This is a genomic window from Paenibacillus sp. CF384 (assembly GCF_900106745.1).
In the GTDB taxonomy this organism is placed as follows: Bacteria; Bacillota; Bacilli; order Paenibacillales; family Paenibacillaceae; genus Paenibacillus_Z.
This window is the reverse complement of the sequence record NZ_FNNV01000002.1, coordinates 1-57,671: the sequence shown is the minus strand read 5'-3', so window position 1 is coordinate 57,671 and position 57,671 is coordinate 1. Positions and strand designations below refer to the sequence as shown.

Here is a 57,671-nt window from a genome sequence, read left to right as displayed (position 1 = left end):
TGGATAAGCTGGAGCAGGCGAAGGACGATGAAGCTGTCAAGGAAACGACGCAGCAGCTCCGCCGTACGGTGCGGCATGTCTATGAAGATGTGCGGCAGTCGATTGCCTCGCTTCGCAGCGAGCCTTCGAGAACCGACGTGCAATGGATGCAGGCGGTTCGGGATATGGCAGAGGAGCTGCGGCGCGGCGGCCTCGCAGTGGAGCTGGATTGGCAGCTTACCGAAGGAAAACTGAGCGGCAAGGAGAAGGTCGAGCTGCTCGCAATCGTTCGTGAGGCGATGCTGAATGTGCGTAAACATGCGAATGCCTCATACCTAGCCGTGCATGCGTGGCCCGATTCGGATGGCGGCAGTGGATTTCGGTGTACCATCGAGGATGATGGAATTGGCGCTGAGCCGGCCCAGCTTATGGCTAAGGGACGATACGGCATTCGGATGATGCAGGATCGTGCCAAGGCGATGGGCTGGCAGTTTGGGGTTCGGTCGCCTGGTGCAGCAGAGTCATTAGATGCACAAGATGTGGAAGATGAGCTGCCGACGACAAAGGGTACTGTCGTTGAAGTGATAAAGGAGGCGGAGCGCTGATATGGGCGAAACTCAAATAACGGTGCTGATTGTCGACGACCATCCACATGGACGGGAGGGGATGCGGGACATCCTCAGCGGCGACGCATCCTTCTCCATAGTGGGAGAAGCGTCAAACGGCGAACAGGCGGTCATGCTTGCGGCAACGCTTGTGCCTGATCTGGTGCTGATGGACATCAACATGCCGGTGATGAACGGAATGGAAGCGACGCAGCGCATTAAGACGATCGATCCTCACATCAAAATCATCATGGTGACCGTATCGGACGATATCTCCGACCTGTTCGAAGCGATCAAACGGGGGGCGCAGGGCTATCTGCTGAAGAACTTGTCGCCATCGGCATGGCTCGAGTACTTGCGCGCTGTTGCCGTGGATGAGGCCCCGTTGTCGAAGGAGCTTGCTTTTCGCATGCTGCAGGAGTTTAACGGGGGTAGCGCGGGGCAGGCAGGAGCTGGGAAAGCGGTTGTCGCTGAGGTCGTGCGCAGCGACAATGCCGGCGTGACGGAGCAAGATGCCGATGCCGTACACACCGCCTTGACGCAGAGGGAACGCGAGGTGCTGGAACGGGTAGCTTATGGCGGCTCTAATCGGCAAATTGCCGAAAGTTTCGGAATCTCCGAGCATACGGTGAAGAACCATTTGAAACATATTTTGCAAAAGCTGCATCTGGAGAATCGGGTTCAACTCACCCGCTATGCGCTGGAGAAAGGGCTTGCGAAGGAATAGCACGGACATGCCAAGACACAAACTTGTAACATACGTATAGCTCGAACGAGTCATGGCGGATAAAGGTTGTTGCGGTATACTGCTCCTATATAGACGAGAGCAGGAGGGTGTAAAATGAAAAAATTAAAGAAATGGTCCGTGCTGGGCATGACGCTGATGGTGATGTTCCTTTTTGCTGGCGTTGCCAGCGCACACGTAACGGTCTGGCCCAAGGAAGCAGCACAGAACAGCTATGAGGTCTTCTCGGTGCGCGTTCCGAGCGAGAAAGAGAACGTGACTACCAAAGTCGTGAAAGTGAAAGTACCCGACGGTGTGAAGGTAAGCCGCGTTGAGCCGAAAGCAGGTTGGAAATACGAGCTTGAGCTAAACGCTGAAACCAAAGCAATTGCATCCATTACATGGACGGCCGAAGGCGATGGCTTGGCGCAAACGGAATTCACTGAATTCCGGGTATCCGGTAAAGTGGCGGAGGATGCGAAGCAGTTGATCTGGAAAGCCTATCAAACCTACAGCGACAGCTCGGTTGTGGAGTGGGTCGGCGGTGACGGAGCGGACTATCCGGCATCGGTAACGACGGTAACGGCGGCATCCGGCGAAGGTGACGGACACGGCGGCGGTACCAGCGGTGGTTCCGTAGGATCAGATCCGAATACGGCAACGTCTTCGGGCTCCGAGGGTACGGGAAACGCGTCGTCGACGGATGTCGGTACGCCGGTAACAACGGATAACAGCGCGGCCGACGCGCAAGAGACTGCGGCGGCCGACAAGTCGGATAGCGGCTCCGATCCGGTGAACCTTACGCTGTCCATCGTCGCCGTAGCACTGGCGGCAGCAGCGCTCGGCGTTGCGGTTTCGCGTAAGAGACAGCGATAAGAAGGAATGTAGAGGGGCGGACTCGGACGGCATGCAATTGGCCGATGGGACCGCCCTTTTGTGCGTGGTAGCTCATCCGTCGAAACCGGAGTAAACTCGCCTTTCTGGGAGCTGTAAGCGAATATATCGCTTATAGCAACAAAATATGGTCGAAAAGATGTGCGTAAGCGGCTATACCGCTTACGAAGTAGCTCAACCGTCGAAACTGGAGTAAACTCGCCTATTCTAGGAGCTGTAAGCGAATACATCGCTTACAGCAGTGTAAATTGGTCGAATAGGTGCGCTTAAGCGGCTATACCGCTTATGAAATAGCTCAACCGTCGAAACTCAAGTAAACTCGCCATAACTGGGAGCTGAGAGCGGATATGTCGCTTATAGCTGTGAAAATTGGTCGAATAGGTGCACTTAAGCGGCTATACCGCTTACGAAGTAGCTCAACCGTCGAAACCCGAGTAAACTCGCCTATTCTGGGAGTTGTAAGCGAATATATCGCTGTACAAGTGGAGCAACATAAGCGTTGGCGAGCAAAGGTTAGTTAGGTGACTGAGAGACGGAAAATCGAACGCTCGGCACGAAAACCAGTTGGATATGCTACTGAGAGTCGTGAAAAGGGACTCTCAGCTGAAGCGGGCGCTAGAATCGAGTTAGTTAGGTGACTGAGAGACGGAAAATCGAACGCTCGGCACGAAAACCAGTTGGATATGGTACTGAGAGTCGGGAAATGGAACTCTCAGTTGTAGCGGGGGCTAGAATCGAGTTAGTTTGGTAACTGAGAGTCGGAATATCGAATTCTCGACACGGAAATCCGGCGGTTTTGCCCCTGAGAGTCGCTAATGGAACTCTCGGCTATGGCGGCGTTGAACCACGTTAGAGTTGGAGCGAATAGTTAGGTTACGAGCATTCGGGACGCGGTGAAAGAAGCAGAATCCAGTGCGGGCAATCCGCCCTTGCGAAAGGGTATGTAAACTTTGTATAATAGGTTCTATATACGTTAACGCGATGAGGAAGAAGAGTACGCAGTGCTTTCTTGACAGGGAGAAGACGCCGTAGATTGAGAGCGTCTTTGGGAAATCAGGCTGCCGAAGTTCCCTTCCGAGCAGACTCTTGAAGGTGTACGGCCATGAGCCGCACAAGGTAGGGAGTACCGGGTTCCGGCCGATATTCGGACTTTGAGGAATTGCCTCGCCTACCAGTAGGCTGCGGTAATTTGAATTAGGGTGGTAACACGGTTCTTTCGTCCCTTACGGGGAGAAGGAGCCGTTTTTTTGTTTTCAGAAATGTGATTTGGTTAAAGAAGGGGCTGGATGGAATGAAAGAGCGTTTGGAGGCATTGCGGGTCGAGGCGCTGCAGGAGCTGCAGCAGGTTGACGGTCCGCAGCAATTGAATGATCTGCGTGTTAAGTACCTAGGGAAGAAAGGCGCGCTGACCGAAATTCTCCGCGGCATGGGTTCCCTGAGTGCTGAAGAGCGTCCGGTTATCGGGCAAGTCGGTAATGAAGTACGCGCCGCAATCGAAGAAGTCATTGAAACCAAGCAAGCGGCGTTCCAGCAAGCGGAAACGGAGAACCGTCTTCGTGCGGAAACGATCGACGTCACGCTGCCGGGCAAGAAACAATCCGCAGGCGCCGTACATCCTTTGAATAAAGTAGCGCAAGAAATCGAGGACGTGTTCATCGGTCTTGGTTACACGATCGCTGAAGGACCAGAGGTCGAATCCGACTATTACAACTTCGAAGCGCTGAACCTGCCGAAGGATCACCCTGCACGCGATATGCAAGATTCGTTCTACGTTACGGACGATATTCTCATGCGTACGCACACTTCGCCGGTACAGGTTCGCACAATGAAAGCCATGAACGGCAAACCGGTTAAAGTTATTTGCCCGGGTAAAGTTTATCGCCGCGATGATGACGATGCGACGCATTCGTTCCAGTTCAATCAGATTGAAGGACTTGTCATCGGACCAAACATCCGCATGAGCGATCTCAAAGGCACCTTGCTTCAATTCGTACAGCTGATGTTCGGCAAACAAGCCCAAATCCGTCTTCGTCCGAGCTTCTTCCCGTTCACGGAGCCAAGCGCTGAGGTTGACGTCACCTGCGTACAGTGCGGCGGCCATGGCTGCCGGATGTGTAAGCAAACCGGCTGGCTCGAGATTCTGGGCTGCGGCATGGTTCATCCGCGCGTGCTTGAGATGGGCGGCTACGATCCGAATGAAGTCAGCGGCTTCGCGTTCGGTATGGGCGTAGAACGTATCGCGCTGCTGAAATACGGCATTGACGACATCCGTCATTTTTATACGAACGATCTGCGCTTCCTAAGCCAGTTTGTCCGAATGTGAGAAGGAGGCGACTACTAATATGAACGTATCTTATAAATGGTTGAACGAATATATCGAGTTGAACGGCTATACCGGCGACCAGCTGGCAGAGCTAATGACAAGCGGAGGCATTGAAATCGATGTCGTCGAATCCCGTAACAAAGGGGTTACAGGCGTAGTTGTCGGTCACGTACTGACACGCGAGAAGCATCCCGATGCTGACAAGCTAAGCGTTTGTACGCTTGACGTAGGCGGCCCGGAAGTGCTGCAAATCGTGTGCGGCGCGAAGAACGTAGCTGCAGGTCAGCTGGTTCCGGTTGCGACGATCGGCGCTGTGCTGCCGGGGGATTTTGCCATTAAACGTGCTAAGCTGCGCGGGGTGGAATCTCAGGGCATGATCTGTTCCGCGAAGGAGCTTGGTCTTAACGAGAAGCTTCTGCCTAAAGAACAGCAAGAAGGCATTCTCGTGCTGCCGGAAGGTACGCCGATCGGCGCATCTATTCTGGATGTGCTCGCGATCGAAGATGAAGTATTGGAGCTTGATTTGACGCCAAACCGTTCTGACTGCCTAAGCATGCTGGGCGTTGCCTATGAAATCGGTGCATTGACAGGCCGCAGCGTGAAGCTGCCGGACAACCGTGTAAACGATGCGGTGGAGCAAGCTTCTGCCCATGTGTCGGTTCGCATCGAAGCGCAGGAGCAATGCTCGCACTACTCGGCGCGTTATATTCAAGGCGTACAAATCGGTCCGTCACCGCAGTGGATGCAGAATCGTCTGATGGCTGCTGGCATTCGTCCAATCAGCAACGTAGTGGATATTACGAACTTTGTTATGTTGGAATACGGTCAACCGCTGCATGCTTTTGACGCAGATAAAGTCGAAGGTGGACGCATCGTTGTACGTATGGCAAACGAAGGTGAAGTGTTGACTACGCTTGATGGTCAAGATCGCAAGCTTGAGCCGCATATGCTGGTTATCTCGAACGGTCAAGAACCGCTTGCGCTTGCAGGCGTTATGGGCGGAGCAAGCTCGGAAGTAACGGCTTCGACGGTCAATATTTTGCTGGAGTCGGCACGCTTCGATGGCGGTACGATTCGCAAAACGTCGCGTCAAGTCGGCTTGCGTTCGGAATCGAGCGTACGTTTCGAGAAGGGCGTTGACCCGGCTCGTGTTATTCCGGCTCTTGATCGCGCTGCTTCGCTTATGGCGAAATATGCAAGCGGCCACGTGCTTGAAGGCATCGTGGAAGAGCTGACAGAGCAGCCGAAAGATGCGGTAATCAGCGTATCCATCGCCAAAATCAACCGTTACCTCGGAACAGAGCTTGCGAAGCTCGAAATCGAAACGATTTTTGGCCGTCTGCAATTCCCGTTTGAATTGTCGACTGATGGGGTATTTACTGTAAGTGTTCCATCCAGACGCGGTGATATCACGCGCGATGTCGATTTGATCGAAGAGGTTGCGCGTTTGTTCGGTTATGACAATATCCCGACGACTGCAATCGAAGGCGCTGCGACACCGGGTGCTTTGACAAAGCCGCAGGCAATTCGCCGCGAGCTGCGCAAACGTCTAACGGATGCAGGCCTTCACGAAGTGATTAGCTACTCCTTCACTCACCCGGATCGGACGAAGCTGTTCCCAGCCCTGGCTGGAGCTGATTTGTTCCCGGTTCGATTGGCGCTTCCAATGAGCGAAGACCGCAGCGTATTGCGTACCAGCCTGCTTCCGCAATTGCTGGAAACAGCCGCGTACAACCGGAATCGTAAAAACGACGATGTCGCGATCTTCGAGATCGGCAGCGTCTTCCATACGGATGAAGAGGCACTTTCTCGTTTGCCTCATGAGAAACACCGACTTGCCGTTCTCCTTACCGGCAACAAGAATGTAACGGAATGGAACCGTAAAGCTGAAGCCTTTGATTTCTACGATCTGAAAGGCATTCTCGAAACGCTGGTAGAAGTGCTTGGCGTAAGCGGTTCTATCCGTTATGAAGCAGCTCAACCGGAGCATATGCACCCAGGCCGTACGGCAGCGGTTGTATTCCAAGGCGACCGTGGTGCGCAAACCATTGGATACCTGGGTCAATTGCATCCAACAACACAGATTGATCATGATCTGGCTGACACGTATGTACTCGAAATCGAACTGGCGCCGCTGTATGCGGCTGCTGATTTTGACATCGTGTATAAGGCACTGCCTCGTTACCCGGCTATGGAACGTGATATCGCAGTTGTGCTCAGCCGCGATGTGGCTGCAGGCAAGCTGATCGACGCTGTTCAAGAGACAGCCGGCGCGCTCTTGGAGTCGGTTCGTATCTTCGATATCTTTACCGGAGAGAAGCTGGGCGCGGACAAGAAAAGCGTCGCACTTTCACTCGTTTACCGTCATGCAGAGCGTACGTTGACGGATGAAGAAGTAACGGAACGCCATGCAGAGGTTGTAACAAAATTGGAACAATCTTTTGCAGCGGAATTGCGTAAATAGGCAGGAGTTGACCTTTGCCGCATCGAATTAGTTCCTTGCGAACAAATCTCGGTGCGGCTTTATTCTATTTTGCTGGATTATCGGCATGAGAAAGCTTGTACAGTAAGTCTTGCCCGGCATGCTTTAGAAGTGGAAGAAGGCAACGATTGTCGCATTGAACTCATTTTTCACCCTTGAACCTATAGGAGGACATGCCCTCATGAACGCTGCCGATCGGACACGTGTAACTGTTGATATATTTGGAAATCAATTCAAATTAGCTGGTCACAATAATCCTGACTATATCAAGCGCGTTGCAGCGCTTGTTGACGAGAATATGAATAAGCTGGCTAAGGGCTATCCACGACTGGATGTGCCTAAGCTTGCGATGCTTGCTGCAGTACATATGGCTGAAGATGTTTTTAGATTACGAGTCGAAAATGAGCGGATGCACGAAACCGAGGAGCGCCGCAAAGCTGCCGTAGCGGAGCTCGAGCAGGCGAAGCTGATCGTGGATACGCTGCACGGCCAGCTCGATGCTGAGCGGTTGAGCGCGGAAGCGGAGCTAATCGCGGAGAAGGCGAGTGCGGAGGCGAGGCTAGTCGCGGAGCGGGCTGGTGCGGAGCGGGCGCTTGCCGCTGCGCTGGCTGCTGCGGAGGAGACGCTGGCCGCGGAGCGGGCGAGAGCAGAAGAGACGCTAGTCGCGGAGCGAGCGAGTGCGGAGAAGGCGCTGGCCGCTGCGCTGGCGGCTGCGGAGGAGACGCTAGTCGCGGAGCGAGCGAGTGCGGAGAAGGCGCTTGCCGCGGAGCAAGAGGATGCGGAAGCGGCGGTAGAGGCTGCGCGCGAGGAGCTGGAGCGGACAAGCGCGATGCTGCAAGGGCGCTTGGAGCAAGCGATCAGCGCAGCGGAAGCGAAGCTGGCGAGCGAGCAGGAAGCTGCGCTCGAGGAGCAGCTGCGCGTGATGGCGGAGCGCGAGATCGAGCAAGAGGCTTCGCGAGCAGAGATCGAGCGCTTGAAGGCGGAGCTTGTGCGTGAGCAAGAGGAAGCGCGAGCTGAGCTTGAGCGAGTAAGAGCGGAGCTTATTGCGGAACGTGAGGATGCACAAGAAACAGCGCGTTTAGAGCTGGTTCTATTGCAAGAAGAACGTGAAAGCGAGCATACTGCAGCGCAAGCGGAATTGGCACGAGTTCAGGCGGAGCTGACTGCGAAGCTGGAAAACGAGCAAGCAGCAGCCCATTCGGAGCTTGCACGAATCCAGCAGGAGCTGACAACGAAGCTGGAAAGCGAGCAAGCCGCCTCCGTCGAGCAGCTTGAGCGTACAAGAGCAGAGCTGCTGGCAGAGATTTCGTTCGAGCAGGAAGCAGCGCAAGAGGAACTTGCACGTGTGAGTGCGGAATGGGCTGCGAAACTAACAAGTGAGTTAGAAGCGGCTCGTGCTGAGTTTGCGCAAGCAAGAACAGAACTCGATGAGAAACATACAAGTGAATTGAATGCTTCGCAAGCAGAACTCGAGCGGGTGTGGGTGGAACTGACTGCTGAGCGTGAAAGTGAGCAGTCCGCATCTCAAGCAGAGCTAGAGCGCGTACGCACGGAGCTCGAAGCGGAATTGGAAGCGGTAAGAGAAGCTTCGCGTAAAGCTCTTGAGCAGCTTCAGGAAGAGTTCGATCGTGAGCAAGAAGCCGCTCATGAAGAGCTGGAGCTGGTTAGCTCGACATTGCAAGGTCGAATGGAGCAAACGATTCAAGCAGCAGAAGCGAGACTGGCAAGTGAGCGCGAAGTCGCTGAAGCGAATCTGCAAGCTGAGCGTGAGGCAGCAGCTAAGCTTGCTAGTGAACTTGAAGCGGCAGAAGCGAGACTGGCAAGTGAACGTGAAACAGCAGCAGCGAATTTGCAAGCTGAACGTGAGGCAGCAGCGTCTAAACTCGCAAGCGAGCTTGAAGCCTTGGAAGCTGTGCTGGCTAGTGAACTTGAAGCAGCGGAAACGAAGCTGACTAGTGAACGCGAAGTCGCAGCAGCGACTCTGCATGCTGAACGCGAAGCTGCAGCAACTAAGCTGGCAAGCGAGCTCGAGGCCGTGGAAGCAGTGCTGGCTAGTGAGCTTGAAGCAGCAGAAGCGAAGCTGGCTAGTGAACGCGAAGCAGCAGAAGCAACTCTGCAAGCTGAGCGCGAAGCTGCAGCAACTAAGCTCGCAAGCGAGCTCGAAGCAGCGGAAGCTAAGCTTACTGAACTGCGCGATGCTCATCGCGCAGAGCTCGAGGAGCTGCAGCTTACGCTGGAGCTGGAAGTGGAATCGCAGTCGCTGGCTGTAATCGAAGCGCGCGAAGAGTTGGAGCGCACGAAATTCGCCATGGAAGCGCAGCTGGAGCAAGTGCGTGAAGCAGCTCAAGCAGAGCTTGCTCAGGAGCGAGAATATACAGCAGTTGAACTTAAGCAGCTGCATGCGATTCATCAAGAAGAGCTGCAGAAGGAACGGTCGCTGCAGGAAGCAACCGCGGAAGCAGCAGCCGGACAGCTGGAAGAGACGAGATTGGAGATGCAAGCTCGAATCGAGCAGGTGCGGATCACCGCAGAGGCAGATGTGGAACGTATTCGTCAGGTGGCTCGCGAGCGTTTAGAGCGGATGCGCGGCGAGGCCGAGCGAGCTGTCGAGCAAGCTGTTACAGCCGAAGCGAAGCTGGTCGAGCAGAGCAAAGCTGCAAGCGAAGAGCTCGAACAGGCTCAGGCAGAAGCAGCCGCCCTCTTGGAGCGGGAACAGACAGCCGCCGCCGTGCAGTTAGAGCAGGAGCGGGCGACAGCACAATTTCTGCTGGATCAGGCGATTCAAGAAGGCGAAGCGGAAGCAGCCTCCATCACAGCTGCCTTCAAGCGGGAACTCGAAGCCGGCCGTGCAGATGCGGAGAGCCGTTATCTCTCACTCTCGGCTGAGCAACAGAACCGCGAGCACGCATGGCAGCAAGAGCGCGATCAGCTCGCTTCGCAGCTTGAAGAGATGCGCAAGATGCTTCGTTCCATGCAAGAACAGCTTGCCCAGGAACAAGAGAAGACCGAACTGCTCGAGCTGGAAATGGCAGAAGAGGGAGAGGCACTGCGTTCCAAGGCGGCACGCCTTGAACAGGAACTTCGTGAACATGAGAGCAGAGCTGAACAAGCGGAGCAATGGCTTGCCGATCAGGAGCAGAAGGAAAGCCGCCGCAGCGCAGCGATTCAACAGCAGGAAGAGCAGCTGGATGTACTGCGCAGCGAACTGAAGGCAGCGCAGCAGGCTGTGGAAGAAAGCCAGCTGGGACAATTGATGCTGGAAGAACAACATGAGCGCATCATGCGCGAAGCGAAGCTGTTGGAGGAGCGGAACGAGCAGCTGGCAGATCGTCTGCAAGCTGCAGACGATCGCGCGGCTGACTTCATGCGAGAGGCACGGCAGCAAATGGCCGAAGCGGAGCGGATTGCCGACGAAGCTAATGTGAAACTAATGGATCAGATGCATGCAGCGGACTCGGAAATTACGCTAGCCAAGCAGCAAGCTGCGGCACATGCCGAAGCGGAAGCAGGTTTGCTGGAACAGCTCCTGTTGAGCGAGGAAGAAGCGGAGAAAGCGAAGGCGCAAGCCGCGCAGATCAGCTCAAGGCTCGAAGAGCTGGAAGCATCACTTTCCTCAGTCCATGAACTGCAAGCCACCCATGATCAGCTTCAAATCGAACATGGCAAGCTTAAGGTCGAATACTCGAAGCTTCAGACGGAGTACAATGAATGGATTGCACTTCTTGAAGTCGATTAGATAAGAGAAGAAGAGGGCTGTGCGGTACGCCGGTTTCGAAATCGAAACCCGCGTGCAGCACAGCCCTCTTTTTCATTTTAATAAGCAATAATGGCTCCTGTCGCTCCATCAGATGGCAAAGCCGCCAAGCGCAGCAGATCGCCGGTCACTTGATGCGGGTCCTTGCCGGTTGCATGCATCTCGGAACGGATGGTACCGGGATTAAAGGCATTCACAAGAATGCCGTATTCATGCTCTTCATCCGCTGTTGTTCGTGTTAGCGACTCTAACCCTGCCTTGGATGCGCTGTAAGCGGCATATCCGCCGGCTCCGTTTGACGCCAAACCCGATGTGATATTAATAATCCTTCCGTACCTGGCTTCACGCATGGAAGGCAATACGGCATTGGTCATGAGAAAAGGTCCTGTCAGGTTAATGCTGATCTGAGTTGCCCATTCCTCAGAAGTGAGTTCAATGACGCGTCCGGGCTCTAAAGCCGCAGCATTATTAATAAGAATATCTACGCGACCCAAGGTTTCTATCGCTTGCCGGACTGCAGCTTGTACAGCCGCTCCGCTGGCAATATCACAGACAAGAACCAGAGCATTGCTGCCCGGACGGACTTCCTCGATGAGTGCAGCTGTTTCCTCGAGCTTCCCTTGGCGTCGACCTAGGAGCACAACTTGAGCCCCCTCACGTGCAAAATCGATCGCTGTCGCTCGGCCAAGACCTGTGCCCGCACCTGTTATCATTACTACTCGTCCATCTACTGTAATCATGAAGTCCACCCTCTTCGTTATCGTTGCAAACATCGTAGCAAACAACATACGCCGGTGGAATAGCAGAGTTATAAGTCTTTCTTATAAGATGCTAACATCAAAACGGATATATACCGCCAAGTCGCTCCCAAAATGGCCTTCATCAGTATTCCTGATAGAGTGCATTATATATTGGAATAAGAAATAACCCGTTCAGCACATACTGAACGGGTTATTGGTATTCATTCGATAAGCGGAGCAAGCCGGTCTACTCGACGATGATTTTGGCAATCATTTTGGAATGGCCTGTGCCGCACATAATGTCGCAATGGAATTCGTATTCCCCTGCATCATTCAATGTGACGACTTTCGGTTTGCCGCTGTTAACCGTAAGGTTCAGGTCAGGTGCTTCCATGTTGTGTACGCCATCTTCGGATTCCAGCGTAATTTCAGTCGGCTCGCCTTTCTTGATCTTGTAAACCGGTTGATCGAACTCGAAACGCGATGCCTTGATTACGATGCTTGCAGAAGCAGCTGTACCGGTTTCTTCTACGCCGGAACCAGTTGAATTGTTAGTGTCGGAACTTTTCGAACCGCATGCGGCTAAGACGAGTACGGCTGCAACAAGCATAAAGGACATGAGCAGTAATTTTTTCACTAGAGAACGCTCCTTCATGAATCGGATAGTTATGAACTCCTCTAGTATACCGTTACCGGAAACAAATTACTGTGACGATCTGTTGAATGCTTTACTGCAGCAGCAGCTTAATGTTCACGTCCTGCTTCATACGGGGTGCTGACCGGAATAAACAAGTCGATGATCCCGATTACGAGGGCGGCCAGTATGGCTCCCAGCCAAGTAACTGAAACGCCGCCAACTATGAACTGCGCGACCCAGATGACAAGGGCGCTGCACAGGAATCCGACAATGCCTCGACCAAACGGCGAGACGCGTTTGCCGAAGATGCCCTCGATGATCCAGCCCAAAGCCGCGATGACAAGCGCCAGGAAGAGCGCGCTCCAGAAACCGCCTACGCTAAATTGAGGTACAATATAGCCCACAATCATTAACACGATCGCTGATACAATGAATCTGACCACGTGACCCAGGAAATGCATAGTGAAAAACCTCCTACAAAGTTTTTTGACAAAAGCCTCCTGACCACACTTAGGCGCGTATCGGCGCATGGATCAAAAGCATTGGCCAGTGTTCGGAGAAGCTTACCTTCTCGTGTAGAGGTATTGTTTCCTTTTTTGCTTACTCCATTCATGGAAGCGCTGAATCGTGGCATACACCGCGTTGTTCGGCTATAATAGGAAACGAGAGGGGTGTTCTCGCTTGGACAATAAAATATTACAAACACTGGATTATGCCAAAATTGTATATAAATTAGGACAGCATGCCGCAACCGCGCTTGGAAAATCAGTCGTGGATGCGCTTCATCCGAGCTCCGACTTAGAAAATGTGAAGCATGCGCTGGAAGTGACGGATGAGGCTTACAAAGCGGACCGTCTCAAAGGAAACGCGCCTTTCGGAGGCATTGCCGACATCAAACCATCGCTTCTTCGCTCTCGGATCGGCGGAACGCTGAATCCTGCGGAGCTGCTGGAAATCGCGGAGACGGTTAGAGGCTCGCGCCGTCTGAAGCGACATATTCATGCGCTGCACGACGATCATCCCATCCCGCTGCTTGCCGCTACTGCTGAACAGCTAACGGAGCACAAAGCACTTGAAGATGCGATCTTGATGTGTATCGATGATCAGGCTGAAGTGATGGACAGCGCGAGTGCCGAGCTGGCATCCATTCGCAGAGAGCTTCGCGGCGGTGAAGGTCGTGTGAGGGAGAAGCTGGAGAGCATGATTCGCTCTTCATCCGTACAGAAGATGCTGCAGGAATCCATCATTACGATCCGGAATGACCGCTATGTGATTCCCGTCAAACAAGAATACCGCGGCAGCTTCGGCGGTATTATTCACGATCAATCCGGTTCCGGGGCCACGTTGTTTATCGAGCCGGAAGCGGTTGTTGCGCTGAACAATAAGCTGCGTGAGCTGCGTTTGGCCGAAGAACGTGAAATTGAGAAAATCCTTCAGAAATTAACAGCGCTGACGGCCGAATACGCCGATGATTTGCTGCTCGATTTGGAGCTGTTAGGTCTGCTTGATTTTGCATTTGCCAAAGCGCGTCTCGCTCACTTGATGGGTGCTACGCTGCCTCGAATGAATAATCGGGGTTACTTCAAGCTGCGCCGCGGGCGTCATCCCCTGATTGATCGCGAGCATGTCGTTCCGATTGATGTCGAGCTTGGCAATGATTATACGACGATCATCGTAACCGGTCCGAATACGGGCGGTAAGACGGTATCGTTGAAAACAATCGGTCTGCTTAGCCTTATGGCCATGTCCGGTCTGTTTGTCCCAGCTGAAGAAGGCAGTCAGCTATGCGTGTTTGACGCGCTGTACGCGGATATCGGCGATGAGCAAAGCATCGAGCAGAATCTGAGTACGTTCTCTAGTCATCTTACGAATATCATCCGCATTCTGAAAAATATGACGCCGAAGAGTCTTGTCCTGCTTGATGAGCTTGGCGCGGGTACCGATCCTGCTGAAGGTTCGGCGCTCGCTATCGCCATCCTGGAGCACATGCACAAGCTCGGGTGCCGTATCGTTGCAACGACGCACTACAGCGAGTTGAAAGCTTATGCCTATAACCGCAAAGGTGTCATCAATGCGAGCATGGAGTTCGATATCGCGACACTCAGCCCAACCTATCGCTTGTTGATTGGGGTTCCGGGACGAAGCAACGCTTTTGCAATTGCTGAGCGCCTTGGCTTGCAGCGCGGCATTATCGATCACGCGCGCGGCGAGGTCAGCGAAGAGGATGTACGCGTTGAAACGATGATTGCTTCATTAGAAGAGAATCGGATTGGAGCCGAGGCAGAGCGTAATACGGCCGAAGCCCTTCGCAAACAGCTGGAATCGGAACGCGCTCGTCACGAGAGTGAGCGCCAGAAGTTCGATGAACAGCGGGAGAAGCTGCTGGCAAAGGCGCAAGACGAAGCGCGTGAAGTCATGCTCAAGGCGAAACGCGAAGCCGAGCAAATCATTGCCGACCTGCGCAAATTAGCGCAGGAGGAAGGCGCAGCGGTTAAGGATCATAAGCTGACCGAGGCGCGGCGTAAGCTTGATGAAGCAACGCCTGAGAAGAGCAAATCGTCGAAAGGCCAGCAGAACAAGGCGGCTAAGCCGCAGCGGATCGAAAGCGGCGATGAGGTTACGGTATACAGCCTTGGCCAGCGCGGTCATGTTGTAGAGGTTAATGGCAATGATGCGGTTGTTCAACTGGGCATTCTTAAGATGAAAGTGGCGTTAAGCGACTTGGAGCTTATGAAGCGCGCGGAATCCGGCAAGACGCAGCAGCCTAAGATCGCAGCAAGTCTCAAGCGGACGCGCGATGAGAATGTTCGCTCCGAGCTCGATTTGCGCGGTACGAACCTGGAAGAAGCGATGCTGGAGGTTGATCGATTCCTCGACGAATCGTTCTTGGCCGGTTTCGGGCAGGTTTATATTATCCACGGCAACGGAACAGGCATCTTGCGTTCAGGCATCAGCGATTTCTTGCGCAGACATAAGCATGTTAAGGGCTATCGCCTTGGTAAATACGGTGAAGGCGGATCTGGCGTAACGGTAGCGGAACTTAAGTAAGGCGGGTGGGACTTCGAGATGGAACATGAAATCGACGAATTGCTCAGCAATCGATTTGCAGCCTCGCTTGCTTATGTTTCGGTGACGGTGCTGGCGCTGCTAGTTTTCTTGTATTTCTTTGAATTTGTTACCCGATATAAATGCTGGCAAGAAATCAAACGCGGCAATATGGCAGTGGCGATGGCGACAGGGGGCAAAATCTTCGGGATTTGCAACTTGTTCCGGTTCTCCATCGAAGCCAGTGAAGGCGTGTATCATAGCTTGGTGTGGGCGACATACGGGTTCGGTTTGCTTATTGCTGCTTATTTTTTATTCGAATTTCTGACACCTGTGTTTCGCATTGACGAAGAAATTGAGAAGGACAATCGGGCGGTAGGTTTCATTGCCATGGTTATTTCGATCTCGCTTTCTTACGTCATTGGTGCCACAGTTGTCTAATGTACAGCATCATTCTTGCATGATTACGAAACGGATATGAAACTTATTAACGGCTCGGAGGCTCGACCGATGAAATATTTATGGGGAACTTTATTTGCATTAGCCGCTTTATTTGTTGTTTTTGGCGTCGTTTATTTACTACAATAATTGCGAAATAGAAAGAAGGAATCGGTATGAGCGATACACACGAAGAGCAGCCAATATGTCCATGGTGCCACACTGAAATTGTATGGGACGAAGAAATCGGCCCGGAACGTAATTGTCCGCACTGCGATAATGAATTGTCAGGCTACCGGACGCTGACGCTCGGCGGTGCAGAGCCGGACGAGGAATTGGACGATGAGATGGACGAGGAAGCGGATCTGGACGAAGACAGCTGGGATGAGGATGAAACCCGTGACCTATCGGATCTAAGACCGTATAATCGAGATCAGCTCGCGCTGGAAGAGACGATGGCGCGTATTCTGGATGAACAGCTGGAAGCGCCGGAATGTCCAACATGCCGAGAGTTCATGTTAGAGGCCGGCACGCAAATTATTACGCAAGAACAGTTTAAACCAAGAACACCTGCGGCGCTCGGAGAAACGATTGTTTCGACACCGTTCCAGCTGCAGCTCTATGTATGTCCGTCCTGTTTCCATACGCAGAACCGACTTTCCGTACAGGATCAAGAGCGACTGGTTCAACTGCTGACCAAAGCAGTGGAGCTGGAAGACTAGACTGGCACCTTGGTTCGTGAAAATGCTGCCTGAAATTCAACATTTCATCTAGCTAAGCGACTAAGAGTTCTAAGCGTCTGGTAGGCTGGGAGTTACTCGGCGACAGGCGAGGCGAGCCCATTGATGGAAACTTCTTGTAATTCAGCCTGTTTCGGCATGTTAGGTCTCTAATGGGGGCAACTTACGCCTAGAAAGCTGCAGCATCATGCAGCAGGCGGGAGGGATTCTGTTGGAGCAAGGCAAACATGCTGTGCAATCACGTTGGTTCGCGGGAAAATCTCGGGAGAAGCTGCGGACTGTATCAGGTGGGGGAAGTAAACGTGATTCTACTAGCAGTACATTGGACAGCCAAGCGATATTACTGCTTGCCGTCCAAGCGCTGCTTGGCACCGCGAATGCGCTATCCGGCACGTTTCTGCCGGTTTATCTATGGAAAGCGAGCCAATCCTTCGCGTTAATCGGCTGGTTTAATTTTACGCAGTTTATCGTAAGCGGACTGACGTTCTGGCTGGCCGGCAAATGGGTGAAGGAGCATAACAAAATGAACAGCCTCCGGCTCGGCGTCGCGCTGTCCGGAGTTTTCTATTTTGTCGTACTCATGCTGGGGAAGTCTGCGATTACGTATGTCGTCCCGCTTGGCGTATTGATTGGCATCGGCAATGGCTGCTTCTGGCTCGCCTTTAATGTCGTCTACTTCGAAATTACGGAGCCTGGCAATCGGGACCGATTCAATGGCTGGGCGGGATTGCTTGGCTCCGGTGCAGGCATTATTGCGCCTTGGATTTCGGGCTGGCTGATAACGGCTAACAGCGGGGAACGGGGTTACAGTATTATTTTTACCGTATCCTCGATCATCTTCGCCGTTGCGGTAGTCCTTAGCTTCTGGTTGAAGAAACGTGAAACCAGTGGGAAATATGAGTGGTTTCAAGGACTGCGAGTACTCAAGGAGCGAGGTAATCCTTGGCGTTATGCGGTGCCCTCGATTGTTTCGCAAGGCGTGCGCGAGGGCGTATTTATGTTCTTAATCGGCTTGCTCGTCTACATTGCAACCAAGAATGAAGGGAAGCTCGGCAATTTCTCGCTGATTACCTCGCTTGTTGCATTAGTGAGCTTCTGGCTGATCGGACGCATCATGAAACCGAATCGAAGAAACATGGCGATGCTGATCGGGGCTGTCGCGATTACGGCTGTTATTGGCGTGTTATTCTGGCCGACCAGTTATCGCACGCTGCTCATCTGGGGTCTGGGAACGGCACTCTTCATGCCGCTATATATCATCCCGATGACATCGGCTGTATTTGATCTCATCGGCAGCGATGAGGACAGCGCGCGGCAGCGTGAGGAGTATGTCATTCTTCGTGAGGCCGGTTTAACCGTGGGCAGAATCATCGGAGTAACTTCCTATTTGCTCATCTTACCGTATATCAACCGTTCCCCCTATATTGTTCCATCCTTAATGCTGATCGTAGGCGCCTTTCCGATTGTAGGCTGGTGGCTGATGCGGTCCGTGCTGGGGAGGGTGAACGGCAATCAAGAACGAGCCTCTTCGCGAGGCTGACAATGGAAGGTAGGGCTGGGTATGCCCCGTATTGTAAATAATGTAACGGAGCTGATTGGCGATACGCCGGTCGTTGCGCTCCGCAGGCTGAAAGAGCCGGGAGCAGCGGAAGTGCTGGTTAAGCTGGAGCGATTCAATCCGAGCGGAAGCGTAAAGGATCGAGCGGCTTACGCGCTTATCGAAGCGGGAGAAGCCAGTGGCATTCTCAAGCCGGGTGCAACCATTATAGAGCCGACCAGCGGGAATACCGGTATCGGACTCGCTATGAATGCGGCTGCCAGAGGTTATAAGCTCATTCTGGTCATGCCGGATAACATGACAAAGGAACGCATCGGGCTGCTGAAGGCTTATGGCGCCGAGGTTGAACTGACGCCGGCTGCAGAGCGAATGCCAGGCGCGATCAAACGCGCTTTCGAGCTGCAGGCCGAACGTCCGGGGAGCTACATCCCGAATCAGTTCGAGAATCCGGCTAACCCGGCGATTCATCGCAGCACCACCGCGCAAGAGATCATCCGTCAAACCGGAGGACGCTTGGACGTCTTCGTTGCAACGGCGGGAACCGGCGGCACGATTACGGGAACCGGCGAGGCGCTGAAAGCCGCGATTCCGGGACTTTATGTAGCTGTCGTGGAACCCCTTGGGTCGCCTGTATTGTCGGGCGGCAAGCCGGGACCGCATAAGCTTGTCGGCACTAGCCCCGGATTCATTCCGGCTATTCTGAATACTTCCGTCTACGATAAAATCGTTCAGGTGTCCGATGACGACGCGATCGAGACGATGCGCCGGTTAGCCCGCCAAGAAGGGCTGCTCCTCGGTCCTTCCTCGGGAGCTGCCGTTTGGACGGCAATGGCGGAAGCCCGCCGAATTGGAGATGGCGGGCGTGTACTTTGCATCGCCCCGGACAGCGGCGAGCGATACTTAAGTATGGGGTTGTTTTAGCAGCAGAATGCTGCGTACGAGCAAACCAATCTGTTTTTGGCAGAATGCTGCGTACGACTAAGGTAGGCAAACCAATCTGCAAGCTGAATGCTGCATACGACTAACGTACGCAAACCAATCTGCAAGCTGAATGCTGCATTCGAATCCTTGGATTCGAACGCAAACCAATCAGTTTTTGGCAGAATGCTGCGTACGAATAACGTACGCAAGCCAATCTGCCTAATCCACCCAATTACTAAGCTCATCCAACACAATGGCCCTGCGTTCTTCGATATAGCTGATAAACAATTGCGGCTCATCATCGAAAGCGTATAAGGGCCATTTTCGCGTGAAATCATCTCGAATAGCGGGTCTCAAATTTTCGTACAAGTCGGCGATGATCGGCTCTATGGTTTTGACCGTAAATTTACTGGCAAGTAGATTGGTTAGAATTTTGCGATAGATTTGTCTGTGCGATTTGAAAGCCAATACCTTCTTCGTAAGCGTGTTATATCCTCTTACGTCCACTAAGTCGCTTCCGCACAGTCTTCCATAGCAGTTGCGGCCCCAGGTTCCCTCATAATCCCACGGAATAATACGGTACTTTCCGCTCTTGGTATGATCATACAGAGCGTAGTTCTGATCAAACCCATCATAATTGCCCGTCAAGACAGCGCCAGCCAGCCATTTCAAATATAAATAGATATCGAGACGGTAAGCAAGATAGCTCTTCAAGGAGCTGTTCGCGGGATTGTTAATCCGTTTTACGAAACTTACGAGCTTCGACTTCGTTTCATCGGATCCTTTCATCACACGGTAGCCGTCGAAGAGTGATTCTTTCAACTCGCCGGTTTCCGAGTCGTAGAGGCTGAAGTTCGCTTTATCGTTGACCGCATAGATTAAGGCTTGCGAACCGATGTTTCTTCTTCGGAAGAACGTATCATCAACCGATTCAATTTCCAAATAAACGCCGTGCGGGTAGCCGTTCCATTCCAGCCACATATGTCTGGTTCTTGGCGAGGGCACGTTGATCATATTGAAGAAATGGAACGAGAGCGCATTACGAATCATAGAAGGATCATCGACTTCCGCGTTCCAGTGCAAAATTTGATTGTTTCCATAATGAATTTCATAGGATTTCTTCGGATAATTGCGGGTGTGACCGCCACGGAATCGCAGCTGAGCATCTATCGTCTTTCCGTTCATCTCCAGCTTCACGGGAGCAAATTCATTGCTCCATACATTGGATTCCAGCCTTTTCAAATCCTCGTTGTTGATTGTGATTTTTCGAGTAGGCAGTCCTTCCCCGGACATTAGACCATCTCCTTAGGCAAAAGATAAAGCCTATCGCATTCGATAGGCTTCAGCTTATTTACACTATGCGGGTAGATGTCTATTGGTCACAGATTATCTGCCGCGGGAGCCGTTGGAACCGCGAGAACCCTGGGAGCCGCCAGTACCGCGCGAACCTTGGGAGCCGCCAGTACCGCGGGAACCTTGGGAACCGCCAGTACCGCGTGAGCCTTGGGAGCCGCCAGTGCCGCGGGAGCCTTGGGAACCGCCAGTGCCGCGTGAACCTTGGGAGCCGCCAGTGCCGCGGGAACCTTGGGAACCGCCAGTACCGCGGGAACCTTGGGAACCGCCAGTACCGCGGGAGCCTTGGGAACCGCCGGTGCCGCGAGAACCTTGTGAACCGCCGGAGTTACGCGAGCTGAATGCTACCGGGCCAAGCAGCAACGCGTAAGAGTAACCCCAGGAGCCATTGGTATCTTGTGTTGGCTCAGCGCCGGCCCAACCGTATGATCCGTTGGAGCCTTGAGTACCGCCAGTACCTTGGGAACCGCGCGAACCGTTAGTACCGCGGGAGCCTTGGGAGCCGCCAGTGCCGCGCGAACCGTTAGTACCACGCGAACCGTTAGTACCACGGGACCCTTGTGAACCGCCAGTACCGCGCGAGCCGTTAGTACCGCGGGACCCTTGAGTACCGCCTGTCCCATGAGAACCATGGGAACCTTGTGAACCGCCAGTACCGCGCGAACCGTTGGAACCGCGGGACCCTTGAGTACCGCCAGTACCTTGGGAGCCACGGGAGCCGTTGCTGCCTCTTGTCGATTTATTGTTGTTGTTGGACACTTGAGATTTCATCTCCTTATTAATAGTTTCTATACAAGCTATGTCGCGAATCTAGTAATCGGACTGGGTCATATGCTTAATCTTATAGAAAATAGATATCAATCTAGTACCGCTCACATATGGGATACATATAAATACATTATAAATTGTCTCCCATGATAGATTTCACCGGGGCAAGTAATGGAGGGATGAATGTCGAAGCGAGATGGATGAACCGGTATTTTGGTAGTCGTGATCGTAACGTAATTTGCACCGGTGGTCTACGTGGTACAGGTCAAAATCTATTAATTATGGAGGGATTTTGGTATGGATGTCAGAAACAATGCAGTTAGCAGCAAACCATTTGGAGCGAACCAAGTGGCGGGAACAAACTCATGTTGCGACAATAACAGAAGCCACAAAAGCCACAAGAGTCACAAAAGTCATCATTCGGGAGGTCACAATTTCTTGGAAGCTCAAGTAGGTATGATGGTTCGCATTAATCGCGGCGGTCCTGAGTCGGTAGAAGGTCGTTTACTCGCTGTGAAACAAGGTTACCTGGTTCTGAAAACAACAGGTGGCGTAGTTTATGTCAGCACTGCTCACGTAAAAAGTATTACAGATCTTCCTGGCGGCTCCACTGGTTTATCCCACGCTAAATTTATTGAGGCAGGCAGCTTTGTAGGTGTGCTTCGTGATCTGACTAAAAAATTCGTTCAAATTAACTGGGGTGGACCAGAACGCATCGAAGGCTTCATCGCAGGTGTTGGCAACGACGCATTGCTGCTCGTTGTAGGTCCTGAACTGGTTCAAATCCCGCTGTATCACATCAAAACAGTTAAAACCGCAGGTATTTATGCAAGCAAAGGCAGCAAAGGCAGCAATGGCAGCAGAGGCAACAGCAGCGGCGGATCATCTGGCGGATCTGGCGGATCTGGCGGCAGCAGCGGTGGAAGTGGCGGCAGCGGCGGAAATGCTTCCGGACGCAACAACGCAACGAAGAAAGCCGGTAAAAAAGGAAACAAAAAACCAGGCTACTATGGTGGTAAATAAGGCTGATTGCAAGCCGGGGCTAATGAATTCTGCCAGCCCCGGCAGCAGCCTTGCCGTACCTCTCAATTTCATGCGGTACTAGGTTTCGAAGTTCCGTTCATCTGCTTATCTCTTTATCTCGATGCATAAATTCTACCAGGGCTGCTGTATCTTATTTTCCGCACACAAATACCTAGTCGTATCTCGGGAATGGCAGCTGGTAACGATTTGGCATTTCAGATTGTCGTCGCAGCCCGGGCTGGGTTCTTCCTATGGATCCGGCCTAGGGGTGCCGATGGAATAAAGTTGTCATCCCGGCAGGACTGCTTGCCAGTCTACGCTGTCTATATGCATGAACGCAATTAATAGGATGAGAGGAGGTCGATTTTCATGAAACATCGTCACCCTTTATTAGACCGTTATGTCGAGCTTGATATTTCGGGCAAAACAATTCCTATTCGCGGCAAATTAATTGATATAGGTCAAGATATTCTCGTGCTTCATAACGGTACGCAATTTCTGTATGTTCCTTTAATCCATTTGCAGCAGCTCCGTCTTGCCAAGAGTGAAGCCCAAGAAATCGATGTACCCGAACTTCCTTTCGAACCGCAAAATGATCCCATTTCCTATCGCAAAGTGCTGATGAATGCCAAAGGGATGTTCTCTGAGCTTTATATTACCGGGAATCAGTCTATCCATGGCTACCTCACGAGCGTGATGAATGATTTCTTCGTCTTTTATTCACCGGTCTACCATTCCGTCATTATTTCACTGCACCATCTCAAATATTTAATTCCCTACAATCCTAACGTGACACCGTACACATTGACTCCGGAGCAATTTCCGCTTAAACCATCTCCAATTACACTGGCGCGTACGTTTGATCAACAGCTGAGAAAGCTCATCGGCGAGTTCGTCATTCTGGATCTCGGCGAGAACCCGAATAAGATTGGTGTCCTCAAAGGTCTCGATCAAAATATGATCGAACTATCGACAGCGGGCGGGAATGCGGTATATTTGCACTTCGATCACGTAAAGACGGTCCATCTTCCTTAATAAGTACCATAGTACCCTTCACCGGCTTCTTCCCCCGCATGCGGAGAGGCCGGCTACATAGGAAATGATTTTTGCGGGAATGGTATTCAAGTACTACATGAAATGGAAACACTGGAGGGAATACATTGCTTCAACCGATAACTGCCAAAGAAATGGAATATGTGGTCGATTCGTTGTCAAACGAGGATTTGCTCATCAAACAAAATGCGGTCATGGCCGCTTCGGCGACCACACCAGCGTTAAAGCAAGCAAGTATGCAAATGATCCAGACCCATCAGCAGCACACACAAATGCTGCTTCAAGCGCTCAGCCAGCACCAGCCGTTGGCACCGACACAGCCCCAGAACTAAGGAGGAGGAGCAGCATGTTTCAACAACAGGGACAAGCCCAACCGATATTATCAGATGAAGACCTCGCTTACACGGTCCTGGCAGACCTCAAACGCGTTGTTCGCGAGTATGCAACAGCAGCTACAGAATCAAGCTGCCAAGAAATTCGTCAGCTGTTCACTAATTTAATGAATAGTACGCTGCAAATGCAGGGACATCTTTATAAAATCATGGAGCAAAACAATATGTACAGCGCCTCATCAGGTGCGCTGCGCCAAGAAATCGACAAGCAGCTCAAGCAAAATCAACAAACCTCACAGAAGACGCAGCAGTTTCTGCAGCAATTGAATCTGGGGTATGGCGGTTACCGCAATGCGCCTGTTTACGGTCAATATCATCCGACTCAGCCAGCCAATCAAAGTCCCGGACCGGGAAATTCCAATCCGTATTACATGTAATCTTTGTCGCCCTATAGCTTTCAAAAACAAGAGCTGCCGCGAGATGCGACAGCTCTTGCATTATTTTCAGGTTGACGGCTTCGATGAGTTGGTCAAAGCAGGCGGGCTGCCGCGCTTTTCTACTTTGCAGGATGCTTGGATTCGTTGTAATATAGTCTTTATAGCTATTTCGCATCGCAGGCTTGTAAGCTTTGCGGACGATTTGAAGAATCAGGAGGGTTTGACGATGAATGAACGGAAAATGCAAATACTTGAACTGCTGAAAGAAGATGCAAGACGCAGCGCGGAACTGATCGCGACAATGCTGGACGCACCAGCGGCGGAGGTGAAGCAGGCGATTGCGGAGATGGAGCAGGATCACGTCATCGTCAAATACGCGACCGTTGTCAACTGGAGCAAGGTTGAAGATGAGAAAGTAACCGCACTTATTGAAGTCCAAATTACCCCAGAGCGCGGCCGCGGCTTTGAAGGCATTGCGGAACGCATTTATTTATATCCGGAAGTGAAATCGGTTTATCTCATGTCGGGCGCCTATGATTTGCTCGTTGAGGTGCAAGGAAAAACGCTCAAAGACGTTGCTTCCTTCGTATCCAATAAGCTGTCCCCGATCGATGCCGTCCTTTCTACCAAGACCTTTTTTATCCTTAAAAAATATAAGCAAGACGGCATTATATTCGAAGAGCATGAGGACGACCACCGTCTTCTCGTCTCACCGTAAAGGGTGATTGCTTATGATAAAAGATGAAGAGAAGCAAAGCGGCACGCTGACGCGCCGCACGTCGATGGCTGATTACTTGTCTCCGCAAGTCAGAGGCATTAAACCTTCCGGTATCCGGCGGTTTTTTGACTTAGCAAGCGGTCGTAAAGATATTATTACACTTGGTGTCGGTGAGCCTGACTTTGTAACGCCATGGCATGTGCGCGAAGCATGCGTCTATGCGCTTGAAATGGGCAAGACCCAATACACCTCGAATGCTGGAACACCTGAGCTGCGCGAAGAGATTGGAATCTACATGGATCGTGAATTCGATGTGGCATATAACCCAGCGAATGAGATTCTCGTGACTGTAGGTGGAAGCGAAGCAATCGACTTGGCACTGCGCGCCTTGATTTCGCCGGGCGACGAAATCTTGGTTCCGGAGCCTTGCTACATTTCGTACTCACCAATTACTGCGCTAAGCGGGGGAGTACCTGTCGGAGTAGAAACGTTCGCGAAGGATCAGTTTAAGCTGACGGCTGAATCGCTCCGAGCAGCGATTACACCTCGCTCGAAAGTGCTTATCCTTTGTTATCCGAGCAATCCAACAGGCGGAATTATGACGTATGAAGATTGGCTGCCGATTGCGAAAGTCGTGGAAGAGAACGATCTTATCGTGATTTCCGATGAGATTTATGCGGAGCTTACTTATGGCTCGAAGCATGTCAGCTTCCCTTCGATGCCGGGTATGAAGGATCGCACCATCCTGGTGAGCGGCTTCTCGAAGTCGTTTGCGATGACGGGCTGGCGGATCGGTTATGCTTGCGGACACAGCGAGCTTATCTCGGCTATGCTGAAGATCCATCAATACACGGTTATGTGCGCATCCAACATGTCGCAGGTAGCAGCGCTTGAAGCGCTTCGTAACGGCATGGATGAAAAGAACCGCATGGTGGAATCTTACAATCAACGCCGTCGACTCGTCGTGCAGGGTTTCCGTGATATCGGATTGCAATGCCATGAGCCGCAAGGCGCTTTCTATGCATTCCCATCCATTGCCGGACTTGGCTTAACCTCCGAGGAATTCGCCACGGGTTTGCTGAACGATCAGAAGGTTGCTGCGGTACCCGGCGATGTATTCGGACTTGGCGGAGAAGGTCATCTACGCTGCTCCTATGCGACTTCCGTGAATCAAATTACGGAAGCGATTGAGCGGATTGGCATCTATGTGAGGAAACTTAAGGGAAATTAAAATAGGTATACTCATTTTTGTCAGACTTTGTTATAATTTAATAAAACTTTATAAACGCATTGCACAAGCGTCGTTAGGTTTTGTTGAGTGATGACAGGAGGGATGGCCATGACTTGTGCGAAAACGGGTCTTAAGCTTTTGTCCTCATCATCTATACGCCGATTGGAAGACGAAATATATGCGCTGCGCATGAAGATGGAACAGTCTTATGTCGAAGAAGCGACATTCGGATCAGAGAAAGTGATTGACTTGAGCCGCCGTCTGGATAAGAAGATAAATGAATATATGCAATTCAGAAGAAGCTGGGCGCAGCAGTCGTAATGACTCGTGCCACCGTTTTTTCACCTGAGAGGGGTCCTTAACAGGGCTTCTTTTCTTTTTTGCAACTTGAAGAGGAGTTAAGATTTGCGATGAAATCACCAGCTAATTTACGAATATTCAATTTTTTGTATTTTGCATTATTGGCCATGTTTATTTCGTTTCTGCCCGTCTATCTGGATGCTCAGGGACTTGCTGCGACGAAGATCGGATTTATAATTGGCACAGGGGGCTTTGTTTCGCTCTTCGCTTCCCCGCTCTGGGGAATGATTAGCGATCGGACCAAAACCATTCGAAAAGTTTTGCTACTGCTCATCTTCTGCTCCACTATTGTGGGGTACATGCTCTATGCCTCGGGCAGCTTTATACTGCTTGTCGTCTTTACGATGCTGCTCTACTTCTTCTTACTGTCGATGGATCCACTTACGGAAAGCTTGAATTTCCAAACGGCTGAAGCCAGAGGCGTCAGCTATGGTTCTATTCGGACGTTCGGCGCCTTGGGTTATGCGGTGATGTCGCTCGCTGTTGGTTATGTGATGAAGTATTTCGGCGTTGAAGGGATGGCTCCACTCTTCGCCGTCATCGGCGTAATCAGCTTCATCGTTTGCTTCACTGTAGCGGATGCACCGGCAGCCAGCAAACCGGTGAAACTGAAGAAGCTCGGACAATTTCTAACCCATCGTGAAACGCTGATGTTCCTCGTCCTCATCTTTATTGCGGCTGTCCCGTCGCGAATTAATGATACGTATCTAGGTGTCTATTTGCGAGCGTTGGGCGGTGGTCCAGAGCTGATCGGACAAGCATGGTTCCTCGCTGCCGGGACCGAAATTCTCGTGTTTGCGCTAAGCTTCTGGTGGATGCGCAAAGGCAGAGAATTGGCACTAATCGCTTTCGCCAGCCTATTCTACTTCGTGCGTTTCTTCCTGTCGGCTTGGATTACAGATCCTCATCTTCTTGCGTATTTGCAAGTGCTGCAAATCTTTACGTTCCCAATCTTCTATACCGCAGCCATTCAATATCTGTACCGCATTGTCCCCGAGGAGTGGCGTGCAACAGGCCAAACCGTGTTGGCGCTTCTATTCTTCGGCGTATCCGGCATCGTCGCCTCTTACGCAGGCGGCTGGTTATATGAATCGGTAACCGGTCAAACCTATTATTTGATCATTGCAGGCCTGTCATTCTGCGCGTTGCTGTTTAGCCTTGTTCTGCTTTCCATATATGGGAAGAAGCAGCGGACTGGCACGCAGGAAATGCGCGCCAACTGGTCGGAATGATGTCTGCAACACGAGCATATGTGCTATAGTGGAGCTATTGTGTTTTACGGAAGAGTATTATGCTGAGAGCATAGCGGAGCGGGCGGAATCGTTGTGAAGAAGCGTCAGCGTTCGCCTTTGTCAGCCGGATTTCTACCGATAAATCAGTTATATAATCAAAGAAATCTGGGGGACAACAGCGATCGTAACAATGATCCGCACGCGCAGCGGTTGTGCTTAAAGGCACTTTACGAAAAAGGAAGGTGAGCACCTTGAAACTATATACACGTACCGGAGATAGTGGAGATACATCGGTCAAAGGCGGCCGAGTTCGGAAGGATGACAGCCGGGTTGAAGCTTACGGAACGGTTGACGAACTGAACAGCTTTGTCGGCCAAGCGGCAGCGATTGCCGTTCGTGATGGCTTGAGCGAGCTTGCTGCGGAGCTGACGGAAATTCAGCAGGAGCTGTTTGACTGCGGCTCGGACCTGGCCTTCGCGGACCCGAGCGGGCGCGATTTGAAGCTGACCGATGCGTCAGCTACTCGGCTGGAGAGCTGGATCGATGCGCATACGGCAGCGTCGCCGGAGATTAAACGATTTATTTTGCCAGGGGGCAGTGAAGTGTCTGCTCTGCTTCACGTGTGCAGAACGGTATGCCGAAGAGCGGAACGGCGCATCGTGACTTTGACTGCAGAAGTATCGGTGCACCCGCCGGTAAGTACGTATATGAACCGGTTGTCGGACTATTTCTTCGCGGCTGCGCGTTTCGCGAATGTGAAGCTCGGCATACCGGATACCGAATATATTAGGAGCGCGGACGTGTTTCGCACCAAGAGCAATGACTAATGCTGTCTATTATGAACCACTCACCTTAGTTATCGAAGAAGAGGACAACGGCAAGATCGTCCGTAAGGTGCTGGAGCGCCGTATGGGCGTTTCTCGTAAACTGCTGTCACGACTGAAACAGACTGAGCATGGAATTACCATTAACGGAGAACGCGTTTATACCAATGATCGCGTATCTAGTGGTGACCTGCTCGAGCTTCGAATGGAGCAGGAAGAGTCTACTGATATTTTGCCGCAGCAGATGGAGCTCGATATTGTCTATGAAGATCGGGACCTGCTTATCGTGAATAAGCCGCCCGGAATTGTAGTGCATCCCACGCAGGGGCATTACACGGGGACGCTGGCTAACGGGGTCGTGTATCATTGGAAGCAGCAGGGGGAGAAAGTACGGTTTCGCCCTATTCATCGCCTGGATGAGGAAACATCAGGTCTGGTCGCGATCGCGAAGACGCCTTATATTCACCAGCAGCTCTCGGATCAGCTCCAAGCCGGTGAGGTGGATAAAAGGTACAGAACTTATGTGTACGGCAGTCCGGCTGAGGCTGCAGGCACGGTTCATGAACCGATTGATCGGGATACGGTCAATCCTCATTTGCGCGTCGTAACGCCTGATGGCTATGACTCCATCACGCATTATGAAGTAGAGTCGGTCTACGGCAGCGGTGCGGCAACGAAGCTGAACATAAAGCTGGAAACAGGCCGTACGCATCAAATTCGGGTGCATATGAAGCATATCGGCTGTCCGCTGCTTGGGGACAAGCTCTATGGGTATGCAGGTGAGGACAAGCAAGCTGAGGCGCCGGAAGTGGCGGCTTCGCTGGAAGCGTTACTGCAGCGGCAAGCGCTGCATGCTGCGATATTGTCGTTTACGCATCCGATTACAAGAGAGCGAATGACGTTCGAGGCGGCGCTGCCGGAGGATTTGCGGCAGCTCGAGACCGAGCTTCGGAAACTATAACGATTACGATAACAACCATGAACTGGAGATAGAGATACGCCATGAAGAAGCTGACAATCTACGAATATCCGAAATGCGGCACCTGCCGCAGTGCAATCAAGACGCTCAAAGGAATGGGCTATGAGCTGGAGTCGCATAACGTGTTTGATACGGCGCCATCCGTAGAGACGCTGCAAACGATTATTGCCAATAGCGGCCTTGAAGTGAAGAAATTCTTCAACACCTCAGGCGAGGTATACAAAGAGCTGGGTCTGAAGGATAAGCTGCCGGGGATGACGGAGCAGGAGAAGATTGAGCTTCTTGCTTCGAACGGCAGATTGATTAAGCGGCCGATCGTTACGAATGGCAGCACGGTAACCGTAGGTTTCAAGGATGAGGATTACGATCGTGTTTGGGGCAACTAGCGGCGCAGAGAGCTAAGGAGGTACTCGTCAGGTGACAACTACGAAAGAATGGCGTGCGGATCGATTGTCTGAGCTTGGCTCGTCAATATTTGCCGAGGTGGCTGAGTGGAAAAGAGAGGCTGTGCGCCTTGGGATGAACGTCATTGATCTTAGCATCGGAAGCCCGGATTTGCCGCCTTCGCTGCAGATTCGGCAAGCCTTAAGCGATGCCGTGCTGCGTGAGGATGTGTACGGATATCCAGGCTCCAAGGGGAGCGTGAAGTTCCTCCGTCAGGCAGCCGATTGGCTGGCGTATCGATTCGGCATTGAAGTCGATCCGGAGCATGAGCTGCTCTCCCTTATGGGATCGCAGGATGGACTTGGACATTTGGCTCTATCACTGTGCAATCCGGGAGATATTGCGCTGGTTCCTGATCCGGGGTATCCGGTCTATATGGCTGGACTTGCGGTTGCAGGCGTGGAGCCTTATCGGATGCCGCTGCTTGCAGAGAATCGGTTTTTGCCTGATTTTGAAGCGATTCCCGAGGATGTGTGGAAGAGAGCCAAGTTTATGCTGCTCAATTATCCAAGCAATCCGGTCTCGGCCGTTGCGGATATCCCATTCTTCGAGCGCGCCGTCTCTTATGCCAAACGTCATGGCGTATTGATCGTGCATGATTTGGCTTATTCGGAGATGGCTTTTGACGGGTATAAACCTCCTAGTATTTTGCAAGTTTCGGATGCAAATGAAGTAGCGGTAGAGTTTCATTCACTATCGAAGAGTTTCAATATGGCGGGCTGCAGAATCGGTTTCCTGGCAGGCAATCAGAAGGCGATAGCTGCGCTGCGCGAGTTGAAAGCGAATATCGATTATGGCGTATTTCTGCCTGTCCAAGAAGCGGGCATCGTTGCTCTGCAGCAGGATATGCTAGGGGATCAACCATCGGTAGGAGCTCTCTATGAGACAAGGCGTGACGTATTCATTGAGGCACTTCGAGAGCAAGGATGGGAGATTGCATCACCTAAAGCTACGATGTTTATATGGGCGAAGCTGCCTCCTATGCAGTGGCAATTGTCGGAGCCTTGGACATCGCGTCGCATTTCCCGGGAAATGCTCGAACGGACCGGAGTTGCCGTCATTCCCGGAGATGCCTTCGGCGAGCAAGGGGAAGGTTATGTCCGAATTGCTTTGGTAGAGAAGGAAGCGCGGCTTATTGAGGCTGCTGAACGAATCGGGAGATTCATCAGGGGCGAATAAATAAATGTGACAGGGGAGAGATATGGGGATGCAAGAAACGAACAACCGCAGAGTGCTGCTCGTGGACGGAATGGCGATCTTGTTTAGAGCCTTCTATGCCACGTCTTATACAGGCTATATTCGTAAAACAAGTGCTGGGCTGCCGACGAATGCGGTGTATGGATTTATACAATATTTTTTCGATGCAATCAATACGTTTAAACCGACGCATGTTATTTGTTGTTGGGATATGGGCAGCAAGACGTTCCGAACGGAGCAGTTCGCGGATTATAAGGGAAATCGGGGCGAGGCACCGTTGGAGCTTATTCCTCAATTTGATTTGGTCAAAGAAGTCGTAGAGGCAATGGGCATTCAGAACGTGGGTGTCGTCGGTTTTGAAGCTGATGATTGCATCGGCACATTAGCGACGCAGCTAAGCGGTGAAGCAGAGGTTTACGTCCTGACCGGTGACCACGACATGCTGCAGCTGGTAAGTGAAACGGTGAAAGTGGTCATCATGAAGAAGGGTAAGCTGAATTACGCCGTCTACGATTTGGCGCTGCTTCTGGAAGAGAAGCAGCTATCGCCGAGCCAAGTCATTGACCTGAAAGGCTTCATGGGCGACACAAGCGACAATTACCCCGGCGTCAAAGGCATCGGCGAGAAAACAGCGCTCAAGCTGATTCTCGAATATCAATCGATCGAAGGCGTGCTGCTGAACCTCGATAAGCTGCCTGAAGGCGTTCGTGGTAAAATCGAAGCGGATCTCGATATGTTACACTTGTCACGGGATTTGGCGACCATTCGCCTTAATGCACCTGTACGCTGCGAACTGTCGGCTTGCTCTTGGCAGATCCAACACGAAGCGGCGACACGTAAATTTGAAGAGCTTGAGTTTGGTGGTCTGGTTAAAATATTAGAAGGTCATCCGACCTTCAATTTAGATTTATTTTCGGTATAGTGAATGTCAATAGAAGCCGCGGAGCGTCAGGAATTTGGACGCTCCGCGGCTTTTTTGCGTGCAATCAGATTGGAAATGACTGCTTGACAGACAAAAATCTCCCATGCTAGTCTGTAACCGCTACCAACTTGGGGGGACTCAGGCATTCGGAGGGGGGAGAAGGAACAACGAGGTTGGAACTAATTATCAGCATTACGTAGGATCATTGAGGTCGAAAGGGTGAGTGATACATGCTGCAGCAATCGGTAAGATTGACGGAAAACTGGAAGCTGTTATTTGATTTTGACCATCAATATGGGAGTCCCTCAGAAGCGCTTGCCGCGAGCGAATGGCAGGAAGCGCAAGTGCCTGGCTGTTGGGATGTGCTGACGGATAACAAGCTGTCGGACGGGGCTGTATGGTATAAGCTGTCGTTTGAGGCGTCTGCAGAATGGCAAGAACAAAGAACGGCTTTGGACTTTGAAGGCGTGAATTACTTCTGTGAGTTATGGCTGAATGGAGAGCGGATCGGCGAGCACGAGGGAGGCTGGAGCGGCTTCCGAATCGAGACAGGTGAAGCGCTGCATGCAGGCGGAACGAACGAGCTGGTTCTTCGCGTGTACAAGCAAGGCGACAAGTATCCGCTGCGGCAATGTCTGGCCGGATTTCTGCCGGATGTAGGCGTCATCTTCGGCGGGATATGGAAGCCGGTGAAGCTCGGTGTCATTCCGGAAGCCGAGCTTGCGGATGTGTTCGTTCAAACACTGCCGGGCACGGAAGCAGTGACGGTCAATTATCGCTTAGAAGGCGAGTCCACTGAGGGAACATGGACGATTCACGCCGTTCTTCATGCGCCGGATGGATCGATCGCAAGCGAGGTTACGCTTCCGATATCAGTCGCCGCAGCTGATAACACCGGCGTCATTGAGATTCCGGCGGGAGCGAACATCAAGTTGTGGTCCCCGGAGAGCCCAGACCTGTATAAGCTTTCATTGACGCTCAAAAGAAACAGCCAAGCGGTAGATCGATACGAGCATCGTTTCGGGGTGAAGTACTGGTCCATTGAAGGTGAACAGCTGCTGTTAAACGGCCAGCGCATTCATCTGCGAGGTATCCTTCATTGGGGCTGGTATGGCGATCTAGTCGCACCGATACCGGATCGCGAAGCCATCCGCACGGAATTGCTCCGGCTGAAGGATGGCGGCTTTAACATGGTCAAGCACTGCTTATATGTGCCCGTTCGCGATTATTTCGAGCTAGCCGATGAGCTTGGTTTCGTCATCTGGCAGGAGCTGCCGATGTGGCTGCCGGAGGTAAACGAAGAGTTCAAAACGCGTGCATTCAAGCAGTATGAGGCGATCATTAAGGAAATTCGCAGCTACACCTCGATTGGGGTATGGACGCTGGGCTGTGAGCTGAACCATGAGGCGGACGCTGATTTTCTGAAAGATCTGTACGAGCAGGCAAAGCAGTTAACCAATGGGGCAATCATACGCGACAACAGCGGCTCAGGAGAATGCTACGGAGGTCTACTGAAGGAATATGCCGACTTCTATGACTACCATTTCTATACGGACGTTCATTTCTACCCGGATTTGCTGAGTCGGTTCGCTTCGCCTTGGCGGGAGAAGAAGCCATGGGTATTCGGGGAGTTCTGCGATTACGATGAATTCAGGCCGTTGTCTGAAGTGATACGGCGCAAAGGGGAGAGACCATGGTGGCTGAAATCCGATCCTACTGTCAACCCTGTAGCACGAGATGCGCGCTGGCAATATCACCGCCAGGATGAGAAATTAGCGATGCTTCCCCTGCCGTTTACGGAAGAGGAGCTCACAGCCAACGCACGCGAAAGCGCGTATGTATACCGCAAATCCGTGCTGGAACAAGTTCGAGCGTACCCGCACATCAATGGCTATACGCTGACGTCCATTCAAGATTCCGGCCTTGCATCAAGCGCGGTGTTCGATGATTTTGGAGAGTGGAAGCAGCCGCCTGAGCGTTTCCGGCAAATTAATGGCGCGACTATGATTACGGCAACCTGGGATGCACGCAGAAATTGGATTAACGGCGGCGACCGATTGACGACATGGGATCCGAACAACTATGCCTCGGGCGAGTCAATCAGACCGCATCTTGCGGTGTCGCATTATGGTGCGGAAGCCATTCACGCAGCTATGCTTCGCTGGACATGGATTGTTGACGGACGCTCTGCGAACGAAGGTACGCGTGAAGTCGATAAGCTTCGAGTAGGAGACTTCAAGGAATTGGCTGTTGCGGAATGGACGCTTCCCGAAACACAAACAGCGCTTCAAGTGGTGCTTCAAGTAGAGCTGGAGTCGGAAGGGCGCATTGTCGCGACCAACTCGTGGCCGATCTGGGTGCTGCCGAAGGCCGACCGATCCGAGTCCCAGCTTGCCGCTATTGCAGTTGATGATGCGAACGGATTGTTCCGTGAATGGGCAAGTCTGCATCCCGCCATTCGAACATGGTCGGAGATTGGCGATAGCCTTAACGATAACGTTCAAGTGCTGCTTACTTCCAGATGGACGGAGAAGATGGACCGCTACGTCGCCGCAGGAGGCAAGGCGTTGTACATAGAGCGAGGATACGGCCCTCTTGCTGTTAAGCGTGCGCCATTCTGGCGGGAATCGCTGCAGCTGTTCCATGACCATGCGATTATGAACGAGTTTCCGCATCAGGGCCATACATCGATGCTCCTATTCGGGCTCGCAACCGATATGGTCTTCGACCGTTTGAAGCTTGGTGAGCATAAGCCAATCATGGACCGGTTGGATGCCAGAATATTTGAGCTTGACCGTTACATGATCGAGGAGCGAATCGGAGATGGAACTCGAATTGCGACCACACTGCGTTTGGAAGGCGGTCTAGGTAGCCAGCCTGACGGACTTGAACGTAATCCGGCTGCACTTTATCTGCTCGATTGCACGTTGGATTACCTGCTTCCGAGCAACTAATATCCCGAAATAGGAGGAGATGAAGCATGGAAGGACATGGACGTTTTACACCAATCGGCCGCCAGTACGGCATAGGCATTGTCGGTCTCGGCGAAGGTAAGGGACTTGTAAAAGGATTGGCCGGTCATCCGGAGCTGAAGGTAGTCGCGGTATGTGATGCGAACGAACAGCTTGCAGAAACAATCGCTCGGCAATATGCGGTTCCTCACTTTTACAGCTCCCTTGAGGCAATGCTGGCTCGCGAGGATATCGATTTTGTCGCGATCTATACGCCGGATCAAATGCATTTCACCCATATTCGCCAATCGTTCGAAGCGGGCAAACATGTGCTTTGCACGAAGCCGCTCGTCAATTCGATGGAAGAAGCAAGGGAAGTACTTGCCTATGTGCGGGCTAATCCCGAGCGTCAGCTTATGGTTGGCCAAAGCTCGCGTTTCTTCGGCCCAATGCAGCATCAGCGCGAGGCCTATGAGGCGGGCAAGCTTGGTACGCTCAGCTTCGCGGAAACGCAATATGTGCATGACATGCGCTGGTTTTACAATGAACGGGCATGGGCACGAGAAGGCGGCTTTGATCTTCTGTTCGCCTGCTGCTCGCATCCGGTAGACCTTATTCGCTGGTACATGGGCGATGTGGAAGAGGTTTCGGCGTACAGCAGCCAATCGGATATTGCGATTGCCAGCGGGTTTGACGGTCACGACACATTCGTCATCAATTTGAAATTCAGAAGCGGCAAAATCGGACGCGTGCTGGGCCTTTACGGCTTAGAGCATCTGCACCAGACTCGCCCTTGGATTGAGGTCGCCTTGTACGGGACGAAGGGAACCTTCATCGGCAAATACCCTCAGCTGGAAGCGCAGATCAAGTACGAAGGCGAGAAGGAACGGACAGAACACTACTTTGAGGATATTTATCACTATTTTCAGTTTGAAGGCGTGAATCATCATGCTGGCGAGTTTGTGAACTATACCGAGCATTTTGCAAGGAACTTGCACCAGGGAACGCGAGCGATGCCGGATGCGGAGGACGGTTTCCAAACGATCGCGACGCTGGAAGCCATTCGTCAATCCATCCGTACAGGGAGTCCTGTTCGCGTAGAAGGACGAAGTTAATACCGCTCTGCAATCCTTTCTGCAATCGATTGCAAAATAACCGTTGCAGGAATTAATGCAATCGATTACAATAACTTTTAGACAGGAAGTGTAAACGTTTGCAGGTGAAGTTGTGAAGTTTTGCAATCGATTGCAAAGCATTGGAATAAATGAACCATGAGAGGGGTGAAGTCAGTGGTAAGCATATACGATATTGCCAAGGCGGCAGGCATGTCCGCAGCTACGGTCTCTCGGGCACTTGCCGACAACGATAAGATTAGCCGCAATTCTCGTGAACGCATTCAGCGGATTGCAGAGGAGATGGGCTACCGCCCGAATTTACTGGCACGCAATTTCAGACAGAAGTCCTCCTCGATGATCGGATTGATCACGGACGATGTATCCGATGAATTGAGCGGCATGATTGCCAAGGGAGTCGAACATGCGCTGCGTGAGAGCGGGTTCAGCATGCTGGTCTGGAATGTGCATCATGATTCGGAGAATGAGCAGTCCGCCATTGATTACTTCGCGGATATGCAGATGGATGGCGTTATTCTGGCGGATTCCACACTTGATGCACTTGCCGAAGTGCCTACCACTAAGCTGCCTTTCGTGCTCATCAACAGATATAGCAGTGCCGAGGAGCCTGTCAGCATCGTGTGTACGGACGATTTTGCCGGCGGACATGATGCGACTGACTACTTGATTAAACTGAATCACCGTAAGATTGCTTACATAAACGGACCTGAAGATTGGTATTCCAGTATCCGCCGATTGAATGGCTATACGGAAGCGCTGAATCAGAATCATATCCCGTTCCGCTCCGAATACGTGAAGCACGGCGATTGGTTCGAGGACAGCGGCTACCGACTGGCGCTCGAGCTATTCCGCTCCGAAGATCCGCCAACAGCCGTATTTGCCGCGAACGACATGATGGCTATCGGCATCATCGATGCCGCAAGAGAATGTGGTCTTCGTGTTCCGGAAGATGTTTCGGTGATGGGCTACGATGATCGGACGATTGCGAGATATGCACGGCCAAGACTGACAACCATTTCGCTGCCGATGTTCGAAGTCGGCTTTATCGCTGGCAAAGTGCTTTGCGAAATGATCACGACCGGCCATATGCCGGATGGGAAAACGGCGAAGCAGCTTGTAAGAGGAAACGTCATAGAGCGTGAAACGACGGCGCCTCCGAAGGGATAGCGGCAGGAATTCGATTGGTATGATAGCGATTATTTCACTCCAGATACGGGGGCGTAAATTACAAGATGACGAAAGTAATTCAGCCATATGCCGGCATGATTATTACCGAAGACGTTGTTTTCGAGCCGGGTGAATATAGCTTTCCAAACAGTAAAGGCTTGATTATCGCAGCAAACGGCATCACGGTTGATGGCAACGGAGCCATCATTCGCGGACGCGGCAAGATCGGCAACATTCATTCCTACGATGGTACAGGGCTTTATTCCAACGGATATCACGGGGTAACAGTCAAAGGCTTGGAGCTGCATGGATTCAAGACAGGTATGAAAATAACGAACGGTTCCGGCTGGGTAATCGAAAACAATGACCTCTCGGATAATTACACGGACCCTGACTATGGATGGGGTGATGGGGAGTCTGTTGGCGCGTTGATGCTAGAACGTGTCTCGGATAGCGTAATCGCCGGAAACAGAGGCAACCGAGTGTGGAACGGCCTGGATTTGAAATATGCGGAACGCAATCGGATTACAGGCAACATCTTCTCCCATTGCACGAACGTCTGCCTGAAGCTATGGGGTTCGTCTCAAAACGAAATTGATGGCAATGTAATGAGCTACGGTATTCGAATCGCACCGGGAGAGGTACATGCAAGAGACTCGACCTCGGTGCTGATCGAAAGCGGCTCCAATGATAACCGGATTTTGAATAATGACTTTACATATGGCGGTGACGGCGTATTCATCCGATCCTTGAACGGATTTGTCAGCACCGGAAACTATTTCGAAGGCAATGATGCGTCCTATGCTCACAACAACGCTTGGGAAGTATGGGATCCGGGCAACGTTTTTGTCCGCAATAAAGGTAACCACTCTAGCTACGGATTCTGGCTTGGCGGCTCTTGCCATGCTGTTCTGATCGAGAATGAGGCTGCTTATAACGGTTTGAGAATCGCGAACGCACCGGAGAAATTCGGAAATGCAGGCATTGCAGTCGTGAATGGCTCCAGCAGTCATTTCACGATGCGGCGCAATCGAATTCACCACAATAAGAGCGTCGGGCTTGCTATCGGATACAAAGAAGGCTACGAAGCCAGTCATTGGATCATCGAGCAAAATGAAATAACCGACAACGACACGTACGGTATCTATATGAAGCATGCGAAGCAGCTCTATATAGTAGGGAACCGTATCACCGGTAACGGTAGCGGCGACATCCATCAAGACATTAACGTGTCAGACGTGATCGTCGGTGAAGCGGAGGGAGAGCCTCCAATCGCCAGAGCCGATCTATTGACGGAGCGACCGCGTGCGAGATATGCCGTCCAATTCGATGCTACCGCAAGCCGGGATGCATCCGGGGGCAGCCAGCTCACTTATCGCTGGGATATGGGAGACGGCACGATTAGGGAAACGGCGAAAGTAGAGCACATTTATGAGCAGGCGGGCTTCTACCGTGTAGGCTTGACCGTCATCGGAACAAACGGTACAGCGGATCTGGACTGGATTGACCTGAATGTGCTGCATGCGGCAGAACAAATCAAGCATCGCGTAGATGTGAACCAAGCGCTGCTGGCCGCAGTTGTTCCGAATCATTCGGCTGTTCTCACTAGGAGCGACGATCAGACGCGCTCTGGTGAGGGACAAGCCTTGCAGCTGCAAGCAGCATCGTCGCTTGTGAGACTTCAGCTTCCGATTCCGGCCGAGACTTCTGCGCTAGCTTTGTCGCTGAACGGAAGTGAGCTCAGCTTCTGGATCAAGTTCTCGCATGAAACATGGGGCGGTTTCCCGTCATCCGCGTTTACCGTAAGGCTGAAGCAGAATGACAGCCAATATGTGCAATGGGTGTCCGCTCGTCCGCTCTTTGAATGGACGCAGATTGCTTCCGAAGCCAGATCTGGCTGGTCGAACATTCGTACCCCGCTTACCGGTGAGCAAACCGGTTGGGTGCAAAGTCATGCCGGTCATCCTGACTTGAATGAGCTTAGCCGACTTGAGCTACAGATCGCTTCTTGCGGAGGGAACTTTACGGTTCTGTTCGACGAGATCGTGTTTGTATAAAACAGAATTTCATTATATAAGGGGAGTGAAAGTAGATGGAGAAGTGGAAAGGTTATATGTTGGCATCGGTAGTAGGAGCTACGACGCTGCTTGCCGGCTGCGGAAGCAACAATGCTGAGAACGCAAATACGTCCAGCACAGATTCGAATGCAGCAACTACGAATGCAAATGCAACGAATGCGGATTCGCAAGAGAAATTCGAGCTGCGTGTTTCATCCGGCGCAGCTGTAGAAGAAGCTAAAGCCGAACAAGCAGCGATCGATGCGTTTATGAAGAAAAATCCGAACATTACCGTCAAATATGAACCGATTCCAGGCGATGACGCAACGCAGAAGCTGTTGTCTTCCATCGCAGCCGGCAATGCGCCGGACGTATTCCTGATTGACTCTGTATTACTGCCGCAATTTATTGACAATAATGCATTGCTTGACCTGGCTCCGTTTACACAAACCGATACTGAATTCAACAAAGACGTCTGGTTCGAGAACGTGTATAACATCGGCGTTCGCGGCGACAAGCTGTACGAGTTCCCACGCGGCTTCACGCCAATGGTCGTGTATTACAACAAAGATGTATTTGATAAAGCGGGCGTAGCTTATCCGAAGGATAACTGGACCTGGCAGGACTTCCTGGATACGGCTAAGAAGCTGACTAAGGATGAAGACGGCGATGGCAAAACCGACATTTACGGTATGTCCGCTGACCCTTACTTCTACAAATCCATTCCATTCGTATGGCAAAACGGCTCTGACGTGCTCGATAAGGATGGCACAACCGCTGATGGTTATCTGAATAGCCCGGCTACGGTAGAAGCTTGGCAGATGTACACAGATCTCGTGAAGCAGCAAGTTTCCCCGACACCGTCGGTGAAGAAAGCTTTTGGCGATCTGTGGTTCCAATCCGGTAAAGTAGCGATGCAAGTATCCGGTCACTGGACGCTTCTTGGAATCAACGATACGGTGGAATCCGGCAAATTCGATATCAGCAAGCTTGGTGTCGTTGGTCTGCCTCGCAATAAAGAACGCGTTTCCGTTATGTACGAAGCAGGCTGGGGCGTAGCTTCTTCAACGAAGCATCAGGAAGCAGCTTACAAGCTTGCAAAATTCATGTCCGAATCGGTTGAAGGCCAGAAGGGCCGCGTTGAATCGGGACTGGAATTGTCCGCTGTGAAATCGGTGCAAGAAGAGTATGCGAAGGACAAGCCGATTGAGCAAGTGTTCGTAGACGAAGTGCAATATGCACGTCAGCCATGGGGCTCGATCCATCCGAAATGGGCCGAAATCGAAACTCAAATCGATAAGGCGCTTGAGCAAGTTGTCGTAAACGGCATCTCTGTGAAAGAAGCGATGGATTCCGCTGTACCGAAGATTGATGCCATCATTAAAGACGAATAACTTATAAGCTGCGCAGGTCGGGGGATTGGAGAAATTCCGCTCCCCCGATTTCTGTTATGCGGCTAAGAAGGAGGAAACAGCAGTGGAATCGGCCTCCCAATCGTATGTGCCGTCTGAGAAGCTGGCTAAACCAAGCTTTTGGAAGAAACTGAGGGGACATGCAGTAGGCGACGATAAGCCTATCGGTTATTTGTTCATCTTGCCTGCCTTTATTCATCTCGCCGTATTTACATTAATTCCGATTCTATTCTCTCTCTATCTCAGCTTCCACAAGTGGAGCATTCTGAAGCCGGCGAAACCATTCGTTGGGCTGAAAAACTATATCAAGATGTACCATGATAGTGACTTCTGGCATGCGATGGTCAATACGTTTTATTTTGTATTCGGAAGTGTTCCTACGGGAATTGCAGTCTCTCTACTCGTAGCGCTTGTGCTGAATCGCAAAATGAAAGGCGTGTATTGGTTTCGTTCGTTCTTCTTCCTGCCGGTTGTGTCCTCGACGGTAGCAATCGCGATGGTATGGCAATGGATATTACAGCCGGAGTTCGGGCTGTTTAATTATTTGCTAGGAAAGATTGGTATTGATGGTCCCAAATGGTTGATGGATCCCAAATGGGCGATGATTGCCGTTATTATTGTGACCGTCTGGAAAGGGATCGGCTATCAGATGATCATCTTCCTGGCCGGATTGCAGGGCATTCCTGAGCATTTATACGAAGCGGCACGTATCGACGGAGCGAATAAATGGCGGATTTTCTGGTCAATCACGCTTCCGCTGCTCATGCCGACGGTCTTCTTCCTCACAGTGACGACCATAATCGGCTCATTCCAGGCGTTTACGGTTATCTACATGCTGACAGAAGGCGGGCCGGTTGGCTCGACAGATGTGGTGGTGTATCACATTTATGAGCAAGCTTTCCGGGTATTTAATATGGGGTACGCATCCGCACAATCATGGCTGCTATTCTCGATTATTTTCATCATTACGATCATTCAAGTGAAATTCATGAAGAAATTCAATTATGAGCATTAAGCCGGGAGGGAGGATAAACCGATGGCCACGATAACAAGTACGGGTAATAGCAGCAAAATAGCAAAACCAGGGCAGCTGTTCGCAGACATCTTCACGTACGTCGTACTGGGAATCGTCAGTTTAACGATGCTGGTTCCGTTTCTATGGATGATTTCCACTTCGTTGAAACCGGAATATTCCGTGTTCGAGTTTCCGCCGAAATTCATTCCGAGCAGTTGGTTGTTCGAGAACTACATGAGCATTTTCAAAGCGGCACCGTTCTTGCGGTTTCTCTACAATACAGTCTTCGTAACGATGAGTGTTGTTATCGGGCAGGTGATATTCTGTTCACTGGCTGCCTACGCCTTCGCAAGGCTGCCGTTTAAAGGAAGCAACGCAATCTTTGTCCTGTTCCTCGCGACCATGATGATTCCGTCGCAGGTCACGACGATCCCGACTTATGTCATGATTTATAAATTCCACTGGTTGGACACCTATGCAGCTCAGATTATCCCTTTCCTCAGCAGTGCATATGGAATCTTCCTGCTGAAGCAGTTCTTCCACAGCCTGCCCAAGGAAACCGAGGATGCGGCGCGAATCGATGGCTGCAGTGAGTTCCGGATTTACTGGAACATCATTCTCCCTTTGTCGCAGCCGGCAATTGCCACATTGTCGGTGTTTACGTTCATGGGCGTCTGGACCGATTTCTTGTGGCCGATGCTCGTCACGAATACGGTTGAGATGCGTACGCTCGAGGTGGGATTGTCTGTATTCCGCAACCAATATACTACGAATTGGCCGCTTCAGATGGGCGCGTCGCTGCTCGTTATTTTCCCAGTGCTGCTCGTTTTCTTGTTTACGCAGCGCTACTTTGTACAAGGGATCTCATTGACGGGGATGAAGGGCTAGTCGAATAGCCGGCATGAATCCCTCGCTAACCAATTCCACTACCTGAATCGAAGGAGTCGTAGCCGGTATGACAGTACTGAAAGAATTAGCGTTACCGTACCAAACGTTGACAGCAATTCCGTTCACGAACGTTTCCATCGAGGATCGTTTCTGGAGCAGTCGGATTAAGGCGACACAGAAATCGACGATTACAGCATGTCTGGCCCAGTGCGAGGCAACAGGCCGAATATCGAATTTCGCCAAAGCCGGAGGCCTTGAGGAAGGCGGCTTTGTGGGGATTTTCTATAATGATTCCGATGTCTACAAGGTGTTGGAAGGAATCGCTTATTCCCTATTGATTGAGCACGATGAGGAGATGGAAGCGCAAGCTGACCGAATTATCGAGCTCATCGCTGCGGCGCAGCAAGAGGACGGTTATTTGCAAACCTACTTTACACTTGCCGAACCGGAGAAGAAATGGACCGACATGAATAAGCATGAGGAGTACTGTGCCGGTCATATGATCGAAGCAGCGATTGCTTATAAACAGGCCACTGGCAAAAGATTGTTTCTTGATGTAGCCATTCGTGTAGCGGATCATATCGATTCTTTGTTTGGACCGGGCAAGCGCCACTGGGTTCCGGGTCACCAGGAAATCGAGCTGGCCCTTGTTAAATTGTACGTCGAAACAGGGGAAGAGCGTTACTGGAAACTGGCTTATTGGCTGCTGGAGGAACGCGGTCACGGCCATGGCGTCGGCTATAGTTGGGATCGTTCAGATTGGGGTGCCGCTTATTCGCAGGATGACGTACCTGTACGGGATATATCGAGTGTAACCGGTCATGCCGTACGTGCGATGTACATGTATGCAGGGATGACGGACGCTGCCATGCTGAGCGGTGATCAAGGTTACATAGAGGCACTGAATCGTATTTGGTCTAATGTCGTCGACCGGAATATGTATGTAACAGGCGGCATTGGCCCTTCTCGACATAATGAAGGGTTTACGGCAGATTATGATTTGCCTAACGACAGCGCCTATTGCGAGACATGCGCATCGATCGGGATGGTGATGTGGAACCATCGGATGAATTTATTGCATGGGGATTCGAAATACGCAGACATCGTGGAGCGGGCGATGTATAACGGTTCGATTGCCGGCGTCTCCTTGTCCGGCGATAAGTTCTTCTATGTCAATCCATTGGAGTCAGACGGGACACATCACCGAGTACCATGGTACGACTGCTCTTGCTGTCCGACGCAGATTGCTCGGTTCATTCCGTCCATTGGCGGCTATGTTTATGCGACCCGAGGCAACGACATCATCGTCAATCAATTCGTGGAAGGAACCGGCCGACTTTCCTTGCAGGCTGGGGAAATTACGCTGCGTCAAGTAACGGAGTATCCATGGAATGGTCGAATCAAACTGCGCGTGGAAGAAGGAGAAGCAGGAGCATACGGCATTCAACTGCGTATCCCGGCATGGTGCAAATCCTACAGGTTGTCGGTCGGAGGTCTGGAAGTCGCTGATGCCCAAATCGTGAAAGGCTATGTTCGTTTGCAACGCGAATGGAAGCCGGGAGACGAAATTACGCTTGAGCTGACAATGCAGATCGAGCGCGTTTACTCGCATCCGCTAGTCCTGGCCAATGAGGGGAAAGTCGCGCTGCAGCGCGGTCCGCTCGTGTATTGTATAGAAGAGATCGATAATGCAAGCTATGACGCACTACGCGTAACAGCCGCTACTCGGTTCCGTACCGTATATGAGCCGGAGCTGCTGCAAGGGGTCGTAGCCGTATACGCCGAAGAACCGAGCGGTGATCAAAACTTCAAGGCGATTCCTTATTATGCGTGGGATAATCGGGATGCCGGCCAAATGAAAGTATGGCTGCCGGAGAAAACAGACGAAACTCGGCTTTATCGTTCATAGTATAGGTGAAGGAAAGCAATTCTACTTGGGCTGAGTCAGCTGAGTGGATTGCTTTTTTTCATATGATCGTGAAATGTTGCATAACCTGCAACATTTCTGTAGGTATGCTATGTGAAGCGTGAAAGTGTTGCAATTTATGCAACATTTTATCTCAATTTAGCCCTGGGTAGCCCGATTTCAATGGAAATGTTGCATATCGTGCAACATATGTGGAGCTAGGAAGCTGATACGGCGAAAATGTTACCTTTTATGCAACAAATGCCGGTCCCTATCAACTTCGACTCCACTTCCGGAACAAACGGTTCCTTTGCCATCCGAATGAGAAGATTTGGATGTTGACAGACTATCTACTAAAAGATAGAATAGCAAACATGGACAAGGCAATATGAAATAAAACGGAGAAGATAGTGATTATAACTCGGTTGCTTGTGCGGGCATCTGGGATTGTGGTTAGTGTTGCCGGCATCGGGCACTCTGTTAGTATTATGCGGATGCTTATGCGGGCATCTGGAATATCCACTTCTATCTACTTTAACTATCTTTCAATAGGTAGAAACACAAACCCAACAAGGAGATGAACCATTAATGAAAACCTTAATCATCGTTACTCATCCGAACATTGAAGCATCCAACTGGAATAAAGCTTGGTTGAAGGCCGTTCGAGATGAAGGTGATATTACGATTCATGAGTTATATAAGGAATATCCCGACGAGAATATCGACGTTCCGAGGGAGCAGAAATTGATTGAAGACCATGATCGGATTATTTTTCAATATCCCCTGTACTGGTACAGCTCGCCGCCGCTATTGAAGAAATGGTTCGATAAAGTATTGCTGTATAACTGGGCTTATGGACCCAATGCTACCAAAACGACAGGGAAAGAAATCGGCGTAGCTATTTCCACTTATGGCACGACCGAGTCATTCCAACCAACAGGGTTCAATCGCTTTACCTTGGAAGAAATCCTGCGTCCGATAGAGGCGCTTACCGAATTTATCAGTGCTACTTACCTGCCTCACTTCTCGCTGAATGATACCTCTGACGTAACGAATGAACGGTTAGCTCAGAGCAGCATTGATTATGTGCATTATCTTAGAACAGTGAAGCCTGCTCAGCGATAATTGCAACTCAGATAGTAAATTATGAATGTAATCTGGAGGGATAATACAATGAGTTTTTTGCAAAAATTATTCAATAAGGGGACCACACCAATGACATCATCAAAAGTAAATGTAGCCATTATTTATTACAGTTCAAATGGAACGAACTATCAATTAGCGCAATGGGCAGCTGAAGGTGGCCGTCAAGCCGGAGCAGATGTGAGAATTGTAAAAGTACCGGAAACAGCGCCTCAGTCGGTTATTGATACGAACCCAGCTTGGAAAAGTCATCTTGAGGCAACTAAAGATGTTCCGACTGTTTCGCTTGACGACGTGGAATGGGCGGATGTTATTATCTTCAGTATGCCCACTCGATTCGGTAATCTTCCGGCCCAAATGAAACAGTTCCTCGATACAACCGGCGGACTATGGTTCCATGGGAAAACAGTGAATAAAGTCGTGAGTGCCATGACTTCTGCTCAGAATCCGCATGGTGGACAAGAACAAACCATTCTTCAGCTGTACACTTCCATGTACCACTGGGGTGCGATCGTGGTCGCTCCCGGATTTACGGATCCATCCGTATATGTTGCCGGAGGAAATCCTTATGGCACGAGCGTAACCGTAGATCAAGACGGTGCAATGAAGGAAGACGTTCGCGCTGCTGCTGAACATCAAGTCAAACGTAATGTGGCGGTAGCCAGAGCGTTAAAGAGCGGATTTGCAGCACAATAAGCATGTACAATGAAATGGAATGAAGAACAAACAATCCTATATGGCTGATAGCAGCCATAGGATTGTTTTTTTGTTATATACAACTTTGCCATTGTAAGGTATCGTAAGTTTGAAAGGAACATAATTTGTTTCTAACAAACATCGGTACGATCGATCTGGGAGGATGAACGGATGGCCAAGCTTCACTTGCTAAGCAATGCGCATTTGGATCCCGTATGGCAGTGGGAGTGGGAAGAGGGGGCTGCCGCCGCAGTGTCTACGTTCCGCGCCGCCGCTGAATTTTGCAGGGAATACGATGGGTATGTGTTCAATCATAATGAAGCGATTCTCTACAAATGGATTGAGGAATATGAGCCTGAATTGTTCGAGGAAATTCAAGAACTGGTACGCTTAGGCAAGTGGAACATCATGGGCGGATGGTATCTTCAGCCGGACTGTAATATGCCTTCAGGGGAATCGATCGTGAGGCAGATGCTGCATGGCAGAGTTTATTTCTCAGAGAAATTCGGCGCAAGGCCGACTACGGCAATCAACTTCGATTCTTTCGGACATTCCCGCGGTTTAGTGCAGCTCATGCGCAAAGCCGGTTACGATTCTTATCTGTTTATGCGTCCCGATGATCATACGGTTGGCCCGGAGCGGGAGTTTAGATGGATTGGATTTGACGGTTCCGAGGTGATGGCTCACCAGACCTATTTCTATAATACCCTTATGGGCCAAGCGCGTAAGTCCATCGAGAACTGGCTTAGCACTCATGAAGGCAAGCCGCTTGGCCTGATGTTATGGGGGGTTGGCAATCATGGAGGCGGCCCTTCCCGCATCGATTTAGACGAAATCGGCAAGCTGATGGAAGCGCGGAGCGATGTTCAAATCGTACATTCATCACCGGAGCACTATTTTGCAGAGCTGGCTGATCAGGCGGCAGAATTGCCGTGCCATACGAATGATTTGAATCCGAGGTTTGTCGGTTGTTATACGTCCATCATTCGAATTAAGCAGAAGCATCGTTTGCTCGAGAATGAGCTCTATGTAACGGAGAGAATGCTCTCCGCAGCGGCAATTGCCGGCAAACTGACCTACCCAAGAGAGGAATTGCAGCAGGCAACCTATGATCTGCTCACTGCTCAATTCCATGATATATTGCCAGGCTCGTCGGTACAGCCTGCCGAGGATGCATCCCTTCGTCTGCTCGGACATGGGCTGGAAATCGTCTCGAGGCTGAAGGCGAGAGCCTTCTTCGCATTAGCAGCCGGACAACCGAAGGCAGAGGAAGGCGAATATCCGATTCTTATCTATAACCCGCATCCATTCCCGGTAAACGGTGTGTTTGCTTGCGAGTTTATGCTGGCGGATCAGAACTGGAAGGACGAATTCTCGATGCCTGTCGTCTATCAAGACGGCAAGAGAATTCCTTCTCAGCCCGAGAAGGAGCACAGCAATATTAATCTGGATTGGCGGAAACGTGCCGTGTTCTATGCGGAGCTCGCGCCATCTTCGATGAATCGCTTCGATTGCCGGATAGAGATGCTCCCTGCCAAACCTCAGCCGCAGCTTGAAGTCGACAAGCAAGCCATTCGATTCTCGAACGGTCGAATGGAAGCTGTTATCAATACAAGTACAGGCTTGCTTGATGCTTATCTGGTGGATGGTGTTTCGTACGTAAAGGAACGTGCATTCCAGCCGATCGTTGTTGCTGATAATGAGGATCCATGGCGGATGGATACGAACCGGTTTGAGCCGGATATCGGTTCGTTTCAACTGATGGATAAGGGAGCAGGCTCTGATTTCTCCGGCTTGCGCCATGCATTGCTGCCATCCGTTCGGGTTGTCGAAGACGGAGCTGTGCGCACCGTAGTGGAGGCTGTTCTTGCTTATCAGAATTCCCGGCTGGTTCTTACGTACAAACTCCCTAAACACGGCAGCGAGCTTGAAGTGCATGTACGGGTGTTCTGGAATGAAAAGGACAAGATGCTGAAGCTGTCCATTCCAACGATGTTCTCGGATGCTGAGTATATCGGTCAAACGGTGTATGGTGTGCAGTCGCTGGATACGACAGGACAAGAAGCCGTGGCGCAGAAGTGGACCGCTGCTCATTCGGCACAGCAGCAGGCTGCCTTGACCTTAATTAATAATGGGACCTATGGTTCAGACTTCAGAGATGGCGCCATTCGTCCAACGCTGCTGCGCAGCCCAGGATACACGACTCACCCGATTATGGATCGCCCGCTTATTGTGCAGGATCGTTTCTCTCCGCGCATTGATCAAGGGGAACGGGAGTTTACATACTGGCTGAACGGCGGTGCTGCGAATGAGCGCCTTGACGCGATCGATCGTGAGGCGGTTCAGCGTAATGAGGCACCGTACGCGTTGTCTTTCTTCCCATCCGGCCGCGGAGAGAAAGTAAAGCCGCTTGTAATATTGAAGGATGATGTCGTTCAACTGGGAGCCTTCAAGCAAATGGAACGCAGTGATGATTATGTGCTTCGCCTGTTCGAGCCAACCGGAAATCCACGAGAGACGGAAGTGGAGATTCCGATGCTTGGCATCACTTGCAAGGTTGTGCTTGCAGCGTTTGAGGTGAAGACCTTCCGTGTTTCTGTAAGTGAGGGGACGATTACGGAAGCATCGCTCATGGAAGAGGATTAAAGCTGCATGGAAAAAAGGTAGCCCGAAATCGGAGTTTCTCCGATTTCGGGTTTTTCTATCTTCATTATCAAGAGGAGAAGACCGAAAAAGAACTCAAGATCAACAGTCAGAGGAGAAAGTAACCGTGATGAAGAGTAAAGTCGTACGAGTATGGACGGCAAGTGTGCTGCTGACAGCAGCAATGGGATTGGCAGGCGGGATGGTGTGGGCGACGGATCAGTCTGTCTTAACGCCAAGCGTAAACAATTTCGAGGCAACTCAGAAGACGACAACAGTGCAGATCACCTACGGGAAATCAGCGTCTATTACCTTGCCGATTGGAACGCAGCTTCCGGTTGGCGATAAGCTGCAGCTGTCGCAGTCGGTGGAGCTGGAATATACAACGGGGAATCCGTCCATTGCTAAAGTGAATGCAAGGGGTGTTCTTATCCCGGTATCGCCAGGTACGACGACGCTGACCATCCGTGTCTCTTCTGCCGAGCCGTACACAGGACAATTAAAGCTGCCTGTTACCGTGTCCAAGGCACAGCCGGTCACGTTAGCCTTCAAGCCGAAGCTTGAAGTTCGCCGAATCAAGCTGGGCAGCTCAAGCTTTACGGTACAAACCGTTACCATTCCCAAAGGAATGACCGCCGCAGTCGGCTTTGCGAATAGCCGAGTCGGCTCTACGCAGCCGCTTGCCGGAATCGCTTCGAATTATCGGGCAGCTATAGCAATAAACGGCACATTCTTCGATGCGTATACCGATGTTCCGGACCCCTACGGGCATTTAATCAGCGGCGGAATGGCTGAACATATCGGCAACCGAGGGACGACAATCGGGTTCAAATGGGATGGCAGCGCCGTTATGGATTCGCTGCGCATGAGTATTCGCGGCACCATTGTCCGCAAGGACGGGCGTACAGCTTCATGGTATGCCTACTTTATGAATCGCAAACCAACGGGCAGTGCATCTGCAATTTTATTTACGCCAAAACGGGGCAAAATGCTTGGCTTTGCAGCGGATACAGCTGTAATCGTACGAAATAACATGGTGACAAGCGTTCGCCATGGCATTAATGTTTCAATCCCTGCTGACGGATATGTGCTTGTTTTCCAAGGAAACGAGAAAGGGCAAGCAGAGCGATTCGAAGCGGGCGCACGCGTGAATTACGCGATCAATCTGACGAACATGCAGGGGAAGCAGCTGGATTGGAGCGGTGTTCATACAGCGGTTGGGGCAGGTCCGAGATTGGTGACGAACGGTGCTGTGTCTTTGAATCCTGCCGCAGAAGGCTTCAAGGATCCAAAGATTCTCTCGGGAGGCGGCGCGCGCAGCGGCATCGCCATTGGCAAGGACGGTTCAATTCTGCTGGCAACCGTACCCGGTGCAACGATGAAGCAGTGGGCACAGGTGATGGTGAAGCTGGGTGCTCAGCAGGCGATGAATCTGGACGGGGGAGCCTCCTCCGGACTTTGGTTTCAAGGGAAAACCATTACAGCTCCGGGCCGCGAGTTAAGCAATGCGCTATTATTCGGTCAGCAGCTAAAATGGGAATAGAGCACAAAATGAGAAAACCCGCCAGAGAAGGAGAGTGCTTCCTTCTCTGGCGGGTTTTCTGTGTGAGAGTGATTAAGGCTCATCCATTGCATCCGGATAAACGTCCTCACCGGGGTAGTCACGGTATATGCCTGCATGCAGCTCGCGGTTCTCGTAATCAAATCGATTCGGCGGCCGTTGATCGACTCGCCACGGTTTGCTTTTGCTAAGCGATTCGGACACAATCTTCGAACCATACGGTCCATCGGGAAACTCTTGTGCATTGAGATCGTTCCGCTGAGATTCGACCGACTTCAAATCGGTATAGGGCTGACGGTTTTCTTTCATAAACATGCAGATTCCTCCTGCGGCGGCTATTGGTTAAATAAAAGAAAAGGCGGGAGCCCTTTCTTCATGACCGTTACAGTGTACCCGAGGTCAGTCGGTAAAATGCACCGTTCCCACCACAAATTCTAAAAATTGTTTAAGATCGGCTGCCTCTTCTTCCGTTAATTTAAACGTGAATTCCAGGTAGCCTTCTTCGTCCAAATCGTCTTGACCGATGATTGCGGTCTTTCCGCTTTGCAGTTCTGTGATCAGCTTCTTGCCGTAGAAACGGTTGGTAGTCATAATAGCCAGATCGAACCGCTTCAGGTTCGGCGTTATAAAAGTAACGAAGCGAGTTGTTGTTTGCTCCGTCGTATCGGACATAAAATCATAATCAGGCAGCAGCATTTCGTGTTCCTCCTTTATTCTGCATCTATCATAGCATTCCACTCTGCGGCGGGGCAATCAGGCTTACAGCCATGTATTGGAAAATTGGCTCTTGTCATGCTTAGACGGCTATGCTATGATTTGGGCAATCAAATCATTGCATCGTGAGGAAGCACCTCTTTCGCCATACCTATGGCGTGAGAGGTGCTTTTTTTTGTTTTCCGGTGCTTCGGCTTTTGATTAAACTACATTTCAGGTGGAGGTGGGCCTGCATGCAGGTCGTATTTTTGAACACATTTGAAAAAGCAGGGCAAGACAACAGCCGTGCGGAACAAGCACAGTTGTCCATTTGCGAGCAAAACGGTGTATGGTCGGTTATTTGGACGGAATCGTATGTAAACGGGCAGGAAGAGCAGCAAGCCGTTTGGTTTGAAGGCGGCTCGTGGGAAGAAATGATGACGGCATTCCGCCATGGCATTGCCGTTCAGATGGGTGAAGGATATACGCCGTTGATCGATGGGATGCTGGAGGAACGCCGTGGTCAGGATGGGCTGGGCAGTTTGTATTCCATGATTCAATGTTATGGGGAAATGAACACCGATCCTGTTCTGTTCGAAGCACTTCGCGAATGGCGCCGCTTGAAAGCGGTAGAGGGGAAGAAATCCGCCTATCTGATTGCATCCAATCGGATGCTCTGGATGATCAGCAGTTTTGTGCCGCATCAGCCTGAAGAGCTACTGCAAATACCCGGATGGGGCGAGACGAAGCAGGCTGCATACGCAGAAGAAGTGCTTGCCATTACGCGGACACATGAGCGTCAAAGAAGCTTTCCGCTGGACTGGGTATCTGCCGCAATTGATCCTAAGGTCTACATTAAGTGGGTATATAAGCAGAAGGAAAACAAGTATAAATCGCAGATGGATCGCCAGCAGGAGAAGCAGAAGCTGCTTCGCGGAATAGCCGAGGGCAACTCCTTAGAGGGTCTGCTCGCTCAGACCGATCTGCCTCGCAGAGATCTCATGGAGCGTATTGAGAAGCTGGAGACAGAAGGGTACGATATAGAGCCGCTTATCGAGCGAGAGCTGGAATCGATGCCGGAATCGGAGCAACAGCTAGTCTGGGATGCGATGATTGCAGTCGGTGACCGTTATCTGAAGCCGGTGCTGCAGCGTGTGTATGGAGAAGAAGCGGTGCAAGGTAAGGGGAAATCGCTTGATCTGATCTATGATCGGTTAAGATTGATTCGCCTTCGTTATCGCCGAATGAAGATCAATCAAGTATCTTAGAATCAAATCGTCGACCAGATCGGATCTTCGAATTGAATGGATGCCCCGCAGTCACAAGAAAGTCCTGTTTCGTAGGAGCGGTTGCCTATTAATTGAACGACCGCTTCTCGGAGCTGATGTTTGGAGGGGGAAGGGATTTCGCTGCTGCCAAGAATCGGCTCCAGCGGGTCTTGCTCTCGAAGCCATGCCAGAATCGCACTTATGACCGCTGTCGCTTCTGTCAAAGCAACATCCCACAAATCCCAAACGCTCTCCGTATGGAGCGTATGCCCATCGACCGGGTCCAGCCAAGGCGCATTGGACTCGTTTAATATATCTAGTTGCAAAGAATCGCGTTTATAGACGAAAGGTTCGATTTGACGAAACGTAAGCAAGCGTCTGATTCCGGTAGGATCATAGAATAACCGCTGCGCCGCAATCATGTCACGCATGGCGCCGGTCCAGTGTTCACGGCGTATGAGCGGAGCAAGCTTCGGATAATGTACGGCAGCAATCTGCTCGAACGCATCCACTACGGAAGCGGGCAGATCCCCTTTATTGTTAATTTCGCGCCATACCTCAGTCTTCCACGTTTCTGCTCCAAGCAGCTTGCGAACGATACATGTATCCATGATGACTTCAAAGCGTTGATGATCCCATTTGCGAGAGCCGGAACGGCTAAAGACGTAAGGATGCATGACACGATCCAATAAATGATGCAGCACAAAACCGAGCGTATAGACAAGCGCATCGTCTCTCGCGGCAGCATCTGCATCCGATGTACTATCCAGAGCATCCAATAAGTCCAGAAGTACGGGGCCGCAGTGGAATTGATGCATCTCGCTCCCGAGCTGACTCATCGTTTTGCCTCTCTGCCAAGGCAGGAAGTGATGATAGAATAGAAAATCCGGGCCCTGACAGCCCATATTAAACATATTTTTTCGGTGCGGTGCAGCAATTAGATGCTGTTCACCAAGCACTTGCAGGCATTGCTGCCCGAATAAAAAATGAGTCCATACATTCGGCACGGTTATCCTCCCTGAGACTCTTGTTCGACGCATTTCTACAAATCTTTAAACTTTTGCTCCAATTGAGTAGTATACTTGACCTAACAATTCTTGTATAATCATTGGTAAAGACGAATGCCATCGAATTAAGTCGAAAAGGGGCGCTACCTCACGATGAAGGCTGAATATATTAATCCCTTCTTAGAGTCCGCTAAAATTGTCATCGAACAAGTTATCCAAATTCGGCCTTCCACTGGTCAACTCGGTGTGAAAGAAGTTAAATTCACCCACGATTATATTTGGATACAAATTGGTATAAACGGTCAAATGAATGGCGATATTGTATTTGGATTAAGTGAAGAAGTAGCTCTTAAAATGGTGTCGGCTATGATGGGCGGATACATTATTTCGGAAATGGATGAGATGGGCAAAAGCGCAATATCGGAGCTTGGCAACATGATTAGCGGTAATGCCAGCACGATGCTCTTCAATCAAGGCGTTCGCGTCGATATTACCCCTCCGAAGCTGGTACTTTCATCGCAGGCGACTGATTTTAAAGTATCGAAAGCGTTAACCATTCCGCTGATTATGGATGGAATCGGAGAGCTGGACATTCAGGTACTAATTGCATCGTAACACGATTCGAGCTCCCAGTGGAGCTTTTTTTCGTGTTTAGGGCCCTAAGTAGCGGTCCTATTTTGCCTATTTGTACCTGTTGCAGTAAACTGAAAGTCAGGTGATCACGATGTTGGATGGGAAAATTGTACTTATTACCGGTGCGGCGAGCGGGTTAGGCGCGGAAACGGCCAAATTGCTGGCGGCAGCCGGGGCGATTCCGATCCTTACCGGACGACGGCTGGATAAGCTTCGCGAGGCAGCGAACGCGGTCGGAGGCCGAAATGGCTGCTATAAGATGGACGTAACCGACAATGATGAAGTTGAGCGCGTGGTGCAGCAAATCGCGAAGGATTTCGGCCGGATCGATATTCTGCTCAACAATGCGGGTTATGGGGTATTTGAGTTGTTTGCGGATGCTCCGATCGAGCGATTCCAAGAGATGATGGATACGAACTATATGGGCATTATTCGATGTACCAAGGCAGTGCTGCCTATTATGCAAAAGCAAGGCGGGGGCCATATTATTAATGTCGCCTCTATGGCTGGGAAGCTTAGCACTTCGAAGTCATCCGGCTATGCGGCAACCAAACATGCCGTTCTTGGGCTGACTAATGCGATGCGATCGGAATTTGCTTCGATGAATATTTATGTATCGGCGATTAATCCGGGGCCGATTGATACCCCTTTTCTACATATAGCAGACCCGCAAGGTCATTATGCGAGCAAAGTACAAGGCTTTATGCTGAAGCCGGCGCGTGTGGCGGAAGTGATTGTGCAAGTGATGAAACGGAGAAAGCCGGAAGTGGACTTGCCGCGGTCGGCATCCATCGGCATTCGGATTTATGGATTATTTCCGCGTTTGGCAGACAGGCTCGCAGGGCGCTGGCTGAATCGGAAATAGGATAGCAAGCAGATGAGGAGTTTGATGAACGTGACATGGGAAACCTTGCAGCTGCATCCGCAGCTGGTAGAAACACTGATTTCGAATCAAATTGAGAAACCGACCCCGGTACAAGCGGCAACGATACCGGTTCTGTTAGCAGGGCAAGATGTATCTGCCAAATCACAGACCGGGACGGGTAAAACGCTTGCGTATATGCTGCCCGCGCTTCAACGTGTGGATGTGACCAAGCAGGATGTGCAGGTTATGGTGCTTGCGCCGACGCAGGAGCTGGCGATGCAGATTTTCCGAGTTGCCGAAATTTACGGTGAAGCGATTGGCGTGAAGACGCAGCAGCTCATTGGAGGCGCATCGATGCAGCGTCAAGTCGAGAAGCTTCGGCAGCATCCGCATGTTGTCGTTGGTACACCTGGACGGATCCATGAACTTGTGAAATCCGGTAAGCTGAAGCTGCACCATATCCGGCTCGTCATTATCGATGAAGCGGATCAGGTGTTTAATCTGGGCTCGACAGTCGAGGTGGAAACGCTGCTGCGGGGCATGGTTCGCGATCGGCAGATTGCGTTCTTCTCGGCAACAAGGCCGCAGGCGATGGTTGATGTGGAAGCACGCTGGATGCAGGATCCGCAGCGCGTGGACGTGACGGCCGATCAGAATGCGGGCAAGCAGGTAAAGCATTATTTTGTCGTATGTGAACGCCGGGACAAAGCCGATACCGCGAGGAAGCTCATTCGGATGCTGAAGCCTGCTGCTGCGCTGCTGTTCATTAACGAGACCGATGAAATTGCCAATTATGAAGCAAAGCTGAGCTATGAAGGGTTTAGCGTCGAGACGCTGTATGGCGATGCGGACAAACAGAAGCGTGCTTCGACGCTGACTCGTTTCCGTGAAGGCCGTCTACAATTGTTGGTGGCAACGGATGTAGCTGCCCGCGGACTCGATATTGTGGATTTGCCCTTGGTTGTGCATCTTGATCCGGCATTGGATGCGGATCATTATGTCCATCGCTCCGGTCGTACGGGCCGGATGGGCAAGCCGGGCACGGTCATCTCCATTGTGACGCGCAATCAGCTGTTCATTATGGATAAGTTCCGTAAGCAGCTTGGTATTGAGCTGCAGGAGAAAACGATGTCTCACGGGAAGCTGTGGAATCCCGGTGAGGAGCAGGGCAGTCGCGGAGCGGGCTTTGGCGGAGCGAGCGCTGGAGCTGGGCGAAGCGGTAGTGGAGCCGGTGAGCGCGGAGCGGCGCGCGGCGCAGGAGCAGGCGCTCGCCCGGCGACGGCACCCGATTCGCGGCCTGCTGCGCCGAGCGTTCGCGGAAGCGCGGAAGCAAGTGGCTCCGGCGGCGAGCGAATCGGCGGAGCGGCGCCGGCCGGCCGGCCGGGGGCAGCTGCGAAGCCGGCAGCGAAGCAGGCGGTGAAGCCGACGAAGTCGAAGCGCGATCAAGAGCGCGAGCGCAAGAACAAAGGCGCACCGAAGTGGCTGAAAGCGAAGCGCGACGGCGAGCAGCAATAGATCGAGCAGCAATAGGTCGAAGCAAGGCCGCCTCCGATGCAGCATTATGATGCATCGGAGGCGGCCTTATTTGTGCTCGCTAGCGGCAATGGATTAGCCCGCCATACGCTGAAGGTCACGGAAGCTTACGAACGACTTGCTGTTTTCGTCCCACAAGTGGAAACGAAGCGACTTTAAACTCGTTCCAATCGTAATTGTGGTCGCCTTTTGCAGGGGAGGAGAGGCTTGATGGGCTTTCTCCAGGTGATAGTTCGGCACTTTCGGACTTAGATGGTGGACGTGATGGAACCCGATATTGCCCGTCATCCATTGCATCAGCTTCGGAAGCTTGTAATAAGAGCTTCCTTCGACGGCAGCTTGGACGAAGTTCCATTCCTCGTCTTGCTCAAAATAGGAATGCTCGAATTGATGCTGAACATAGAACAGCCATACACCCAGCAAGCCGGAGACGAAGAATATCGGACCCTGAATTAAGATAAAGGCTTGCCAGCCAACCGCCCAGGTCAATAAGGTATATAACGCAATTACGGAGGCATTCGTCAAATACGTATTCAAGCGCTCTTTGCGTTTTGCGCATTTGCGGTTGAACCGGTAGGTAAAGAGGAACACGAAGATCGGCCCGATAACGAACGTTACGAAAGGATGTCTATAGACGCGGTAGGCAAGTTTTCTGCGCAATGGAGCGGCGTTATATTCGTTGACTGTGAGTATCCACATATCGCCGGTTCCGCGCTTATCCAAGTTCCCGCTTGTGGCATGATGAATGGAGTGGCTTTGCTTCCATTGATGGTAGGGAAAGAGGGTCATCACGCCTAAGATGGTACCAAGGATATCATTGGCTTTACGGTTTCTAAAGAAAGATTGATGGCAGCAGTCGTGAAAAATAATGAACGTCCGTACTAAAAATCCGGCTGCGACGAGGGTCAGCGGAAGTGAGATCCAGTAGGATAAAGCAAGACTCGCATAGGCTGCGTACCAGAGGAGAAGGAGCGGACCCAGTGTATTGGCAAGTTGAATGAGGCTCGATTTCGTATGAGGTTTCTCGTATGGGGTGATCGATTGTTTCAATTGTGAGATTTTGACCTGGTTCATGAATGGCCTCCTAAGTTGCGATGCACGGCGGTATACCGTTCCTGGCACTAATCTTATTACGTATCGTTTCACGGGAAATCCGCCGCAGGTCCATTATTCACCACGACTCGGGGCGGGGAAGTCCGTTTCATATCGGAGTGGTGTTGCAGGCGTTCGGTGAGGTTGGACAAGAAAGGAGGTAGTTGATGGACATAATAAAAAGAGAATGCTGCATGACATGCAGGTCTGTTGATTAACCAGAATTTAGGTTACGGTAAGACGAAAAGGCTCGTCAAATAAACCGTCCATTCCAGTGGCAGATCATTTCTACTGT

The 57,671-nt window shown here is 51.3% G+C and carries 50 protein-coding genes (1 of these 50 running past the window's edge); 40 read left to right on the top strand and 10 right to left on the bottom strand.

Features of this window, described 5'->3' with window-relative positions; all coding sequences use genetic code 11:
• The 6 genes from BLW29_RS05990 to zapA form a co-directional block, all read left to right on the top strand.
• Positions 1-584 carry the 3' portion of a sensor histidine kinase gene (locus BLW29_RS05990; protein ID WP_090977284.1) on the top strand. The gene continues 307 nt to the left of window position 1, outside the view, so the window shows 584 of its 891 coding nt (coding positions 308-891); the start codon falls outside the window, past its left edge; its stop codon occupies positions 582-584.
• Position 585: 1 nt separating this feature from the next.
• Positions 586-1,311, top strand: coding sequence for a response regulator (locus BLW29_RS05985; protein ID WP_090977282.1), 726 nt, complete (start codon positions 586-588; stop codon positions 1,309-1,311).
• A gap of 114 nt (positions 1,312-1,425) precedes the next feature.
• On the top strand, positions 1,426-2,184 hold the full coding sequence (locus BLW29_RS05980; protein WP_090977280.1) for a YcnI family copper-binding membrane protein: 759 nt from the start codon (positions 1,426-1,428) through the stop codon (positions 2,182-2,184).
• Between the two features lie 1,309 nt (positions 2,185-3,493).
• The gene (pheS, locus tag BLW29_RS05975) at positions 3,494-4,525 is read left to right on the top strand and encodes a phenylalanine--tRNA ligase subunit alpha (RefSeq protein ID WP_090977278.1); all 1,032 of its coding nucleotides are present in this window, start codon (positions 3,494-3,496) and stop codon (positions 4,523-4,525) included.
• A 19-nt stretch (positions 4,526-4,544) separates the two neighbouring features.
• Positions 4,545-6,989 carry a phenylalanine--tRNA ligase subunit beta gene (pheT, locus tag BLW29_RS05970; RefSeq protein WP_090977276.1) on the top strand — a complete coding sequence of 815 codons (2,445 nt, stop codon included), beginning with the start codon at positions 4,545-4,547 and terminating at the stop codon, positions 6,987-6,989.
• 199 nt (positions 6,990-7,188) lie between these two features.
• The gene (gene zapA, locus BLW29_RS05965; protein WP_090977273.1) at positions 7,189-10,743 is read left to right on the top strand and encodes a cell division protein ZapA; all 3,555 of its coding nucleotides are present in this window, start codon (positions 7,189-7,191) and stop codon (positions 10,741-10,743) included.
• Positions 10,744-10,820: 77 nt separating this feature from the next.
• On the opposite strand, the gene BLW29_RS05960 is transcribed toward zapA, so the two are convergent.
• The 3 genes from BLW29_RS05960 to BLW29_RS05950 form a co-directional block, all read right to left on the bottom strand.
• Positions 10,821-11,501, bottom strand: coding sequence for an SDR family NAD(P)-dependent oxidoreductase (locus BLW29_RS05960; RefSeq protein WP_090977271.1), 681 nt, complete (start codon positions 11,499-11,501; stop codon positions 10,821-10,823).
• A 247-nt stretch (positions 11,502-11,748) separates the two neighbouring features.
• Entirely contained in the window at positions 11,749-12,138 is a 390-nt protein-coding gene (locus BLW29_RS05955) for a cupredoxin domain-containing protein (protein ID WP_090977269.1), read from the bottom strand.
• Positions 12,139-12,245: 107 nt separating this feature from the next.
• Positions 12,246-12,599, bottom strand: coding sequence for a phage holin family protein (locus BLW29_RS05950; protein WP_090977267.1), 354 nt, complete (start codon positions 12,597-12,599; stop codon positions 12,246-12,248).
• A gap of 220 nt (positions 12,600-12,819) precedes the next feature.
• Between BLW29_RS05950 and BLW29_RS05945 the strand changes: the two genes are divergently transcribed.
• The 5 genes from BLW29_RS05945 (at position 12,820) to cysK (ending at position 18,840) form a co-directional block, all read left to right on the top strand.
• On the top strand, positions 12,820-15,186 hold the full coding sequence (locus BLW29_RS05945) for an endonuclease MutS2 (RefSeq protein WP_090977263.1): 2,367 nt from the start codon (positions 12,820-12,822) through the stop codon (positions 15,184-15,186).
• An 18-nt stretch (positions 15,187-15,204) separates the two neighbouring features.
• Positions 15,205-15,624, top strand: coding sequence for a DUF350 domain-containing protein (locus tag BLW29_RS05940; protein WP_090977261.1), 420 nt, complete (start codon positions 15,205-15,207; stop codon positions 15,622-15,624).
• 173 nt (positions 15,625-15,797) lie between these two features.
• Complete coding sequence (locus BLW29_RS05935) at positions 15,798-16,343, top strand: hypothetical protein (RefSeq protein WP_090977259.1); 546 nt, start codon at positions 15,798-15,800, stop codon at positions 16,341-16,343.
• 229 nt (positions 16,344-16,572) lie between these two features.
• Positions 16,573-17,901 carry an MFS transporter gene (locus BLW29_RS05930; RefSeq protein WP_256208396.1) on the top strand — a complete coding sequence of 443 codons (1,329 nt, stop codon included), beginning with the start codon at positions 16,573-16,575 and terminating at the stop codon, positions 17,899-17,901.
• A gap of 21 nt (positions 17,902-17,922) precedes the next feature.
• Complete coding sequence (gene cysK / locus BLW29_RS05925; protein WP_090977256.1) at positions 17,923-18,840, top strand: cysteine synthase A; 918 nt, start codon at positions 17,923-17,925, stop codon at positions 18,838-18,840.
• Here the strand turns inward: cysK and BLW29_RS31605 are convergent.
• From BLW29_RS31605 to BLW29_RS05910, 3 genes are all read right to left on the bottom strand, one after another.
• On the bottom strand, positions 18,837-19,085 hold the full coding sequence (locus BLW29_RS31605) for a hypothetical protein (protein ID WP_218147090.1): 249 nt from the start codon (positions 19,083-19,085) through the stop codon (positions 18,837-18,839). The two genes, cysK and BLW29_RS31605, sit on opposite strands and share 4 nt — an antisense overlap.
• A complete protein-coding gene (locus BLW29_RS05915; protein WP_090977252.1) occupies positions 19,060-20,133 on the bottom strand; it encodes a CotH kinase family protein in 1,074 nt (357 codons plus the stop codon). Before BLW29_RS05915 ends, BLW29_RS31605 begins: the two co-directional genes overlap by 26 nt.
• A gap of 93 nt (positions 20,134-20,226) precedes the next feature.
• Positions 20,227-20,952 (bottom strand): hypothetical protein, encoded by a 726-nt coding sequence (locus tag BLW29_RS05910; protein ID WP_090977250.1) that lies wholly within the window; start codon positions 20,950-20,952, stop codon positions 20,227-20,229.
• A 447-nt stretch (positions 20,953-21,399) separates the two neighbouring features.
• On the opposite strand from BLW29_RS05910, the gene BLW29_RS05905 reads away from it, so the two are divergent.
• From BLW29_RS05905 to BLW29_RS31670, 25 genes are all read left to right on the top strand, one after another.
• Complete coding sequence (locus tag BLW29_RS05905) at positions 21,400-21,984, top strand: hypothetical protein (RefSeq protein WP_090977248.1); 585 nt, start codon at positions 21,400-21,402, stop codon at positions 21,982-21,984.
• A gap of 369 nt (positions 21,985-22,353) precedes the next feature.
• A complete protein-coding gene (locus BLW29_RS05900) occupies positions 22,354-23,019 on the top strand; it encodes a DUF2642 domain-containing protein (protein WP_090977246.1) in 666 nt (221 codons plus the stop codon).
• A 125-nt stretch (positions 23,020-23,144) separates the two neighbouring features.
• Positions 23,145-23,369 carry a hypothetical protein gene (locus BLW29_RS05895; protein WP_256208395.1) on the top strand — a complete coding sequence of 75 codons (225 nt, stop codon included), beginning with the start codon at positions 23,145-23,147 and terminating at the stop codon, positions 23,367-23,369.
• A gap of 14 nt (positions 23,370-23,383) precedes the next feature.
• Positions 23,384-23,806 carry a spore coat protein gene (locus BLW29_RS05890; protein WP_090977245.1) on the top strand — a complete coding sequence of 141 codons (423 nt, stop codon included), beginning with the start codon at positions 23,384-23,386 and terminating at the stop codon, positions 23,804-23,806.
• Between the two features lie 226 nt (positions 23,807-24,032).
• Complete coding sequence (locus BLW29_RS05885; RefSeq protein ID WP_090977785.1) at positions 24,033-24,524, top strand: Lrp/AsnC family transcriptional regulator; 492 nt, start codon at positions 24,033-24,035, stop codon at positions 24,522-24,524.
• Positions 24,525-24,537: 13 nt separating this feature from the next.
• Positions 24,538-25,755 (top strand): aminotransferase class I/II-fold pyridoxal phosphate-dependent enzyme, encoded by a 1,218-nt coding sequence (locus BLW29_RS05880; RefSeq protein WP_090977243.1) that lies wholly within the window; start codon positions 24,538-24,540, stop codon positions 25,753-25,755.
• Positions 25,756-25,863: 108 nt separating this feature from the next.
• Positions 25,864-26,076 (top strand): aspartyl-phosphate phosphatase Spo0E family protein, encoded by a 213-nt coding sequence (locus BLW29_RS05875; RefSeq protein ID WP_240547782.1) that lies wholly within the window; start codon positions 25,864-25,866, stop codon positions 26,074-26,076.
• A gap of 89 nt (positions 26,077-26,165) precedes the next feature.
• The gene (locus BLW29_RS05870; RefSeq protein WP_090977239.1) at positions 26,166-27,347 is read left to right on the top strand and encodes an MFS transporter; all 1,182 of its coding nucleotides are present in this window, start codon (positions 26,166-26,168) and stop codon (positions 27,345-27,347) included.
• 251 nt (positions 27,348-27,598) lie between these two features.
• Positions 27,599-28,174, top strand: coding sequence for a cob(I)yrinic acid a,c-diamide adenosyltransferase (locus BLW29_RS05865; RefSeq protein ID WP_090977237.1), 576 nt, complete (start codon positions 27,599-27,601; stop codon positions 28,172-28,174).
• Positions 28,167-29,132, top strand: coding sequence for an RluA family pseudouridine synthase (locus BLW29_RS05860; RefSeq protein ID WP_090977234.1), 966 nt, complete (start codon positions 28,167-28,169; stop codon positions 29,130-29,132). Before BLW29_RS05865 ends, BLW29_RS05860 begins: the two co-directional genes overlap by 8 nt.
• A gap of 41 nt (positions 29,133-29,173) precedes the next feature.
• Entirely contained in the window at positions 29,174-29,536 is a 363-nt protein-coding gene (locus BLW29_RS05855) for an arsenate reductase family protein (RefSeq protein WP_090977232.1), read from the top strand.
• 31 nt (positions 29,537-29,567) lie between these two features.
• Positions 29,568-30,773 carry an aminotransferase class I/II-fold pyridoxal phosphate-dependent enzyme gene (locus BLW29_RS05850; RefSeq protein ID WP_256208391.1) on the top strand — a complete coding sequence of 402 codons (1,206 nt, stop codon included), beginning with the start codon at positions 29,568-29,570 and terminating at the stop codon, positions 30,771-30,773.
• Between the two features lie 28 nt (positions 30,774-30,801).
• Positions 30,802-31,713 carry a 5'-3' exonuclease gene (locus tag BLW29_RS05845; RefSeq protein WP_090977229.1) on the top strand — a complete coding sequence of 304 codons (912 nt, stop codon included), beginning with the start codon at positions 30,802-30,804 and terminating at the stop codon, positions 31,711-31,713.
• A gap of 230 nt (positions 31,714-31,943) precedes the next feature.
• Positions 31,944-34,667, top strand: a complete 2,724-nt coding sequence (locus tag BLW29_RS05840) for a glycoside hydrolase family 2 protein (protein ID WP_090977227.1) — start codon at positions 31,944-31,946, stop codon at positions 34,665-34,667.
• A gap of 26 nt (positions 34,668-34,693) precedes the next feature.
• The gene (locus tag BLW29_RS05835; protein ID WP_090977225.1) at positions 34,694-35,779 is read left to right on the top strand and encodes a Gfo/Idh/MocA family protein; all 1,086 of its coding nucleotides are present in this window, start codon (positions 34,694-34,696) and stop codon (positions 35,777-35,779) included.
• Between the two features lie 174 nt (positions 35,780-35,953).
• Complete coding sequence (locus BLW29_RS05830; protein WP_177186500.1) at positions 35,954-36,964, top strand: LacI family DNA-binding transcriptional regulator; 1,011 nt, start codon at positions 35,954-35,956, stop codon at positions 36,962-36,964.
• 65 nt (positions 36,965-37,029) lie between these two features.
• Positions 37,030-39,021 carry a right-handed parallel beta-helix repeat-containing protein gene (locus tag BLW29_RS05825; protein ID WP_090977221.1) on the top strand — a complete coding sequence of 664 codons (1,992 nt, stop codon included), beginning with the start codon at positions 37,030-37,032 and terminating at the stop codon, positions 39,019-39,021.
• Positions 39,022-39,056: 35 nt separating this feature from the next.
• Positions 39,057-40,415, top strand: coding sequence for an ABC transporter substrate-binding protein (locus tag BLW29_RS05820; protein WP_090977219.1), 1,359 nt, complete (start codon positions 39,057-39,059; stop codon positions 40,413-40,415).
• Between the two features lie 82 nt (positions 40,416-40,497).
• Complete coding sequence (locus BLW29_RS05815; RefSeq protein WP_090977217.1) at positions 40,498-41,448, top strand: carbohydrate ABC transporter permease; 951 nt, start codon at positions 40,498-40,500, stop codon at positions 41,446-41,448.
• Between the two features lie 21 nt (positions 41,449-41,469).
• Positions 41,470-42,336: a carbohydrate ABC transporter permease gene (locus BLW29_RS05810; protein WP_090977216.1), complete on the top strand. Its 867-nt coding sequence runs from the start codon at positions 41,470-41,472 to the stop codon at positions 42,334-42,336.
• A 67-nt stretch (positions 42,337-42,403) separates the two neighbouring features.
• A complete protein-coding gene (locus tag BLW29_RS05805) occupies positions 42,404-44,245 on the top strand; it encodes a glycoside hydrolase family 127 protein (protein WP_090977215.1) in 1,842 nt (613 codons plus the stop codon).
• A gap of 585 nt (positions 44,246-44,830) precedes the next feature.
• A complete protein-coding gene (locus BLW29_RS05800; RefSeq protein WP_090977213.1) occupies positions 44,831-45,367 on the top strand; it encodes an NAD(P)H-dependent oxidoreductase in 537 nt (178 codons plus the stop codon).
• Positions 45,368-45,415: 48 nt separating this feature from the next.
• Complete coding sequence (gene wrbA, locus BLW29_RS05795; RefSeq protein WP_371264683.1) at positions 45,416-46,081, top strand: NAD(P)H:quinone oxidoreductase; 666 nt, start codon at positions 45,416-45,418, stop codon at positions 46,079-46,081.
• Between the two features lie 171 nt (positions 46,082-46,252).
• Positions 46,253-48,727, top strand: a complete 2,475-nt coding sequence (locus tag BLW29_RS05790; protein ID WP_090977208.1) for a glycoside hydrolase family 38 N-terminal domain-containing protein — start codon at positions 46,253-46,255, stop codon at positions 48,725-48,727.
• Between the two features lie 127 nt (positions 48,728-48,854).
• Positions 48,855-50,267, top strand: coding sequence for a phosphodiester glycosidase family protein (locus BLW29_RS31670; protein WP_256208430.1), 1,413 nt, complete (start codon positions 48,855-48,857; stop codon positions 50,265-50,267).
• A gap of 72 nt (positions 50,268-50,339) precedes the next feature.
• Here BLW29_RS31670 and BLW29_RS05780 read toward each other — a convergent pair whose 3' ends face one another.
• Entirely contained in the window at positions 50,340-50,600 is a 261-nt protein-coding gene (locus BLW29_RS05780; RefSeq protein WP_090977206.1) for a hypothetical protein, read from the bottom strand.
• Between the two features lie 84 nt (positions 50,601-50,684).
• Entirely contained in the window at positions 50,685-50,981 is a 297-nt protein-coding gene (locus tag BLW29_RS05775; protein ID WP_177186499.1) for a DUF3055 domain-containing protein, read from the bottom strand.
• 251 nt (positions 50,982-51,232) lie between these two features.
• Between BLW29_RS05775 and BLW29_RS05770 the strand changes: the two genes are divergently transcribed.
• Complete coding sequence (locus BLW29_RS05770; protein ID WP_090977204.1) at positions 51,233-52,246, top strand: HRDC domain-containing protein; 1,014 nt, start codon at positions 51,233-51,235, stop codon at positions 52,244-52,246.
• Positions 52,247-52,248: 2 nt separating this feature from the next.
• Here the strand turns inward: BLW29_RS05770 and BLW29_RS05765 are convergent, their stop codons facing one another.
• Positions 52,249-53,253 (bottom strand): zinc dependent phospholipase C family protein, encoded by a 1,005-nt coding sequence (locus BLW29_RS05765; RefSeq protein ID WP_090977202.1) that lies wholly within the window; start codon positions 53,251-53,253, stop codon positions 52,249-52,251.
• A gap of 153 nt (positions 53,254-53,406) precedes the next feature.
• Between BLW29_RS05765 and BLW29_RS05760 the strand changes: the two genes are divergently transcribed.
• The 3 genes from BLW29_RS05760 to BLW29_RS05750 all read left to right on the top strand — a co-directional run bounded on the left by BLW29_RS05760 (position 53,407) and on the right by BLW29_RS05750 (position 56,266).
• The gene (locus BLW29_RS05760) at positions 53,407-53,868 is read left to right on the top strand and encodes a chemotaxis protein CheX (RefSeq protein WP_090977200.1); all 462 of its coding nucleotides are present in this window, start codon (positions 53,407-53,409) and stop codon (positions 53,866-53,868) included.
• 109 nt (positions 53,869-53,977) lie between these two features.
• Positions 53,978-54,751 carry an SDR family NAD(P)-dependent oxidoreductase gene (locus BLW29_RS05755; RefSeq protein WP_090977197.1) on the top strand — a complete coding sequence of 258 codons (774 nt, stop codon included), beginning with the start codon at positions 53,978-53,980 and terminating at the stop codon, positions 54,749-54,751.
• A gap of 24 nt (positions 54,752-54,775) precedes the next feature.
• Entirely contained in the window at positions 54,776-56,266 is a 1,491-nt protein-coding gene (locus BLW29_RS05750) for a DEAD/DEAH box helicase (protein WP_090977195.1), read from the top strand.
• A gap of 93 nt (positions 56,267-56,359) precedes the next feature.
• Here BLW29_RS05750 and BLW29_RS05745 read toward each other — a convergent pair whose 3' ends face one another.
• A complete protein-coding gene (locus tag BLW29_RS05745; RefSeq protein WP_090977193.1) occupies positions 56,360-57,358 on the bottom strand; it encodes a Delta(5) desaturase DesA in 999 nt (332 codons plus the stop codon).
• Between the last annotated feature and the right edge of the window lie 313 nt (positions 57,359-57,671).

Coding starts and splice junctions, on each gene's coding strand:
- BLW29_RS05985 (WP_090977282.1), top strand. CDS start 586: ATGGGCGAAACTCAAATAACGGTGCTGATTGTCGACGACCATCCACAT.
- BLW29_RS05980 (WP_090977280.1), top strand. CDS start 1,426: ATGAAAAAATTAAAGAAATGGTCCGTGCTGGGCATGACGCTGATGGTG.
- pheS (WP_090977278.1), top strand. CDS start 3,494: ATGAAAGAGCGTTTGGAGGCATTGCGGGTCGAGGCGCTGCAGGAGCTG.
- pheT (WP_090977276.1), top strand. CDS start 4,545: ATGAACGTATCTTATAAATGGTTGAACGAATATATCGAGTTGAACGGC.
- zapA (WP_090977273.1), top strand. CDS start 7,189: ATGAACGCTGCCGATCGGACACGTGTAACTGTTGATATATTTGGAAAT.
- BLW29_RS05960 (WP_090977271.1), bottom strand. CDS start 11,501: ATGATTACAGTAGATGGACGAGTAGTAATGATAACAGGTGCGGGCACA.
- BLW29_RS05950 (WP_090977267.1), bottom strand. CDS start 12,599: ATGCATTTCCTGGGTCACGTGGTCAGATTCATTGTATCAGCGATCGTG.
- BLW29_RS05940 (WP_090977261.1), top strand. CDS start 15,205: ATGGAACATGAAATCGACGAATTGCTCAGCAATCGATTTGCAGCCTCG.
- BLW29_RS05935 (WP_090977259.1), top strand. CDS start 15,798: ATGAGCGATACACACGAAGAGCAGCCAATATGTCCATGGTGCCACACT.
- cysK (WP_090977256.1), top strand. CDS start 17,923: ATGCCCCGTATTGTAAATAATGTAACGGAGCTGATTGGCGATACGCCG.
- BLW29_RS31605 (WP_218147090.1), bottom strand. CDS start 19,085: ATGAGCTTAGTAATTGGGTGGATTAGGCAGATTGGCTTGCGTACGTTA.
- BLW29_RS05915 (WP_090977252.1), bottom strand. CDS start 20,133: ATGTCCGGGGAAGGACTGCCTACTCGAAAAATCACAATCAACAACGAG.
- BLW29_RS05900 (WP_090977246.1), top strand. CDS start 22,354: ATGAAACATCGTCACCCTTTATTAGACCGTTATGTCGAGCTTGATATT.
- BLW29_RS05890 (WP_090977245.1), top strand. CDS start 23,384: ATGTTTCAACAACAGGGACAAGCCCAACCGATATTATCAGATGAAGAC.
- BLW29_RS05885 (WP_090977785.1), top strand. CDS start 24,033: ATGAATGAACGGAAAATGCAAATACTTGAACTGCTGAAAGAAGATGCA.
- BLW29_RS05880 (WP_090977243.1), top strand. CDS start 24,538: ATGATAAAAGATGAAGAGAAGCAAAGCGGCACGCTGACGCGCCGCACG.
- BLW29_RS05875 (WP_240547782.1), top strand. CDS start 25,864: ATGACTTGTGCGAAAACGGGTCTTAAGCTTTTGTCCTCATCATCTATA.
- BLW29_RS05870 (WP_090977239.1), top strand. CDS start 26,166: ATGAAATCACCAGCTAATTTACGAATATTCAATTTTTTGTATTTTGCA.
- BLW29_RS05860 (WP_090977234.1), top strand. CDS start 28,167: ATGACTAATGCTGTCTATTATGAACCACTCACCTTAGTTATCGAAGAA.
- BLW29_RS05855 (WP_090977232.1), top strand. CDS start 29,174: ATGAAGAAGCTGACAATCTACGAATATCCGAAATGCGGCACCTGCCGC.
- BLW29_RS05845 (WP_090977229.1), top strand. CDS start 30,802: ATGCAAGAAACGAACAACCGCAGAGTGCTGCTCGTGGACGGAATGGCG.
- BLW29_RS05840 (WP_090977227.1), top strand. CDS start 31,944: ATGCTGCAGCAATCGGTAAGATTGACGGAAAACTGGAAGCTGTTATTT.
- BLW29_RS05835 (WP_090977225.1), top strand. CDS start 34,694: ATGGAAGGACATGGACGTTTTACACCAATCGGCCGCCAGTACGGCATA.
- BLW29_RS05825 (WP_090977221.1), top strand. CDS start 37,030: ATGACGAAAGTAATTCAGCCATATGCCGGCATGATTATTACCGAAGAC.
- BLW29_RS05820 (WP_090977219.1), top strand. CDS start 39,057: ATGGAGAAGTGGAAAGGTTATATGTTGGCATCGGTAGTAGGAGCTACG.
- BLW29_RS05810 (WP_090977216.1), top strand. CDS start 41,470: ATGGCCACGATAACAAGTACGGGTAATAGCAGCAAAATAGCAAAACCA.
- BLW29_RS05805 (WP_090977215.1), top strand. CDS start 42,404: ATGACAGTACTGAAAGAATTAGCGTTACCGTACCAAACGTTGACAGCA.
- BLW29_RS05800 (WP_090977213.1), top strand. CDS start 44,831: ATGAAAACCTTAATCATCGTTACTCATCCGAACATTGAAGCATCCAAC.
- wrbA (WP_371264683.1), top strand. CDS start 45,416: ATGAGTTTTTTGCAAAAATTATTCAATAAGGGGACCACACCAATGACA.
- BLW29_RS05790 (WP_090977208.1), top strand. CDS start 46,253: ATGGCCAAGCTTCACTTGCTAAGCAATGCGCATTTGGATCCCGTATGG.
- BLW29_RS31670 (WP_256208430.1), top strand. CDS start 48,855: ATGAAGAGTAAAGTCGTACGAGTATGGACGGCAAGTGTGCTGCTGACA.
- BLW29_RS05780 (WP_090977206.1), bottom strand. CDS start 50,600: ATGTTTATGAAAGAAAACCGTCAGCCCTATACCGATTTGAAGTCGGTC.
- BLW29_RS05775 (WP_177186499.1), bottom strand. CDS start 50,981: ATGCTGCTGCCTGATTATGATTTTATGTCCGATACGACGGAGCAAACA.
- BLW29_RS05770 (WP_090977204.1), top strand. CDS start 51,233: ATGCAGGTCGTATTTTTGAACACATTTGAAAAAGCAGGGCAAGACAAC.
- BLW29_RS05760 (WP_090977200.1), top strand. CDS start 53,407: ATGAAGGCTGAATATATTAATCCCTTCTTAGAGTCCGCTAAAATTGTC.
- BLW29_RS05755 (WP_090977197.1), top strand. CDS start 53,978: ATGTTGGATGGGAAAATTGTACTTATTACCGGTGCGGCGAGCGGGTTA.
- BLW29_RS05750 (WP_090977195.1), top strand. CDS start 54,776: ATGAACGTGACATGGGAAACCTTGCAGCTGCATCCGCAGCTGGTAGAA.
- BLW29_RS05745 (WP_090977193.1), bottom strand. CDS start 57,358: ATGAACCAGGTCAAAATCTCACAATTGAAACAATCGATCACCCCATAC.